The sequence below is a fragment of the Sphingomonas rhamnosi genome, from assembly GCF_036663615.1.
Classification (GTDB): domain Bacteria; phylum Pseudomonadota; class Alphaproteobacteria; order Sphingomonadales; family Sphingomonadaceae; genus Sphingomonas.
Genome location: NZ_JAXOJJ010000008.1, coordinates 1 through 55,617 on the forward strand (window position 1 = coordinate 1; position 55,617 = coordinate 55,617).

Sequence of the window (55,617 nt, forward strand, 5' to 3'; positions counted from 1 at the left end):
CATCAGATTGTTTGCGACTGCAGAAGCGAACCATCCGGTCAACCGCTGCGGTGACACCCCTCTAAGACCACCTCCCCGACCCGTCAAACACTTTTTGACACACACATGACAGTTTTTGACGGAACTGCGCTGCTGACGGCCGGTGGCGCCCTGAGGGCTATTCGATACCGATCCGTTTCGCGCGGTCAGCGACCCGTTTGTTGATCGCCAGCGCCGCGGTCTGGTTTGCAGTGGCCTCGGCCGCCCTTCCCGCCCGCTTGGCGGCGATGCCGCGCGCGTAGAGCGACCAGGCGTTGCGCGGGTTGAGCTTCAACGCGGCGTCGTAATCGGCAAGCGCCGCATCCAGCTCGCTGCGGCGCAGGTGGACCAACGCACGGCTGTCGAGATAGGCGGCGCTCCCCGGGGACGCCTTCACCGCCGCGTTGCAATCCGACAACGCCCTGTCGAGTTCGCGTCCGAGCTGCCCCCGTGCCCAGCAACGACCGTTGAGCGCGGTCGGACGCTTGGCATCCTCGGGATGGTCGCGCAGCCAGAGATCATAATTCGCGAGCGCGGCCTCCGGCATCTCGAGCCGGTCGTACAAGCCGCCGAGCGTCATCCGCGCGTTCGACGACGGCGCGAGCACGGCGTTCGCGGCCTCGACATCGGCCTTGGCACCGTCGACGTCGCCGCCACCGATCCGCAACTGGGCACGCGCGATGTGCGAGTCGCTGTCGGTGGGTACGAGCGCGATCGCGCGGTCGAGATCCGCCAACGCAGGCAGGATCTGGCGGTTGGCGAGCCGCGCCATCGCGCGCTGGTGGAAATAACGACCCTGGTTCGGCGCCATCGCGATCGCCCGGTCGAAGTCGGCGACCGCCTCGTTCAGACGCCGATTCGACGCGAACACCGCGCCGCGCCGGCTGAAGCCTTCCGCGTCGGTCGGTTCGCCGCTCTTGTCGGTCAGGTCGATCGCGACGCCTTCGGTGGTCCTTGCGCCCTTCGGCGTGATCCCGAACAGCGGGCCGCCCTCATAGGTCATGTACAGCATCCGCGTCGCATTGGAAACGAAGATGCGGTGGGTCAGGAAGAAGTCGGCGCCGATCAGCATATCGCTGGTGCCGATCTTCACGTCCGCGATGGTGATCTTCGGTTTTGGGATCGCCTCGCCACCGATCTGGAGGCTCTCGAATGGTGCGTACCAGGTCCGGACGCGCTTCGTGCCGATCCCGGTGCCCGTTCCCGCCGGCACCACCCCGGGGGTTTCCGGCATCACACCGAGCCGCTTGGCCGCCTCGAGAGTCAGCAGCGACGACGGTGCGCCGGTATCGAACACCGCGCGGATGCTCTTGCCGTTGAGCAGCACCGTGGCGATCGTATGCGGCTTGAAGCGATCGGAGTCGGGGCGTTCGAGCTTGATCGCGGTCACGGGCTTGCCCGCGGCCCAATAGGCAAGCCCGGTCTTCGCACAATCCGTGGTGCGCATCAGCCGGACCATGCCGTGCGGCAGATCATATTCGACATCGGCGACGCCGAGGATGTTCTGGCCGAGCAACCCTGCAGACCCGGTGTCGCTGCCGCCGACGATGAACGAAACTTTCGGGATCGACACGCCGCCGAGCGAGAAATTCTGCGCGACCGTCGAGCCGGCCGAGGTGTCGCCGTTGATCCCCTGGAGCCGAAATTGCGCCGGTAGCGATTCGACCTTCAGTCCGAACTCAGCGGCGCTGGCGCGCGCGATCGTGCTGAAGAAGGCCCCGCTGTCGACGATGAACCGCGCGTCGCGCCCCCCGAACTGCGCGGTCACCATCGGTCGGCGTCCCGCCATCACCACGGGGAGATCGAGAATCTTGGTGACTTGGCATGCGGCGAATGCCGGTGACGGCGCCGACAACGCGGCCGCTAGGAAGGGCAGCGTCTTCACGCCGATTATCGTTGGTCGCCGCATTTGAATCGCCCTGAATCCGTCGCTGATGTAGCAGACCGTGCGATCATTCCCGGTCGCTCGGCATATGGCGATTGATCCAGTTGTGCCTGGTCGGAAACGGCGTTCAGGCGGCGTTCTCGGGTCCGGTCCACACGTCGAACGCCCGCGCGCGAATCCAGCGGGTGGCGAGCCATTTGGTGCCGTGGGTCACCGGTTCGCCGGCATGTTGCGTGGTCGGATCGACGGCGCCGGCCGCAGTGACGTTGTCGAAGATGATCGCACTGCCGGTGCGCGGCGTCACCCGGAGGGCGTTGCCGACGAAATAGGTCGCCCCGCCTCCGAAACCGTCGTTCAGATAGACGAGCACGGTGCGAATCCGCTGGTTGGTGGTCGCCGGAAGCGCATCAACGTGCGCCCGGAACTGCTGTCCGACACGGTAGCGCAGCACCGATAGCGCCTCACCCTGCCGCCAATCGGTATCCGTCACATGCGCGATCCGGCGATTGAGCGCCTGCACGACCAAGGTTTCGCGCGTCGGGCCGATCACCGCGCCATCCGAGGTACGCACGGGGTTCGCGACGTTGCGGCCGGTTTTGGGGTCGGCGACTACGGCGGGCTGGAGCATGTCGACAGCGCATTCCGCGACGTGCCGGCATTCATCGGGGGTGAAGAGCTGGGGTACATGCCAGACGTCCGGCCGCGTACCGATCCTTTCCGCAACGGGAGGATCGATCGGTGTGCCGTCGTCAGTCAGTGCCATGGCGCTCAGCAGATCGCGCTGCGTGCCGGCGACATCGCTACGCTCCGCCGCCCGTTCAAGCAGCGCGCGCGCGCGCGGCCAGTCCGCGGGAGCACCGCTGCCGTTGCCGGTCAACGCGATCTCGATGAGTGCGGCGTCCAGATCACCAAGCTCGGTCGCGCGACGCAGCAGGGCGCGCGCGCCGGGCAGATCACGCGCGATCGGCTGACCGGCCAGCTTCCAGATCGCATGGCGGAACAGTGCGGCGGAATCGCCCGCGGCCCCTGCCCGCTCGATGAGTGCCACCGCGTCGCGTGCGCGGCCTAGGCCCAGCAGATGGTCGGCGTCCGCGACGGCGTCTTCGGTCATGCGTTACTCAAGAAAAAGGGGCCGGCGGAAACCGCCGACCCCGATGATAGCTTGCATGCGGATCGTTTAGAACCGCGCGCGGAAGCCAGAGTAAAAGTTGCGGCCGCGGATGTCGTAGATCGCGCTGCCCGCACCCGTCGCCGTGCTGCCTAGCGGCGGCTTGCGGTTCAGCACGTTGTCGACACCCAGGTAGAACTGGAAGTCCTTCCCGAAACCGCCGAGGTCGCGCAGGTTCCAGGTTGCACGCAGGTCATGGTAGAACACGCGCTCGTACTTCTGCACGTCCGCATAGTCGGCGTTGTTCGGCGGACAGATCGTGCCGTTGCATGCCGATGGCAACACGTTGAAGTCCTCGTACGTGTTCACATACATCGGACCGATGTAGCGCATGCGATAGCCGAACGACACGTCGCCAACGGACAGATCGCTGTCGAAGCGAACCTCGTCGATGGGATCGCCGAGTTCGCCGAGCAACCGGTTCTCGAACGACGGGATAGACGGATTCTCGAAGTTGCTGGACTTCAGACCGTGGACGTAGATCACGCTGGTGTCGAAGCGGACGTTGCTGGAAATCTCAGTGCGATAGTTCAAATTGACGTCGATTCCGCGACGCGTCCGGGCGGCGAAATTAACCGGTGCAGAAACCAGTGAATTGCCTAGGATCTGGCCGGCGGACTCACCGAGAGGACCGTTACCGGGTCCGCGGAAACGGGTGAACACTGCGCACAGCGGGTTGTCGAGCGATGGCTGGTCATAACAGCCATTGGCGATCGCTTGCGCCGTCAGCGAAACGATAACGCCCTTCACCTTGATGTCGTAATAGTCGACGCTGACCGAGAAACCCGGGACGAACGACGGGGTGAACACGCCGCCTACCGTCAACGAGTTCGAGGTCTCTGCATCGAGGTTCGGATTGCTGCCGCTGATGATGTTCAGCGAGTAGGCCGTGTTCGGCAAGCCGGCGAGCAGCGTTGCTCCCAGATCGGCCAAGCAGTTCGCCTGACGATTGGGGTTGTTCGCGATCTGCCCCGATGCGCAGGGATCTAGGAAGCCGGGTGCGAAGTTCGCCACCGCGGGAAAGCCGGTTTCCGACACGTTTGGTGCGCGGACCGACTTACCGTAATTCGCGCGGAAGCGGATATCGCGGATCGGTGCCCATTCCCCACCATAGTTGAACGTGTAGATTCTGCCGACGGCCCCCTTATAGTCCGACACGCGACCAGCGCCGCTCAGCGTCAGTTCGTGGAAGAACGGCATGTCCTTCAGCAACGGAATGTTGACTTCGCCAAAGGCTTCTTTGACCACGAACGAGGGTGGGTCGAACCGGCCGATGATCACCGCGTTGGTGGCGCCGCTCTCGACGAACGGATCGTTGATGTAGCTCGCGCGCTCGCGACGATATTCACCGCCGAGCGAGAAGCCGATCGGCCCGCCGGGCAACGAGAACAACTGACTCAGGTCGCCGGCGACGAAGCCCTGGATGTCGAGCTGCGACAGGCTTGCCTGATGGCGCGCGTTGTAGGTGAAGTAATTGGCCGCGGCGCGGTTATCCGAGCCGCCGAACGGATTGTACGGAACGCAGGCGGCGATGTCGCTCGCGAGGCGAGCGTTGCTGCCGGCATAAGGAACCGCCGCTGTCGGATCGAACTGCGCTCGGCACTGGATCGCGCCGGTGGTTGGGTTACGGCCCGCATCGAGCGACAGCAGGAACTTCTGACGATCGAGATAGCCGAACGTCGTCGTGTTTTCCTTAAATTTGCCATAGTTGACCGAGACTTCGTAGTTCCAGTCGTCGTTGAAACCGCCGCGGACGCCGCCGACGATGCGGTAGGTGTCACGCCGGAACTTTTCGTCGCGGATGCCCGCATCGGCGAGCGTGCGCGCGTCGACAAACCGGTAAGTGCCGGCGGCGATCGCGGCGCGGTCCGCGTCATTGAGCGGTCCGCCTGTTCCCTGCGTGCCGGCACCAAAGTTTGCCGTGCGGTTAAAGCTCGACGCCACGCCCGTCACGTTGCACGCTGCGTTGAGACTGGTGTTGCAGCCCGATGCCAGGATCGCATTCGCGATCGTCGTGCGGTCGGCAGGGTTCAGGAACGGGTTGTCCAGGCGCACACGCTCACGCAGATCGAGCTGGCCGAACGTACCCTGTATGAACGAAGGACCAGCGTTCGAGCCCAAGGTGTCGACGCGGTTCCACTTGGCTTCAATGAACGGCTCGAACGCCTTGCTGACGGTGAAGTGCCCTAACAGGTTGAAGTTCAGGCGCTGCTGATAGGGGATGACTGACAGCAACTGATCCTCGCGGCCCGTCTGCCCGTTGCCCCCCGTGATGCCGCCGATGATACCCTGGCCATAGCGCGTCCCCGTCTGCGGCGTCAGGCGCCCCTCCGGCGTAAAGACGTAGGTGCAGTTGTAAGGTGTACCCACCGAGGATCCCGAACCGATGCCGGGAGCACCGTTGGTCGATCCGATGCCGGTGCCGCAGAGCGGCGCGTTGCCGGATTGAGTAATCGGCACCAGACCGTAGCGGTTGATGCTCGCGCTCCGGATGTCGCGGATCAATACGCGGTCTGGAAAGCCGTCGCTGCCGTTAGCCAGACCGGCGGTGTCGACGTCGACGACACCCAGACCATCCTGACGGCGCAGCGCAGGGATGTCCGACGCGAACACGCGCTCGGTGTGCGAGTATTCGCCGTGCAGCGTGATGTTGGCGCGATCGTCGAGGAAGCTCTTGCCGATCATCGCGGAAACATACTGGTTCCCGCCGAAGCCCGCGCCGGCAACGCCAGCCTGGCCGCGGATCTGAGCGCCATTAAAGTCCCGACGCAGGACAAAGTTGACCACGCCAGCGACCGCGTCCGAGCCGTAGACCGACGATTGCGCCCCGGTGACGATGTCGATGCGTTCGATCAGGTCGCTGGGGATGCTGTTGACGTCGGGCGACACCGCGTTGTTCAGGATGTCGGCGGGTACATGGCGGCGGCCGTTGACCAGCACCAGCGTGCGCGACGTGCCAAGCCCGCGCAGATCGAGCAGATTGAGGCCGGCAATACCGATGCCGAGCCCTGGGTTTTGCTGCGAGAAGGTGCTGCGCAGCTGCGGCAGATCGTTCAGCGTCTCGCCAACGTTGTTGTTGCCGCGCTGGAAGATCACGTCACCCGCTATCGAGGTGATCGGGACGGCGGACTCGAGGTTCGGACGACGGATGCGCGAACCGGTAATGACGATCGTGCCGCCCTCCTCTTCCTGCCCGTCAGCGCTAGCCGGCTTAGCGTTCGGTGCGGCAGAGTCGGGAAGCTGCGCGGCCGGATCGGCCTGGGCGAAGGCGGGTGCTGCGGCGAAAAGCGAACTGGCGAGCGCGGTCGCGCCCAAAAGGCGTGAAAAATTCATGTGAAACCCCCGTTTCGGTAAGCTGTGCTGATGAGCATCACGTGCTCCGGCGCCCGCCAGGACGCAACGGAATATTGCTGCACGGTTACAACCGCGCAATCTTTGGCCAGCTATTGTATCCTTGCTGCAACAATAGGTCAGCAATGAACCCATTTAAACTGCGGGCATTACGTCTGTGTGCGTCCTGTCGTGAGATTTATTGCTGCAGTGCGGTAGAGATTGTCAGACCGGCATCACGTCCGTCAGCGGTGCACGCGGCCGCGCCAGCGTGGCGCCGATCGACGCGGCGACGACGCCCGCCATGCCCAACCATTGCAGTCCGCCGAGGCGCTCGCCCAGGATCACGAACGCCGCCGCCGCGCCGATCGCGGGTTCCAGGCTGACGACGATGCCGAAGACCTGCTTCGGCAACCGCTTGATCGCGAACATTTCGAGGGAATAGGGCAAGGCGCTGGAGAACACTGCGACGACGCAGCCCGCGAGCAGCACGCGCGTGTCGAGTAGCGCCGCACCCGCCTGGACGATGCCTGCCGGCACCGCGATCAGCGCTGCGGCGCACAATCCCAGGCAGACGATCTGCCGTTCGGGCACCAACACGGTGGCGTGCTTGCCGACGACGATATACGCCGCCCATCCGAACGCGGCGAGCAGCGCGAATCCGACGCCGATGGGGTCGATTGGGTGACCCGAGGCGCCGGGCAGCATCAGCGCGACGATTCCGCCTGCCGCGAGCGCGACCCACAGCATGTCGAGCCGTGAGCGGGAATAGGCGACCGCCACGCCCAACGGCCCGAGGAACTCGATCGCGATCGCGACTCCCAGCGGCAACCGGCTGAGCGCGGCGTAGAAGCTGAGGTTCATGAAGGCCAGGACGACGCCGTAGCCGATTACCGCGCGCGCCTGGCGCGCGTCGATCCGCCAGCGCCACGGCCGCTGGAGCGCGATCAGCAGAAGCGCGGAGATGCCGATGCGAAGCGCGGTCATCCCCGCCGGGCCGGCGACCCCGAACAGCGTCTTGGCAAAGGAGGTGCCGACGCACAGCGAGATCATCGACAGGACCAGCGGCGCGATCGGGCCGAGACGGGACGCCACGCCGTTGGTGTGTTCGGTCATCGCCGGCGCTCCCGGTACGCTTGGTTCAGGGTCGCGCCTGGGATGGGGGTGGTCCAGCGCATCATTTCAGCCTCAGCGGTAAGCCGGCCGCGACCAGATAGACACGGTCGGCTGCGGCGGCGACACGCTGGTTGAGGATCCCCGCCGCGTCGCGGAAGCGGCGGGCCAGCGCGTTGTCGGGGATGATGCCGTAGCCGACCTCGTTCGACACCAGCACGATCGTCCCTCGCGCCGCCGCAATCGTCGAGACGAGCGCGTCGACGGCCGCGTCGATATCGTGGTCGCCGAGCAAAAGGTTCGACGCCCATAGGGTCAGGCAGTCGACCAGAATCACCACCCCCTCGCCATCCGCGGTACGGATCGCTTCGGCAAGCGCGAGCGGCGCCTCGACCGTCCGCCATCGCGCATCGCGATCGGACCGATGTCGTGCGATCCGCTCGCGCATTTCGTCGTCAAAGGCTTGCGCGGTCGCGATGAAGACCAACCGGTCGCCGCGTGCCTCGGCGACCGCCTGCGCGTGGCGGCTCTTGCCCGATCGGGCGCCCCCCAGCACCAGCCAGCTCCGATCCTCCGGTCCGTCCATGCGCGTTTGCCCTTGTCGTGTCGCGATCGATTGGCGATGGCGGCGAATGATCGACAAGTCGAGGTCCCCCGAACCGCTCACGGCCCATGGCGGACGGATCGATCTGGCGACGGCGCGGTTCCCGGACGCGCCGCGGCCGTGGGTCGATCTGTCGACCGGGATCAATCCCCATGGCTGGGACGCAAACGGGGTTCCGATCGCCTGGGGCCCCCTGCCCGATCGCACCGCGCTCGCCGAACTCGAAGCCGCGGCGCGCAGCGCGTTCGGCATGGCGACCGGCGCGATCGCGGCACTGCCCGGCACCGAAATCGGGTTGCGCCTGTTGCGCGACATCGGCCTGCCGCAGCCCCGCCGCTATGTCACGCCGAGCTATCCAACGCATGCTGCCGCGCTGGCTGATTCCGGCCCGATCGCGATCGACGCCATCGGCCCCGGTGGCACCACGTTGCTCGCCAACCCCAACAACCCCGACGGCGGGGTCATCCCTCCCGGTCACCTGATCCAGATAGCGCGGACGGCAGGCGGCGGATGGCTGGTGGTCGACGAGGCGTTTGCGGACGTCGATCCCGGGCTGTCGATCCTGCCCCGCCTTGCCGACGACGATCGCGTGCTGGTGTTCCGATCGTTCGGCAAGATTTTCGGGCTCGCCGGGCTTCGGCTCGGATTCGTCTGCGGACCGCCGGCGATGATCGCGCAGTTCCGCGAGCGGTTGGGCGACTGGCCGGTGTCGGCCGCGGCGATCGCGATCGGCACGGCGGCCTACCGCGACACGGACTGGATCGCCGCCATGCGCCTTCGTCTCGTGGCGGCGGCAGACCGGCTCGATACGTTGCTTCGCGCGCACGGCTTCGATCCTCAAGGGGCCTGCCCCCTGTTCCGGCTGGTGTGCGACGACTCGTCGCCCCGCCTGTTCGAACGGCTCGGCGCGGCCGGGATTCTGACGCGTCCGTTCGACTATGATCCGCGATGGCTCCGCTTCGGGCTTCCGGGCGCCGAGGCGGACTGGGTGCGGCTGGCGGAGGCGCTCGATCATGGCTGACCCGATCGCGATCCTCGCGCTTGCAGTCGATGCGACGCTGGGCTGGCCGCCGAAACTCTATGCGCGCGTCGGGCATCCGGTAGGCGGGTTCGCGCGGATCATCGGATGGTGCGAACGCTGGAACGCAGGGTCCGACCGACGGCGCCGGATCCTGGGGATCGTCACGCTGGTGCTCGTCGCCGGGATAGCCTTCGGGGTCGCGTGGCTGGCGCAGGCCGGGATGGTCGCGCTGCTGGGACGTTGGGCGTGGATCGGCATCGGCCTGCTCGCGGCGCCGGGTCTCGCGCAGCGCAGCCTCGACGCGCATGTCCGCCCGGTCGCCGATGCGCTGCTGGTCGGGGACATGGCGGGCGCGCGCCGTGCGGTCAGCCAGATCGTCGGGCGCGACACCGCACGGCTCGACGAAGCCGGGATCGCACGCGCCGGGATCGAAAGCCTGGCCGAAAGCTTTTGCGACGGCATCGCCGCGCCGCTGTTCTGGCTGATGCTGCTCGGGCTGCCGGGACTTTGGGCGTACAAGGCGATCAACACCGCCGACAGCCTGATCGGCCACCTCGAACCGCGCTGGCGTGCGTTCGGCTGGGCGTCCGCGCGGGCCGACGACGTCGCCAACTGGATTCCGGCGCGGCTCGCGGGCCTGATCGTCTGCCTCGCCGGCGCGAAGGGGCTCCGGATCATGTGGCGCGATGCACGCAAGCATGCGTCGCCCAACGCCGGCTGGACCGAGGCGGCGATGGCGGGGGCGCTCGACCTACGGCTGGCCGGACCGGTCGCCTATGACGGCATGACGCATATCAAGCCGTGGCTGGGCGATGGCCGCACCGCCGCCACCGGGCATGACGTGATGCGTGCGCTCGCGGTGTTCCGCCGGGCGTGCCTGATCTTGTGGATCATTGCCGGGGGGATCGCATGGGTGCTGTGATGCTGCAGGGCACCGGGTCGGACGTCGGCAAGTCGGTGCTTGTCGCGGGGCTGTGCCGTGCTTTTGCCAATCGCGGGCTCCGCGTGCGGCCGTTCAAGTCGCAGAACATGTCGAACAACGCCGCGGTGACCGCGGACGGGGGCGAGATCGGTCGCGCGCAAGCGACGCAGGCGTTCGCTGCGCGGGTCGATCCGCATGTCGACATGAACCCGGTGCTCCTGAAACCGCAGGGCGACCGCACCTCGCAATTGATCGTGCGCGGGCGGGTGCGCGGGACGCTGGCGGCGTCGCGCTGGCGCGAAGGGCGCGAGGGACTGCTGGTCGACATCCTCGACAGCTATCGGCGGCTGCGGCGGGAATCCGACATTGTCGTCGTCGAAGGCGCGGGAAGCCCGGCCGAAATCAACCTGCGCAGCGGCGACATCGCCAATATGGGCTTCGCGCGCGCCGCGGGGGTGCCGGTGATCCTGGTCGGCGACATCGACCGCGGCGGCGTGATCGCGTCGCTGGTCGGCACGCGTGCGGTGATCGACCCCGCCGACGCGGCGATGATCCACGGATTCCTGGTCAACAAGTTCCGCGGCGATCCGGCGCTGTTCGACGACGGGTATCGCGCGATCGAGGAGCGCACCGGGTGGCGGGGCTATGGGGTCGTGCCGTGGCTGGCCGAAGCGGCGCGCCTGCCGAGCGAGGATGCGGTGATCCTCGAACGCCGGGGCGAGGCTGGCGGCGGACGCACCGTCATCGCCTGCCCGATCACGCCGCGGATTTCGAACTTCGACGATCTCGATCCATTGAAGCTCGAACCCGGAGTCGATCTGGTCATGGTGCCGCCCGGGACGCCGATCCCCGATGCGGCGCTGATCGTGCTGGCGGGGTCGAAGGCGACAATCACCGACATGGCGTTCGTGCGTGCGCAGGGCTGGGATATCGACATCCGCGCGCATCACCGCCGCGGGCGGCCGGTGCTGGGATTATGCGGCGGGTATCAGATGCTCGGCCGGACGATCGCCGATCCCGGCGGGATCGAGGGGCCGGCGGAGTCGGTCGAGGGACTCGGGCTGCTCGACGTCGAGACCGTGCTGAGCGCGGACAAGACGCTGGTGCACGTCACGGGCTGCGCGATCGGCGCACGCTTCGATGGATACGAGATGCACATGGGGCGCACCACCGGCGCCGACACCGCGCGGCCGGTCGGCCGGTTCGACGATGGGCGCACCGACGGCGCGACGAGTGCCGACGGGCTGGTGGCCGGCAGCTATGTCCACGGGTTGCTCGCCGATGCGGCGCAGCGCGGTGCGTGGCTGGCGCGGATCGGCGTCGAGGGATCGGGACCGGATCATCGCGCGTCGATCGACGCGGCGCTCGATTCGATCGCCGAGACGCTCGAACGCCATGTCGATATCGACGCGCTGCTCGCGCTGTCAGAGACGGCCCGCGACGAGTAACGCCAGCAGCAGCCCGGTTTCGACGAGCTCGATTCCGGCGCCGTGGCAATCGCCCGACACGCCGCCGAGCCGGGCCCTGAGCCACCACCACCAGCCGGCGATCAGCAGCGGCGCGACGACCAACGCAGGCGCCAGCACCGCGGCCCCTGCCAACGCGAGCGCCCACCCGGCCACGTCGCGCGTACGAACCGCCCCTGCGACGGCCGATCCGAGTCCCTCGCGCAGAGGCGGCAGCCACCGTGCCCAGACCAACGGACCAATCCGCGCGGCGAGCGGGACCAGCGCGACCGGCCACCATGTCACTACGACATGCAGCACCACGAGTTTTGCCAGCAGTTGCACAACGATCGCGACGACGCCGAAGCTGCCGACGTGCGGGTCGGCCATCACCGCCAGCAGCCGCGTCCGGTCGCCATGCGCCGCACCGCAGCCGTCGGCGAGATCGGATAGGCCGTCGAGATGCAGCGCCCCGGTCACCGCAATCCACGCGACGAGTGCGGCCAGCGCACCGACCCACGGATCGACTTGCGCCCCTGCCCACCCCGCCAGCGCGACCAACGCGCCGATCGCCAGCCCGACGACCGGATAGCAGCGGATCGCTGCGGCGAAATCGTCCATGTCGGCGGCGACGCGCGGCATCGGCAGGCGGGTCAGAAACCCGAACGCGACGACCAGCCGCTTTACCACAGCCCGGCGATCTGCGCCGACGGGGTCGGTCCTGGCCACAGCTTGAGCGCCAGTACAGAGGCGTAGGGCAGCTCGAACGCCCATAGCTCCCGCTGCCCGAACCCGCATAGCCCGGCCAGCGCCGCGCGCATCGCGCCGCCGTGCGTGACCACCAAGGTCGGCTGCGTCACGTCGGCGACGGCGGCGGCGACGCGCGTGGTCAGCGCCGACCAGCGCTCGCCCGCCGGCGGTGGGTTCGCGTCGGGATCGTCCCAGAACCGGCCGAGCGGCTCGGGTGCGATGTCGGCTCCGGCCAATCCATCCCAAATCCCGAAATCGAGTTCGCGCCAGCGCCCATCGACGTGCACTTCCAGCCCCAAACGATCCGCAATAGGCGACGCACAGGCGCGCGCGCGCGACAGGTCGGACGCGACGATGGCGTTAACCTCCAGGCCCTCCGCCTGCGCGATACACGCGGCGATCCCCGCCTCGGTCGCGGGACTGTCGGTCCGGCCGAGCATCCGCCCGGTCAGCGCGGGTTCGCCGTGCCGCATCAGATAGAGCGGAACGGCGGCGCTCACGCGGCCGACACGCCGGCTTCGGCGAAGGTCGCCATTTCGGCGTGGGTCGCGACCGCCGCCCGGACGATTCCCGCGGCCAGTGCCGCGCCACTCCCCTCGCCCAGCCGCATGTCGAGGCAGAGCAACGGTTCGAGCCCGAGCTGGTCGAGCAACCGCCGATGACCGGGCTCGGCGGACCGATGCCCGGCGAGGCAGTGCAGCACGATATCGGGCGCTTGCGCAGCCAGCGGCGCCACCGCGGAGCAGCAAATGAACCCGTCCAGGATCACCGGCACGCCCGCGATCCGCGCCGCGACAGCCGCGCCGGCGATCGCCGCGATCTCGCGCCCGCCCAGCCGACGCAGCGTCTCGAACGCGGTGCGCGGCGCGTCGGCGTGGCATGCCAGACCCGCGTCCACCGTCGCGACTTTCCGCATCAGCCCGTGATGATCGACGCCCGTCCCCGGCCCGACCCACGCGGCGCCGTCCCCGCCGAAGCTGCGCGCGCACAATGCCGCCGCAGCGGTCGAATTGCCGATACCCATCTCGCCGAGCACCAGCAGGTCTAGGCGATCGTCGACCACCGCAGCCCCGGCCTGCAGCGCGGCGAGGCACTCGGCTTCGGACATCGCCGGGCCTTGCGTAAAGTCGGCGGTTGGCGTGTCGAGCGCGATCGGGACGATGACGAGTTCCAGCCCCGCCACGAGTGCGAGCGCGTTGATCGCCGCGCCCCCAGCTTCGAAGTTCGCAACCATCTGTGCGGTCACCGACGCGGGAAACGCGCTGACCCCGCGTGCCACCACCCCGTGATTGCCCGCAAAGATTGCCGCCCGCGCATGATCGAGCTGGGGGATCGCGCGACGCTGCCACCCCGCGAGGAACAGCGCGATCTCCTCGACGCGGCCGAGCGACCCACGTGGCTTGGTCAACCGATCCTGCCGCGCCGCGGCGGCCGCGCGCGCGTCGCTGTCGGCGGCAGGCAAGCGCGCGAGCGCGGCGTCGAAGGCGGCGACCGTGTCGAACATCGTCATGCGACGACATAGCCTTCGGGGGGCGTGCGAGTGATGAAATGCCCCTTCACCCCCGCCGGCCATTGCTTGAAGGGAACCTGCCCCATCTCGCTCTCTGCATAGAGCCGCGCATAATCGAGGATCGCGCGCGCCGCGTCTTCGTCCGGCGTGAAGCGGCCGAGCACATACCCCACCTTGCCCGCCGCGCGCAGGTGAACGGTGCAGAAGTCCTGGCAGGCGAACAGGCACGGCATCTCCTGCACCGCGACGCCGGCATAGGCGGGGTCGGCCGCCTGTACCGCGCGCAACGCCGCAACCAGGCGCGCGCCGCCGCGTGCTCCGGCCGTATCCTCACGCGCATCGTCGGACAAGCGGCAGGTGTTGCAGGCGACTACCGCGGGCCCGTCGGCGGCGGGAACCAGCATCACGCGAGCGCGCTCCGGCGTGCAGGGGCGGGTATGCCCGCCCCGCGCAGCGCATGATACAGCGCGAGCAGCCCGATCAGGATCGCGCCGTTGCGCACGAATTGCCGGGTCATGATCTCCACCGACAGCGCGGTGCCGACCCCGCCCAACGCCAGCGACGCCACCAGGATCGCGAGCTTGAAGCCTGCGAACGCTGCGACATAGGCAAGGACCAGCCGGACCGCTGGCGTCCCCCTAGCCGCTGCACCGGCGGCCAGTACGCCGGCGATCGCGGCGAGCCCGATCGCCGCGCCCCAGGCTAGAGTGCTCGCGTCACGCGGATAGCCGAGCACACAGAACCCGACTGCCTGGCTGGCGACCCACGAAGCGATCATCAGCATCACGCCGTCGCGCCGGTGCATGTGCACCGCTGCCAGTGCCGCCAGCGCGGGAAACGGCGTCGCGCAGGCGAAGACGAGGGTCGTCGCCGTGCTCGCGATCGTCAGCAATAGAATCCATGTGGTCGATGCACGCGTCATGATCTTGCCCCCCATTAGAACCGCCCCCGCAGGCCGGCGTAGATGCTCCGGCCCAGCGTGCCGTACCGATACGTCGTCTGATACTGCTCATCGAAGAGGTTTTCCGCACGCGCGAACAGCCGAACCTCGGACGACAGCGGCAGCTCCGCCCGCAGGTCGACCAGCGTGTACGCGTCCAGCCGGGTGGTGTTCGCGGCGTTGTCGAACGTCCTTCCCGACCAGCGCACCGCCGCGCCGAGCGACGCGCCCCCGGGCAGCGTGTAGGTCGCCGATGCATTCGCGCTATGGCGCGGACGGCGCGGCAGCCAGTTGCCATAGGTCGCGCCGGCCGAGCGATCCTCCGATACCGTCCAGCTGTAATTGGCGTCGGCGCTGACGCGACTGCCGATTGCCACGCGCCCGACCGCCTCGATACCGCGCGCGAACGCCCGCGCGATGTTCTGGTAGTAGCCCGATCGCGCGACCGTCGTGCCGGGCTGGAAGCAAAGCGGGTTCGCCGCTTGTGTAGGCCGCGCCGGGCAGCCTGAAAATACGATCTGGTCGCCGGTCCGCCGCTCGAAATAGGTGCCGCCGAACGCGACGGCGCCGTCCAGGAACCGTTGCTCGGCCCCCGCTTCCCAACCATGCGCGCGCTCCGGTGCCAGCGCCTGGTTCCCGTATTCGGAAAAGAGCTGGTACAGCGTGGGCGCCTTGAACCCCTCGCTGTAGTTGGCGCGGAGCACGGTGCCGGTCGGCAGCACCCAGACGCCCCCGCCCGACACCAGCGTCTTCGACCCGAACCGGCTGTGGTCGTCGTTGCGGATTCCGCCGGTCAACGTCAGGCCGTCGACGATCGTCCCGCTGAGCTGGCCATATACCCCCGTGATCTCGGCCTTGCCGCGCGAGGCCGCAGGGATCGGTACCGCCAGCGAGGCGGACGGCGACACGCTGCGGAAGCGCGAGCGTTCGTTCTCGACGCCGAAAGTAGCATCCCAGCCCTTGGCGATCGCAAGGCTGCCCTGATACTCGATCCGCTCGTTGCGACCGGCGGAATCGAACGACTTCTGTCGCGCGCGCGCCGGCCCGTAATTGTCGCGGTCGGTGTCGGTGTAGCCATAGGCCACCCGGTTGCGCAGGCGCGCGTCGAACAGGTCGAGGTTCAGTCCGGCATAGCCGACGAATTCGCGGTTGAGCGTATAGTCGGCGGTGTCTCCGCTGGTCGAATCGAGATCAGCACGACCGTCGGAATAATAGCCGCGGACGTCCGCTGTGAGCCCCTGCGCGATGTCGAGCACCGCGCGGCCCGTGACGGAGCGGTTGGTGTAGCCGTCATGCTCCTTGCCCCCGAACGCCGGCGCGATCGCCGAGACGCCATCGGTGGTGAAGGTCTGCCCGCCGATCCGCCAGGCGAGCGGTCCGGTGCGGCCACCGAGACCGGCGCGGGCGCTGACCGTCTCGCGCGATCCCGCCTCGACGTCGAAGCTGCCTTCCAGATCGCGGGTCGGCAGCGGCGTGACGATGTTGACGACGCCGCCGATCGCCTGGCTGCCCCACAGGATCGATTGCGGCCCACGCAGCACCTCGATCCGGCTCGCATCCCCCACCAGCAGGTTCGCGAAGTTATAGCCGCCGCCCGCCGACGACGGGTCGTTGAGCTTGACCCCGTCGATCACCACGACGGTCTGGTCGGTCTCGGCGCCGCGAATGCGCAAGCTCGTGTTGGTGCCGTACCCGCCGTTGCGCGACAGGCTGACGCCGGGCGTGCGGAGCAGCAGGTCGGCGACGCTCAGATCCTGATTGCGATCGATCGCCACCTTGTCGAGCACGGTGACCGACGCGGCGACCCGATCGAGCGCGGTCGGTGTACGTGTCGCGGTGACGACGATCATGCCGGCGTCGCTGTCGGCGGCGGCGTCGGGTCTGGAGGCTTCCTGGGCAAACGCCGATATTGGCGCCAGCAGGCCGGTGCATAATCCGGCGAGTAACAATGTCTTCACGATCAACCCCTTCATGACTTCGGGACCCGAGCCACGAAGGGGGAAGAGGCGCACACCTCCGACCCCTGCGAAGCGCAGGTCGGCGATGTCGTCACGCGGGTTTTCCCCGTCCGTTCGGCGCACCCTGGCCGGACGAAAGACGACCGCGTCGGGCAGGTCTCCTGGCTAGCGGGTCAATGTCGATCGTGCCGCCTTCTCAGGACCGAAATCCCAATGGCATGTGGCATGGCGACTCGCCGCTTACAGTTGCAGGGGCAGCCGGGGTTTTCCCGTTCCCTTTTCATCCCCATCGCTGGGGAACCTGACGCGATCCCCGTGCTACGGCGGGCCGGCCACCGCGTCAATCCGGGGTCGGATCAGGCGATCAGGTGAAAGAACGACCCCGTTATCTGTCCTTCGCGGTGCCCCGCGACGGGCAGGACCGCGCCCTCGCCGTCGGTGATTTCCGCGAGATTGGCGGGCGCACCGCCGGTGATGGTGGCATAATGGAATTCGTGCCCGCGACGCGTCTCGCCAGCGTCGGAGAACGCGGTCGCTTCGCGCCACGTCACGCGGCGATAGCCGAGCGTCAACCGCCGGTCGGCGAAGCTGGTGTCCACTGGCAGCAGCCCGGCCATGGCGTGGACGACGCCATCGGCATCGCGCAGCGTCTGCCCGAGCACCATATAGCCACCGCATTCGCCGTGTACCGGTCGCGTCCGCGCGAACGCCCGCAGTCCACGCAGGAACCCTGCGTTGCCTGCCAGCGTCCCGGCATGGAGTTCGGGATAGCCGCCGGGAAGCCAGCACGCATCGGCGTCGTCCGCTGGCGCCTCGTCGGCCAGCGGTGAAAACCATGCGATCTCGGCGCCGGCGCGTCGCCAGCCGTCGAGCAGGTGCGGATACAGAAACGCGAAGGCGGCATCGCGCGCGATGGCGATCCGCTGACCCGGCGGGCGGAACCTCGTCCCTGCCAGGCGCACCTCTGCCGCCACTGCTTTTACGCCGCCGCTCGCCGCAATGATCGACTCCAGATCGAGATGCTCGTCGACGCAGTCTGCCATCGCCTCGATACGCGTCTCCAGATCCGCCGTCTCGCCAGCCTGCACCAGGCCCAAATGTCGCGACGGCAGCGTCATCCGCGGATCGGTCGGCAGAAAGCCGAACAACGGCATCCCGATCCGCGCGAACCCGGCCTCGATCATCCGCCGGTGGCGCGGGCTGGCGCACCGGTTGATGACCGCGCCCATGATGGCCGGCGCCCCCGGAAAGCGCGCCAAGCCGTGCGCGACCGCCGCCACGGTCTGTGCTGCTGCCGCCGCGTCGAGCACCAGCAAGACGGGCCAGTCGAGCGAGCGGGCGATGTCCGCGGTCGCACCGGTCGCGGCACCGTGCGGGAGACCGTCGTACAAGCCCATCGCGCCTTCGGCGACGATCAGGTCGACGTCATCGGCGAGGTCGACGACCAGCGCCGCAATCGTTGCGGGCGTCATCGCGAACCCGTCCAGGTTCCGTGACGCGCGTCCGGTCGCGGCGGCATGAAACGCCGGGTCGATGTAATCCGGCCCGGTCTTGGCGCCACCGACGCGGAACCCACGGCGGATCAGCGCACGCTGCAACCCTATCGTCACGACCGTCTTGCCGCCGCCCGATCGCGGTGCCGACACGATCAGCCCGCGGGCCGATGGCTCGCGCATACCCGTTCCCCCCAATATCGCCGCCGCCGCGTGCCACCCGTGCCCAGCGCGCACAACCGGCGCATCCGGCACAAAACGCCGACGTGGAGATTTCATGCTTGATACGTTGTATCATTAAGCGCTAGCAGCGCCGCGACATTCAGGAGTTCGGCGTATGAAGATGATTCTCGGTGCCAGCATGCTTGCGATTCTGGTCGCGACCCCGGGGCTGGCGCAGTCCGTGCCCGCCAATCCCGCCCCCGCCCCGCCGCAGGACATCATCGTCACCGCGCCCGTGTCGCGCAGCGAGGCCGATGTGCTGCAGGGCACGTCGGTGCTGACCGGCGCCGAACTGACCCGCGAACTGCGCCCGACGATCGGCGAGACGCTCGCGCGCCAGCCGGGCGTGTCGGCAACCTCGTTCGGGCCCAACGCCTCGCGGCCGATCCTGCGCGGTTTCCAGGGTGATCGTGTGCGCGTGCTGACCGACGGGATCGGATCGATCGACGTGTCGAACACCAGCGTCGATCACGCGGTGATCATCGACCCGCTGCTCGCCGAGCGGATCGAGGTGCTGCGCGGACCGTCGGCGCTGCTGTTCGGATCGTCCGCGGTCGGCGGCGTCGTCAACGTCATCGACACGCGTATCCCGCGCACCGTGCCCGCCAACGGCTACCGCGTGAACGGCATCGCCAATTACGGGTCCGCGGCGAACGAGCGATCGGGCGGCATGGTAGGCGACGTCGCGGTCGGCGAGCACCTCGTGCTCCATGCCGATGGTTCGTATCTGAAGTCCGACGATCTGCGCACCGGCAAGGGCTATCTGCTCTCCGCCCCGGCGCGCGCCGCCGCGCTCAGCCAGGTCGGGCTCCCGCAGGATACCGACGAACCGATCGACTTCGCCGCCAATGCCGGCCTGCGCAACACGCTGCTCAATTCGGCGAGCGAAACCTGGACCGCGGGCGTCGGCGCCGCGATCATCACCGATACCGGCAATCTCGGCGTGTCCTACAGCCATTACGACAGCCTGTACGGCGTTCCCGTCCGCTACGCGACCGCGGTCGGCCAGGAGCAGGAGGCGCCGCGGCTCGACGTCGTCCAGAACCGCTTCGACATCCGCGGGGAAGTGCAGACCGGCGGCGGTTTCCTCGACCGCATCCGCTTCCGCGCCGGCCAGGCGAGCTATCGCCATTTCGAGCTGGAAGAAGACAATTCGGTCGGCACCGCCTTCTACAACAAGGGGCTCGAAGGACGGCTCGAACTCGTCCAGGCCGATCGCGGCGGTTGGCAGGGCGCATCGGGCGTCCAGTATTTCAACCGGATCTTCAACGTCGTCGGCGATGAGGCCTTCCTGCCCCGGAACGAAACCAACCAGACCGGCCTGTTCACGCTGCAGCAATATGCCAGCGGGCCGATCCGGCTGGAGGGCGGATTGCGCTATGAGCATACCGATCTGGCGGCACGGACCCCGGGCGACGATCTGCGGTTCTTCCGCGGCGATCGGCAGTTCGACGCGGTGTCGGGATCGATCGGCGGGTCGTACGGCGTGACCGACGGCATCCGCCTGGGCCTCAACGTCTCGCGGACCGAGCGTGCGCCGTCGGCCGAGGAACTGTTCGCCAACGGTGCCCATGCGGGCACCCAGGCCTATGAGTTGGGCAGCCCCGATTTTCGGCTCGAAAAGAGCTGGGGTCTGGAGGGGACGTTGCACGCGCATGGCGATGGCTTCAGCCTGGACGCGTCGGCCTATTACACGTGGTTCTCGAACTATATTTCGGAAAACCAAGTCGACGCGTCGGTTTGCGACGCCGCCGCCGCGCCATCGGGCCGCGTCGTCGATCTGCCCTGTTTCCAGTCGCAACAAGCGGACGCGCGCTATTACGGGTTCGAGGCCAACGCCTCGCTCCGCCTCGCGCAGGTCGGCGGATATGTGATCAACGCCGACGCGCTGGGTGACTATGTCCGCGCCAACATCGTCGACGAGGGCCCCGTTCCGCGCATTCCCCCGATGCGGGTACTGGGCGGCATCGAGGCGCAGGGCGACCGCGCCAACGCGCGGCTCGAGGTCGAGCACGTGTTCGACCAGAACCGCGTGACGGCGTTCGAGACCGAGACCAACGGCTACACGATGGTCAACGCGACGATCGGGTTCAGCCCGTTCGGCAAGGACAGCAAGACCAGCCTGTTGCTCAGCGCGAACAATATCTTCGACGTGGTCGCGCGGCGCCACGCCAGCTTCCTGAAGGATTTCGCGCCGCTCGCCGGGCGGGACATCCGCGCGACGTTGCGGTTCGGGTTGTAAGGCACATTCCGGGGTTCCGGGCTTGTCGCGGCCCCCCGGGTTACGCGGCGCGACACCCGTAACCAGAGGTCCTGACGTTCGTCAGGATAACGGCTGCCGTTCCCAATCCGTCATCCCAGCGAAGGCTGGGATCTCGTGAGGCCAGCACGGAACCTCACCTTGAGAGACCCCAGCCTTCGCTGGGGTGACGGATTGGGGGTGGCGGTAACGGTTGACGATTAGGGATGGCGGCACGGGTCACTCGGTCCGCCGGGCAGTCGCGGCCCAAAGAAAAAGGGCGGAGACTTTCGTCCCGCCCTCGATCTTTACCCGTCGCAGCGCCGTATCAGCGGCCGCCGGCTCCCGGCGGCATCGCACCCGGTGCGCCCGCACCGCCCGGTACACCGGCACCGCCGGGCATTCCGGCCGCACCCTGCTGCGCCTGCATCTGCCGCACGACGCTCTCGGGCAGGAAGTCGAGCAGCTTGACGTCGAACACCAGCGCCGAGTTGGCCGGGATTGGGCCCGTGGCCTTGTCGCCGTAACCAAGCGACGGCTTGATCCAGACGCGGTACTTTGAGCCCTTGGGCATCAGCTTCAGCGCTTCGCTGAACCCCGGGACGACGCCAGCGACCGGCATCGGCGTCGGCTGCTGCGACTTGTCGAAGGTGGTGCCGTTGAGCAGCTTGCCCTCATATTCGACCAGCGCGACATCGGCATCGGTCGGCTTGGCGGTACCGGTGCCCTTTTCGAGCACCTTGTACTGCAGACCCGACGGCGTCGTGATCACACCCTTGGCGCGAGCATTGCGCGCGAGCGGATCATCGCCCTGCCGCGCCAGCGCGAACGCCGACACGACCAGCAGCGCGATGCCGATCCACAAATAGATGAGGTAGCTGCGCTTGACGGGCAGCAGCGGAACGGCGGTCACGGTCGACATGGGAAGCCTCGATATCGTGGCGCCGCAAACGCGGCAGTCCGGCCGGTGTCAGACACCGGCAAAAAGGTCGGCGGGCGCATGCGACCCGCCGGTTCCCTTACCGTGCGCCGTCGCGCTCGGCGCGCTTGCGGTCGAGCTTGCGCGAACGGCGAACCGCTGCGGCACGCTCACGTGCGCGCTTTTCCGACGGCTTCTCGTAATGCCGGCGCAGCTTCATTTCGCGATACACGCCCTCGCGCTGCAGCTTCTTCTTGAGTGCGCGAAGGGCCTGGTCGACGTTGTTGTCGCGTACGATGATCTGCATAAACCCGTTTAGCTCCGGTCCAAATAGAGATTGCCGTCGCGAACAGGTCCGCGCCGCATGAACTGGGGGCCCTATCAGCGGTGCGGGCCGTTTTCAAGCCAAACACGCCGTTCTGCACATACGTCGATCTGGAATTTTGGCGCGGACCTTGTCAGCCCTGTCAGTCTGACGGAGCGGACGACCTGAACAGCATCGTCTCGACGGCGGACAGGTCTGTTCGCGCAGGAACGACGAGCCACCGGTCGGGCTGCGCCGCGTCCATCACCACCACGGCGTTCTTGGGGCAAACCCCCAGGCATTTGGTCTCGACGACGCCGAGCGTTGCCTTGCGCCCCTTCTTCAGTCCCAGTTCTTTGCGCAACGCCTTGGCCAGCGGCGTGCGCCCACCCTTGCCGAAACCGCCGTCGAGCTTCTTCGAGCATTTGCCGCAGACCAGCACGGCATCGGCCCAGTTCGCCCGGACCAGACGGATCATACAGGCTTCCACGTCCGCGCATCCTCGGCGGCGCGTAGCACTTCGTACGCGGCCTGGACGCCCTGGAAGCGCGCCGCGGCGTCCTTGTCGCCGGGGCGGACATCGGGGTGATTCGCCTTCGCCATCCGCCGCCACGCCGCGCGGACATCCTCGAACGTCGCGTCGACCTCGAGGTCCAGGACTTCGAGCGCGCGCATTTCGTCGCGCGAGCGGCTGCCGTCGCCCGAGCCCGCCCAGGCATTGTGCCGCGAGCTGGTATATTCGTCGGCGGTTCGCGTTTCGGCGGCCTCGCGCTCGGCGGCTTCCTCGGCGCTCAGACCCTCGAAATAATTCCAGCCGCGATTGTATTCGCCGGCATGCGTCGAGCAGAAATACCAGCGATCCGGGCTGTTGGGCGATTTCGGCGCCGGGCAGTTGCCGGGCTCGTTGCAGCCGTGCCGATCGCACAGCCGGACGGTGACCGCCTCGTTGGCGGAGCCATAGCCGCGCCAGCGCGGGAAGCCCCAATCGGACGATCGTGTTGTGGTGCGCGCCATAAGTGGTTCGAAATAGGCTTCCTCGCGCACAACGCAACCACGCGCACCGAAACTGCCGCACTGCAGCATCTGGTCGTACGTACGCCACGGCTCGTCGATTAACGAACATGAACATTTTGTCATGTGCCAAGACGCACTGTGCCCGGTTCGGGCATTCTAGGCTGCGTGCCCAAGCGCCGCAACCAAGCCGACACCTTAGTGACAGGAACCCTGGTGCCGACACTTATTCCGAATTTCAACAACTGGCGCGCGGATCTTCCCGCGTCGATCGTGGTCGCGCTCGTCGCGCTGCCCCTGTGCCTCGGGGTCGCGCTGGCGTCCGGTGCGCCCCTTTTTGCCGGTCTCATCTCGGGGATCGTCGGCGGCATCGTCATCGGCGCGCTGTCGAAGTCGCCGCTTTCGGTCAGCGGGCCCGCTGCCGGGCTGACCGTGATCGTGCTCGCCGCGATCGAAAGCATGCCCAGCTACCAGATTTTCCTGCTCGCCGTCGTCCTAGGCGGCGTGCTGCAGATCGGCTTCTCGCTGACCCGCGCGGGCGTGCTCAGCGAATTCGTGCCGTCGTCGGTGATCACCGGCATGCTCGCCGCGATCGGCCTGATCCTGATCCTCAAACAGATCCCCCATGCAGTCGGCTACGACTCCGAATCCGAGGGGATATTCGAATTCTCGACCGGAGACGGCGTTAACACCTTCACCCGGGTGTGGGACAGCTTGACCGGCAGCCTGACCCCTGGGGCGGTCCTCATCGCCGGGATCAGCCTGGCGTTCCTGTTCTGGTGGGAAGGCGCGCGGCCTAAGACCGGTCCGCTGCGCTTCGTGCCCGGCCCGCTCGTCGTCGTGCTGATCGGCGTCCTCGGCAACGCGCTTCTCGGGCTCGTCATCCCCGCATGGCAGCTGCAGGCGACCCACCTCGTCCAGGTGCCGATCACGCAGAGCCTGTCGGAATTCCCGTCGCTGTTCACGCGGCCCGACTTCAGCGGGATCGGCCTGCCGGTGGTGTGGACCACCGCGATCACGCTCGCGATCGTCGCCAGCCTCGAATCGCTGCTGAGCGTCAAGGCGGTCGACGAGATCGACCCACGCCGCCGCCGCACCGACAAGAACTGGGAGCTGATGGCGCAGGGCGGCGGCAACATCGTCTCCGGCATGATCGGCGGCCTGCCCGTCACCTCGGTGATCGTGCGGTCGTCCGCGAACGTCGATGCGAAGGCGGAAAGCAAGCTGTCGACGATGCTCCACGGCTTCTGGCTGCTGGTCAGCGTTGCGCTGATCCCGTCGGTACTCAACCTGATCCCGCTGTCGGCGCTGGCCGCAGTGCTGATCGCGACGGGGTACAAGCTGACCAAGCCCAAGCTGTTCATCGAACGCTACAAGCAAGGGTGGACGCAGTTCATCCCGTTCGTCGTCACGGTGGGCGCGATCCTGTTCACCGACCTGCTCGAGGGCATCGTGATCGGCATCGTCGTGGGCTTCGTGTTCGTCATCGCGCGCAACTTCCGCACCGCGATCACCTTCGCCTCCGACGGCACCGACTGCCTGGTCCGCGCGCGCCGCAACCTGTATTTCATGCACAAATACGAACTGCAGAAATCGCTCGACCGCGTGCCCGATAATGCGACCGTGCTGATCGACCTGTCGTCGACCAGCTATGTCGACCTCGACAACGTCGACATCATCAACGCCTTCATCAAGGGCGCCGCCTATCGCGGGATCACGGTCAGCGTACGCGGCGACATCGCCGGCAAGCGCGCGCAGTTGATCAACGCCCCCTCCACCGAGGTGAGTTACGCATGAGACGCTACAAACAGCTGTTGCTCGCCAACAAGGCCTGGGCGGCCGAACTGACCGACGAAAACCCCGCGTTCTTCGCGCGCCAAGCCGCCGGGCAGAAGCCCGAATTCCTGTGGATCGGCTGTTCGGACAGCCGCGTCAGCCCCGAACAGATGACGATGACGCAGCCGGGCGGGATGTTCATCCACCGCAACATCGCCAATCTGGTCAACGACGACGACCTGAACCTGATGTCGGTGCTGCAATATGCGGTCGACGTGCTGGGCGTGAAGCACGTCATCGTCTGCGGCCATCATGGCTGCGGCGGCATTCGCGGGACGCTGGACGGGGGGACCGACGGACCGGTCCACGAATGGCTCGCAACCGCGCGCGACGTGCTGCGCGCTCACCAGGACGAGATCGACGCGCAGGAGTCCGAGGAGGCGAAGGTCAACCGCCTGGTCGAGGTCAACGTCCGCGACCAAATCGTCCGGCTGGCACGCACCAAGACGGTGCAGGCCGCGTTCGCCAAGGGGCAGGACCTGGCGCTGCACGGCTGGGTCTACGACATTCGCGACGGCCACATCAAACCGCTGATGGAGGTCGATGCGGCCACCGTTCTGGAGGAGATACCGCGGCCGGAGAAGGTGCTTCACTGAAAGCACCCGTCCTCCTGACCATGGTCAGGAGGACGGGCCGTTTACGGCAGCCGAAACGCAACCCGGCGCGTCAGCCCGCCGCAACCGACTCCCCCGTCGGGCCGGAAGGTCTTGCTGAACCGCGAGTCCGACATGGTCTGCACCCCAGCGCGCGTGAAGATGAACGGCGGGTAGCTCAGCACCGCGCGCTCGTTGAGCACCTTCCCATCGGCCGCGACGTCGAACTGGGTCTGCGTCCATCCCTCGAACCCCCACATATGCGCTTCCTCGGGAAAGGTCCCGCCGGCGGACACCAGCCGCGGAGGGTTGTCGAGGATGGCGCACTGATTCGCCGCCAAGCCTGATTTCTCGAACGAGGCCCGTGCGGCCTGCTTGTTGCCGTTCGCCTCTTCGGCGGACGCGAGCCGGATCAGCGCGCCGACGCGCATCGGATCATTGCCCGGCAAGGCCGAATCGTCGGCAACTTCGCGCAACAGAGTGCGCGAGCGCTCGCTGTTGGTGCGGCGTTCGTTATCGGCCAGCAACAGCCGGATGGCAGCGCGCGCCGACGGATCGGCGGCGTAGACGGGATCGGCCAGCAAAGGAGTCAGGACGCGGCGATACACATTGCCGCGCCAGTTGTCCGACGTCGCGGTCAGGCGCTCCGGCATCTCGAAGGTCAGGCGCACGAGCGGCGGCGCGGCGTTCGCCTGCGCGACGCCGCGGGCCCGGCTCCACAGGGCGTGCGATTCCTCACGCCCGACGACGCTGTTGGCGGCGAGCGCGTATAGCGCGGGTAGCACCGCAAGCGCCGTGGCCCCCGCCTTCGCCTCGGCCGCCGCAAGGGCCGCGCGCTGTCGCCCAACCGCCGCGGCGTCACCTCCATGCTGGTCGTCGGGCGCGATCAATCCCTTGGTCGCGAGCCAGGCGCGGGTTTCGGACTGGAGCAACGTGGTGAGCGAGGGCCGTTCGAAGCTCGTCGAGCAGCGCATCTCGACGCGGACGTTGGCGCGAAAGAACGGCGGCAGTTCCTTGACCTGTTCCGGCGTCCACGACCAGCCGCGCGCGGCACGCGCGAACTCCATCGCGACCTTGCCGCCGCCCGCCGCGTAAATCGGTGCGACGCCGAACACGGTGCCGTCATTCGCGATACTGAACTCGACGACCGCCATGTCCTGCGGCTTCAGTCCCGCCTCCCCGCCACAGTCGGGCGGGGTCATCTGCACCGCCGGATCGAACGTGCCCTTGGTCAGTCGCCCCGCCCCGGTCATCGCCATGTAGCGGCGCGCCTCGTCGCTCTTGCCCGCAAGCAGCGCCGCGATCGCCGCGTCCGACCGCGCCGAGACGTCGCGGATGTCGGTCTGCGACGTCAGTCCGCCCAGCAGCTTGACCGCCTCTGCGGCATGCGTTCGCGCGCCGGCAAAGTCGCCACGGTTGAGCAGAAGCAATGCGTGGCGGCGTGCAATGACCGCTTTCGACACCTTGTCGAAAGGCTCGGCGGCCGCGAGCGCGTCCGCCCGCGCCAGCATCGCCGTGGCTGCCGCGGGATCGACGAAGACAGCGGTTTCGACGAACGCCGCCATCGCCGCCATGCGGTGCGCGGAATCGGGCGATGCCTTTTCCGCAGCGGCATAGGCTTCGTCGGCGCTCGCATAATCGATCGCGTCCTGCGCCACGCCGCCGAGGTTGAAATAGGCACGCCAGCGATCTTCGGCGAGCGACGGGTCGCTGGCCGGTAACAAAGCGAGTCCCGCGCGGGCCGCCTGCACCGCGTCGTCGGATCGCTGCAAGGCGAACAGCGCGCGGCTCTTGCGCACCAGCGCGATTCCGCGGCTGCGCGAGCCAGGCTTGGTGCGCGCCTCGAGCTTTTCCCACGCTGCCAGCGCGGCTGCCTTGTCGCCTTTCGCGTCGAGCGCCGCGGCGGCTTCGAAGTCCTGTTGCAAGGTCGGCACCTGTGCTGCCGCAGCAGAGAGGGCCAGACACGCCGTCCCCAGCGCGCCAATCGATCGAATCCGCATCATATCCCCCTGATCCCTCGGGAGATTGTGCGCTGCTTTGCGCGAAAGTGCCAGAGGGTCTGTAAGCCGGGTTCTGTCCATTCCCGGTCCTTCGACCGGAAGTTGGGCGACCATTCCTCTAGGACGACGCTTGCGCGCCGCCTCAAGCAACCAACCCGGGTGACGAGCTGGAACGAAGCCCATGTGCCACCCCTATTCGGTCTTGCTCCCGGTGGGGTTTGCCGTGCCGCCCCTGTTACCAGGCGCGCGGTGCGCTCTTACCGCACCCTTTCACTCTGACTGCCCCAGCCTGCGCTGGAGTTTAGCCGTCTGCTCTCTGTGGCACTGTCCCTGGGGTCGCCCCCGCCGGGCGTTACCCGGCACCGTCGTTCCGCGGAGCCCGGACTTTCCTCGCGTGCTCTAAAACACCCGCGGCCGCCCGACCCTCTGGCGCGCAGACCCCTAGTCGTCCCCCAGCGGTTTGGGAAGCAGCAACGCGAGCAGGATCATCCGGCATTCGGCGTCGATCTCACCGTCCACCAGTTCGGGGCGAAAGCGGCGCTGGAACGCCATGATCGCCGCCATCCGGTTGCTGACATCGTAGCCGAAGCGTTCGAGCGCGAGACAGAAGCCGCCCTCGGTCCAGCACGGGTCCATCAGATGCTTGGTCGGCCGCGGCAGCGCCAGGCGACGCCTCGATAGCTCGTGCCAGGGGAACAGCTCGCCCGGGTCGCGCTTGCGGGCGGGCGCGATGTCGGAATGGCCGACGACGTTGCCGCGGGTGATCTCGTACCGATCCTTGATCTCCGCGACCAGCGGCAGCAGCGCGGCGATCTGTTCGGGCGGAAACGGACGATAGCCGAACTCGTGGCCGGGATTGACGATCTCGATCCCCACGCTCGCCGAATTGACGTCCTCGATCCCGCGCCAATGCGATCGGCCAGCGTGCCAGGCGCGCTTGTCCTCGTCGACCATGCGCACCACGGTGCCGTCCTCGTCGATCAGATAATGCGACGAGACCTTCGCTTCGGGGTCGCGCAGCCGCGCGATCGCCGACGCGCCGTCCTGCATGCCGGTATAATGCAGCACGATCATCGTGATCGGCAGCAGCCGTTCGTCGAAATTGGGCGAAGGCGTATCGATGATCCTCAAGCGCGCTGTCCCTTCGCCATTCGACGGGACCGTAGCGGCAACCGACCGGCGAGGTAATAGGGCTTGCCGTTCTGCGCGGTCACCCGCAACGCTAGCCGACCTGCTCGTAGCAGCCGCGGAAGCGCCGGCTCGGTTCGAACGCGCGCGTCTGGCCGATCACCGTCTCTCCTGCCCCCAGTATCAGCAACCCGCCGGGCCGCATCGCCGTTGCGATCCGCGGGAATACCTGCGCCTTGGTATCGGTCGACAGATAGAGCAGCACGTTGCGGCAGAGCACGACGTCGAACCGGCCCGGCGGCGGCGCGTCGGCGACCAGATTGGCGCGACGGAATGCGACCATCTGTACCAATTCGGGCTTCGCGACCCAGTCGCCCTCAGCACTGTCGAACCAGCGCATCATGCGGCGGATCGGCAGTCCGCGCTGAATCTCGAACTGGCTGAAGCGGCCGGCACGCGCGCGGGCGATCGCGGTGTTCGACACGTCGGTCGCGACGATTTCGGGTATTGGCGCGCCGCTCGCCTCGTGCCGTTCGGCGAACAGCATCGCCAGCGAGAGCGGTTCCTGCCCGGTCGAGCATCCTGCGCACCAGATCCGCACGCGGCGCCGTTCGGCCTCGGCCTGCGCGACCGCGGCGGTGATTGAGTCGAAGACCTGCGCGTCGCGGTAGAAGCTCGTTTCCTGGTTGAGCAACGCGTCCACGATCCGGTCGCCGATCACCCGATCGTTCCCCTCCAGCAGGTGAGTCACGAGCTGATCGAGCGTATCGAGATCGCGTTCGCGCAACAACGGTTTCAGCGCGGTGTCCATCCGCCACGACCGATAGGCGGCGATCTGCTGCCCCGTCCGGGCCTCGAGCAGAGCGGTCAGGACGGTGATGCTGCTCGCCGACGCGACCGGCGGAGGCGAAAAGGCGGGTTGCGGTTGGACGCTCATGGACGGCGGCGCGACGCGACGAGGCGGCCGATCGCGTAGGGGGTCATTACCGCATCGGCGATGCCGGCCGCGGCGACGGCACCCGGCATGCCCCACACCACCGAGCTCGCCTGGTCCTGCGCGATGACGCAGCCCCCCGCGTCGTGCACGCGGCGCGCACCGTCGGCGCCGTCACGGCCCATGCCGCTCAACACGACCGCCAGCATCCGTGCGCCGTAGACGTCCGCCATCGATGCCAGCATCGGATCGACCGAGGGCATGCAGCCGCTTGCCGCGGGGTCCGTCACCAGCCGCAACGCCGCGCCGCCGTCGGCGAGCTTCACGCATTTGAGATGCGCGTCGCCGGGTGCGACGACGATGCGACCGGCGCGGATCCGCAGGCTGTCGGTCGCGACATCACAGGGGCGTCCGCCAAGCACCGCGAGCTGCGCCGCGAAATAGGGCATGAACGAGGTCGGCAGATGCTGGGTGACGACGATCGGCAGGCGAAATCCGACCGGCAGTGCACGGAGCAGCTGGCTCAGCGCGTGGATTCCGCCCGTCGAGGCGCCGATCGCGACGATGTCATAGTCGTCGCTGGTGGCGTTGGGGATCGTCGGCGCCGAACTCACGGGAAGCGCGACGACCTGGGCCGCGGTCCGCGGTGACGGCAGGTGGGGGTCGCGGAGCCGTTCGAGCTTGTCGAGCAGCGCGCGACCGAACTGCGCCGACAGCGCCGCGCTCGATTCCGGCTTGGCGAGCGTTTCCGCGGCACCCAGCGCCAGCGCCTGGATCGTCGTGGCGGCGCCCTCGTCTGCCGAAGACGAAACGATCAGCACCTTCGCGCTACCCCCGGCTGCGATCAGGTCGGGCAACGCGGTCAGTCCGTCGATACCCGGCATCGCTATATCGAGGAGGATGAAGTCGACCACGACGCGGCCGAGGAAGTCGAGCGCAGCCTTGGCCGTACCGACCGCACCGGCAACCCAGAAGCGCTCGCTCGCGTCGATCATCCGCCCCATCACCGCGCGGGCGACGACCGAATCGTCGACGATCAGCACCCGCGCCTTGTCGTCGTGCGGAAACGCGGCGAACCGCGATGGAACCGGTCGGATCATGGCGGGCGGGTCCGGATCAGGCCATGCCGACGATCTGGAGCTTGCTTTCCAGCGTCTCGCGATCGAACGGCTTCATGACATATTCGTCGGCGCCCGCTTCGATCGCGGCGCGGATATAGGCCATGCCGTTCTCGGTCGTGCAGAACACCACTTTGGGCCGCCGCGGTACCTCGGCCTCGCGCAGCGCGCGCAGGAAATCCATCCCGTTCATTACCGGCATGTTCCAGTCGAGCAGGATCACGTCGGGCATCGACTCCTGGCACGCCTTCAGCGCTTCGCGCCCGTCACAGGCTTCGCTGACCGAGAAATCCAGTGTCTCGAGGATATGGCGCGCGACTTTGCGGATCACCTTGGAATCATCGACGACAAGACAGGTCTTCATGGAGGGCCTTCCGGAGTTCACTCGCCGCCTGCTACGGTCGAAAGGGTAAGCGTCGCGTTAAGCGACGCTTTTTTATACAAGAACCGTCGCCGCGCCGGGGACGACCGCGGCCAGATCGAGGATCAGCAGCGGCTCGCCGTCGCGCTCGACGATCCCCACGCCGGCGCGCGCCCAGCCGCGATCGAGCGCGAGGCCCGGCGGCAGGGCCAAGGGATCGAACACCGCGACATCGTCCAGCGCATCGACCAGCACCGCGTAGTGATGACCATCGACCCGCGTGATCACGGCGCGCCGCGCGTCGGCGGGGGTGGGGTCGAGCCCCAGCGCGATGCCGGTATCGATGACGGTCACGACACGACTGCGGAGCGCGGCGAGGCCACGGACGGCATCATCAGCGAGCGGAACCGCGACCACGTCGCCGATGTCGACGACCGAATCGACCTGCCCCGACTGAATGGCGACGCCGCGGCCGGCGATCTGGGCGATCAGGAACAGTTCCATCAGCGCGATCCCTTGCGGGCGACTCGCGTCGCCATCGCCTCGATCAGCGCCGGCCGGTCGTAGCGATAGATGCTGGCGTCGTCGGCGCCCTGCCCGGTGCGATTGCGGCGCAGCGTGACGACCGGCGCCAGCGTCTCGGCGACCACGGCATCCTCCATCGCCAACGCGATCGCGGGCTGTTCGCCGGCGCCCAGGCTGGTCACGCAACGATAGCCCGACGCCTCGAGCGCCGGCTTCAGAAACGTCTCCATCCACCCCGACCCGTCGACCTGCAACAGACACACGGGTTGGGTCGCGCGCGTCACCGGCTCGCCCGCGAACAGCGCATGCGGGTCGATCAGCTCGACCGGCTCGTCGCCGATCATGACCACGCCGGCGATCGGTCCACCGCCGCGCGCCGGACCCATCGCCTTGGGCAGGATGACGATCTCGATCGGTTCGGCGATCGCATACGCCATCTCGCTCTCACCGTCGGTCAGCCGGAGCACCGCCACTTCGGTGCGCGCCCCCAGATCGCCGACGATGTGGAGCGGAACGGTGGTGCCATCGATCGTCAGCCGCATCGCGCCGGCTGCAAAGCAGATCATGCCGACCGGCACCGTGTCGACTCGGTCAATCACCGCCAGCGCGATCGCGCGACGATGCGCGTCGAGATCGTCGAACAGCAACGCCTGGACGCCCGGTTCCTCGGGCTCGACCGCGGCGTCGTCGGCAAGGGACTTGGGTACGAACACCAGTCCGGCGACCGCCGCGATTCCGCCGCCGTCGAGCAGCAGCATCGGCAGTCCGCTGTCTGGCAAGGTCATGCCCGCATAGATCCCGGTCGCCATCACCGCAGCGCAGGCGGGTTTCACGACGAGCTCCTCGGTATCCAGCACGGTATCGACCCCGAGCGCGTAGTCGCCCTCGCGCGTCGAGATGACGACGAGGTTGGTCGGCGGCATCGCATCGACGTTCAGCAGCGCGCCCAGCGACACCAGCGGCATCCGTCGCCCGCGCACCGCCACCGTCGACGCGTCCCCGATCATGTCGATCCGCACCTGATCGCCGCGCACGCGGACGATCTCCTCGATCGTCTGCCGGGCGAGCGCGAAGCGTTGCGCGCCGACGCCGACGACGATCGTCGACAGGATCGACAGCGTCAGCGGCACATGGATGACGATGCCGAGCCCCTTGCCCGGGAGGTTGGTCAGCACGATCCGCCCGCCAATCTGTTCGATATTGGCGCGCACCACGTCCATGCCCACGCCCCGGCCCGAGATCGCCGTCACGGTATCGCGTGTCGACAGCCCGGCATGGAAGATCAGGTTGAGCCGGCCCGTGTCGTCCATCGCTGCCAGCTCGGCGTCGCTGTACAGTCCCTGCTGGCGCGCCTTGGCGACCAGGCGGGCGGTGTCGATGCCGCGGCCGTCGTCGGCGACCTCGATCAGGATCTGGTTCCCCGACTGGCGCGCCGAGACGACGAGACGGCCGGTCGATGCTTTGCCCGCGACCGCGCGGTCCGCCGGCGATTCGATACCATGATCGACCGCGTTGCGGATGATGTGCCCCAGCGGATCGCGCATCAGCTCGATCATCTCGCGGTCGAGCTCGACGTCGGCGCCCTCGATGACCAGGTTGACGGTCTTGCCCAGTTCGCCGCTGGCGTCGCGGACCGTCCGCGGCAGCGCCGAGAACAGCGCGTCGATCCGCTGCATCCGCGTCCGCGTCACGGTATCGCGCATGTCGGCGACCGTCAGCGACAGCCGTTCCAGCGCCGCCTCGACCGCAGGATCGGGAACGCCGTCGCGCAGCCGCCGCGCCAGTTCGTTGCGCGCCAGCACCATGTCCGACATTCCGCTCATCATCCGGTCGAGCAGGTCGACGTTCAACCGGACGCTGCGGCTGGCGCTACGGCTGCCGCCGACCGGCGCCGACGTCGCCGCCGGCCGCGCGTCTTCCGCCAGCGCTGCGATCAGCAGGTCTTCGCTCGAATCGTCGAGCCCGACGCCGGCATCGATCGCCTCGACCAGTTCGCCGATCCGATCGACGATCGCGAGCACGGCGTCGACCAACCGGGCGTCGGGAACGCGGGTGCCGTCGCGAACCGCGGCGAGCACGTCCTCGGCGGCATGGCTCAGCCGCCCGAGCCGTGGCAGGTCGAGAAACCCGCAGCTGCCCTTGACGGTGTGGACGAACCGGAAGATCGCATCGAGCCGTGCACGATCGCCGGGCGCGGCTTCCCATGCGACGATCTCCCCCGAAATCGCCTCGAGCGTCTCGCGGGTTTCGGCAATGAATTCCTGTAGCAGATCGTCCATGCAGGCCCCGCGGATAGGGGGCCGTCATGACCGGCTCAGGTTAAAACTGCGTTAGCTTTGCCGACGCTATCGCCCGTTGAACACCGCGCCGAAGATCATGATTCCCTCGGCAGGCTCGGACACCAGCACCGTCCCGCCGGCTTCGGTCACCAGCGTGTTGATCATGTATGCCGCCGCGGCGCGCGGGGTGACGGTGTGGACGCCCTCGCCCTCGATCAGCGTGCGACGGATCTCGGGGTCGAGGACGATGCGCGCGCCCTCGATCTTCACGACGATCTCCAGATGCCCCTCATTGTCCTCGCCGCCGATCTCCATGCGACCGCCACGGACCAAGGACTCGCTTGCCATCAGCGCGAGGTTCATCAGCACCTTGATCGCGGTCTTGGGCATCGTCGCCTCCTCAACCGCCCAGTGGAAGTCGATGCGCCGGTTTTCCGCGATCAGCCCTTCGATCGCGCCGCGCGCTTCATCGGTGGCCACCATTTCGCCGAATCCGCCCGCCGCGCCGAAGGCAAGGCGGAAGAATTTGAGCTTGCTGGCCGAGACGCGCGCGCTGTCCGCGAGCAGTTCCATGCATCGCTCGCGCATCGCCGGATCGGTCTCGTCGGCGAGCAGTTCCAGCCCGTTGTTGAGCGCCCCCACCGGGGACAACAGGTCGTGGCACAATCGCGAACACAACAGGCTCGCAAACTCGACCGGGCTGACAGTCATGGAAATCCCTTCGTCACAAGCCGGCTTTGTGGCGGGGCGCGTACGAAGGCGCAAGCCGTTCTCCGGTGAGGATCGAGCCCCAAGGTCAAGCAGTGCCGCTCTCGCAACTCCAGCGCTCCCGCTTTTGCACGACTACTAGACGAGCACTTCCTCGACGAACGCCCCCACCTCGACCGAGCGCCACAGCCGCGCCTTACCACCGCCGAGGATCAGCCACAGCGCGCCATCGCCCATCGCCTGTGCCGCATCGCGCGGCGACGGGACAGGCGCGCCTGAAGGATGCGAATGGTAATGCCCGACCACCGCGGGCCCGCCGCCCCGCGCCCGCCGATACGCAGCGAACAGCGCTGCAGGATCGATCTCGAACGTCCGCGCGGGATTCGGGGCGACGTTCGCGCAGGGTTCCGCCGCAGCGATCCAATCCCCTGCCCCCAGCAGCAACCCGCAGATCTCCGCGTCCGGCGACGCATCCGCCGCGGCGATTAGCGTCGCCAGAAGTCCGCTTGAAATCGACACGCCCATCGCCACATCGCTACCGCATGGACCGGGGGGTTTCCACCATCGAAGCATCGATTACGGCGGCGAGCGACGGGCTGCGGCTCGACCGCGCGCTCGCCGATGCGCTGCCCGAGATGTCGCGCGCGCGGGTCCAGGCGCTGATCGCGGCGGGTGCTGTGTCGCACAACGGCCGACCGGTCAGCGACGCGTCGCGACGCGCGGCCACTGGCCAGGTCTTCGCGGTCGCCGTCCCTGCCCCCACGCCGCTCCACAACGAGGCGCAGGATATCCCGCTCGTGGTTGCCTATGAAGATGACGATCTGATCGTGATCGACAAGCCCGCCGGGCTCGTCGTCCATCCGGCCGCGGGGAACTTCGACGGGACGCTGGTCAACGCGTTGCTGCACCACTGCGCGGGCAACCTGTCCGGTATCGGCGGAGTCGCGCGGCCGGGGATCGTGCACCGGATCGACAAGGACACGTCGGGGCTGATGGTGGCCGCCAAGTCGGACCGCGCGCACGAAGGTCTGGCGCGCCAGTTCGCCGATCACAGCATCGACCGGCGCTACAAGGCCATCGTCGGCGGGGTGCCGCGCCCGTCCGCCGGAACCATCGACGCGCCGCTCGCGCGCAGCCCGCAGAACCGCAAGAAGATCGCGATCGTCGCCAGCGGCAAGCGTGCGGTGACGCATTACACAACGCTGACCCCGCTTCGCGATGCAGCATTGGTCGAGTGCCGGCTCGAAACCGGACGCACGCATCAGGTCCGCGTCCACATGGCGTCGCTGGGCCACGCCTTGCTGGGCGACCCGGTTTATGGTAGAACAAAACATGCTCAAAAGTCGCTGCTCGAAACGCTGGGTTTCCGGCGGCAGGCCTTGCATGCCGCGCGCCTCGGGTTCATTCATCCCGTGAGTATGGTCGCTCTGGCGTTCGACAGCGAAATGCCTGCCGATATGCAGGAACTGTTCAGTCACCTTCACGTATAGCTATCGGGTGCGATGCCGCATTGCAGCACGCACTTCAGGAAAGGGAATTCAGATCATGGCAGCTCGCAGCAACGTCCCGGCGACCATTCCCGCGCTCGGCAGCGAAGCGGGCCTCAATCGCTATCTCGCCGAGATCAAGAAATTCCCGATCCTGCAGCCCGAGCAGGAATTCATGCTCGCCAAGCGTTTCCAGGAACATGGCGACACAGATGCTGCGGCGCAGCTCGTCACCTCGCACCTTCGCCTCGTGGCGAAGATCGCGATGGGCTATCGCGGCTATGGCCTGCCGACTTCGGAGCTGATCTCCGAGGGCAATATCGGGCTGATGCAGGGCGTGAAGAAGTTCGAGCCCGACCGGGGGTTCCGCCTCGCGACTTACGCGATGTGGTGGATCCGCGCGTCGATCCAGGAATATATCCTGCGCTCGTGGAGCCTCGTAAAGATGGGCACCACAGCCGCCCAGAAGAAATTGTTCTTCAACCTTCGCCGGATGAAGAGCCGGCTGGATGCGTTCGAGGACGGCGATCTGCGGCCCGAGCACCTCACCAAGATCGCGACCGATCTAGGGGTGACCGAAGCCGAGGTCACCAGCATGAACCGCCGCATGGCGATGGGCGGCGACACCTCGCTCAACGTGCCGATGCGCGAGGATGGCGACGGCCAGTGGCAGGATTGGCTGCAGGACGACGCGCCGTTGCAGGACAAGATTGTCGCCGACGCGCAGGAGGCCGATGTCCGGCACTCGATGCTGGTGTCGGCAATGGACGATTTGAACGAGCGCGAGCAGCACATCCTGACGGAGCGGCGCTTGACCGACGACCCGAAGACGCTCGAGGAGCTGTCGCAGGTCTATAACGTGTCGCGCGAGCGCGTCCGCCAGATCGAGGTGCGCGCGTTCGAGAAGCTGCAAAAGGCGATGATGCGGATCGCCGGCGAGAAGCGCCTGCTCACCGTATAAGATGGCCCGCACCGTCGTCATCGGCGGCGGTGCGGCCGGTATTGCTGCCGCCCGGACGTTGCATGATGCGGGCGAGGACGTGCTGCTGGTAGAGGCGGGGGACCGTCTCGGCGGACGCGCGCGGAGTGTGTCGCTTCCCCTACCCTCGCCCGTCACCCCAGCGCAGGCTGGGGTCTCCCGTGGTTCGCGCGGCGGTGACCCGAACTGGGAGACCCCAGCCTTCGCTGGGGCGACGGGAATGGGTCGTTGGGCAACCCTCGACGAAGGCTGTGGCTGGCTGCACTCTGCCGCACGGAACCCATGGACCACCATTGCCGAAGCTGCAGGCTTCACCGTGGACCGGTCCTCAGCCAACTGGCGCACCCAGTGGCGCGACCTCGGCTATCCCCCCGAAGATCAGAAGGCTGCGCACGCCGCGTTCGGCGCGTGGAGCGAGCGGGCGCATGCGGCGCTCGGCGGCGTCGACCGGCCGCTCTCCGACTTCATCGCGCCCGACGATCGCTGGCGCGGGATGATCGATGCGATCTCCGGCTATGCCAATGGCGCGCCGCTGACACAGGTCTCGCTGCACGACTGGTCCGCCTATGAGGACGCCGCGACCGACGACAATTGGGCGGTGGTCGAGGGCTATGGAACCGTGGTCACCGGTCATGCCGCGGGAATTCCCGTACGCTTGTCGACCCCGGTCACGCGGATCGATCATCGCGGCCTTCGCCTGAAGCTGGAGACGCCGGCGGGGACGATCGATGCGGACCGCGTCATCGTCTGCGTTCCCACCACGGTCCTGGCGCGTGAGGATCTGGCGTTCGACCCGCCGCTCCCCGAGAAACAAGCCGCAGCGGACGCCTTGCCGCTGGGGCTCGCCGACAAGGTGTTTCTCGCGGTCGACGGACCCGAATGGCCGGCCAACGCGCACCTCGTCGGCAACCCCTACAGCGCCTGCACGGCCAGTCACCGGCTGTCACCGTTCGGTCTGCCGATCGTCGAAAGCTTCTTCGGCGGCGACTGCGCCGAGGCGCTCGAGGACGGCGACGCTGCGCAGTTCGCAATCGACGAACTCGTCGCGTTGCTCGGCAGCGACTGGCGACGGCGGTTGACCCCGCTCGGCGCAACGCGCTGGCGGCAGGTGCCGTATATCGGCGGCAGCTACAGCCACGCGCGGGTCGGCCACGCCGGCCAGCGCGCGGTGCTCGCCGCACCCGTCGACGACCGCATCTTCTTCGCGGGCGAGGCGTGCCACCCCCACGACTTCTCGACCGCGCACGGCGCCTACGCGACCGGCGTCGCCGCGGCGCGCGCGATTTGCCAGCGGCGCGTGATCGCATAAGGAGCGCGGATGCTCGTTTCTGTCCTTCGCATCGTCCTGAAAGCCGCGCTGCTGTTCGTCATCGTGACGGTCGCCTGGGTCGGGCTCTACCGGTTCGTGCCGCCGCCCTTCACCTGGACGATGATGGGCGACGTCGTCGCGGGGCACGGCGTGACCAAGGACTGGATGCCGCTATCGAAGATCGATCCCGACATGGCGCGCGCGGCGATCGCCGGCGAGGATTCGCGGTTCTGCACGCACAACGGCTTCGATTTCCGCGCGATCGCCGGCGCGGTGGCGCGCAACGCGAAGGGTGGGCGGATCCGCGGCGGCTCGACGATCAGCCAGCAGACCGCGAAGAACGCGTTCCTGTTCCAGGGCGGCGGTTATGTACGGAAAGTGTTCGAGGCGTATTTCACGGTGTTGATCGAGGCGCTGTGGGGCAAGCCGCGGATCATGGAGGTGTATCTGAACATCGCCGAAACCGGGATCGGCACGTACGGGGCCAATGCGGGGGCGATGCGGTATTTCCATCATGACGCGTCGAAGCTGTCGCCGACGGAGGCCGGGCGGATCGCGGCGGTGCTGCCGCTGCCCAAGAAACGTGCCGCAATCGATCCGCACGGGTTCGTCAGGAAGCACGGGAATACGCTGTCGCGGCGGGTCGGTGTGGTGCGGAACGATGGGCTGGATGCGTGCCTGAAGTGATTGCGCGGGATGCGGTGATGGCGCTGGTTGCTCGGCGGGCGCCCGAGGCGACGGTGTGTCCGAGCGAGGTGGCTCGGGCGCTCGTTGCGGGGTTTGATGCTTCGGCTTGGCGGGAGGCTATGCCGGTGGTGCATGCGGCCGTCGATCAGCTGGTCACGGAGGGGCTGGTGCGGTTGAGTTGGAAGGGCGCGCCGCTTGCGGCGCGGGCCGGGCCCTACCGGATCAGGAGAGCCTAGGCACCCCAGCCCCCGTTCGTCCTGAGTAGCTGCTGAGCTTGTCGAAGTAGCGTATCGAAGGACAGGGTGGCGCTCGCAACCTATGCTTCGATACGAAGCCTTCGATACGCCCCTTTGGGCTACTCAGTCTCTACTCAGCACGAACGTTTAAGGGGTAGGATCGAGCGCTTAGAACGGCAGCTTGAAGCCCGGCGGCAACTGCAAGCCACTGGTCATCTTCGACATTTCGGTGCCCGAGACCGCATCGGCCTTGGTCCGGGCGTCATTGAACGCGGCGGTCAGCAGGTCTTCGAGCATCTGCTTCTCGGCCGGGACCATCAGCGAATCGTCGATCGATATGCCGATGATGCGGCCCTTGGCGGACGCCTTGACCTTGACCAGGCCGCCGCCCGAGGCGCCCTCGACCTCGATCGTGTCGAGATTGGCCTGCGCCTTTTCGAGTTCGCTTTGGACGTTCTGCGCCATGGCGAGGATTTCATCGATGTTCTTCATGCGTTGCTCCGTTGGCTCGGCCAGGTTTCGAGTTCCGCGTCGGGGAACGCCTCGCGCGCGGCCTTCATCATGGGGCTTTCCATATAGTGCTGCTTGTTCGCCGCGTCAGCCGCCTCCTGCATTTCGCGCAACGTCGGCTCGCCGGGGGCGTCCGCCAGCGTCACGCGCCACACCGTCTGGGTCAGCGCCTTCAGCGCCGCGGTGAAATCGCCGAGCGTGTCGGCGGAGATCGGGCGGCTGCCGCTGAGCACGATCTCGGGCGGGGCGTAGCTCACGACGCGGGCGCCGTGACGCAGACGCGCGGCGATCGCGATCGAGCCGTTGTCGTCGAGATGGTTGACCAGCGCCTCGAACGTCTCGGGGAACAGCGGGCCGGTCGCGACGGGTTCGGGCGCCGGTGGGGGCGCAGGCGCCGGCGCGACGGGTGCGGCGATCGTCGGCATCGGCGCGCCGCTGGCGATCTGCCGCGCGAGCTCGCCGGGATCGGGCAAGGTCGACGCGTGGATCGCGCGGAGCAGCGCCATTTCTGCCGCCTCGATCGGCAGCGCGGCCTTGGCGACCTCGTCATGACCCTTGAGAAACAGCTGCCATAGGCGGTGCAGCGCCGGGAACGACAAGGCCGCCGCCCATTCGGCACGGGCGGTACGCTCTTCCATCGGTTGCGCTGCGTCGGGCGGCGTGCCGACCTTGGTCAGCGTGATGCCGTGAACGGTCTCCATCAACGACCGCAGCACCGACACCGGATCGACGCCGTAATCATATTGCCGGCGCAGCGACGCGAGCGTGCCCGCCGCATCGGCGTTGAGGATCAGCCCGAGCAGGTCACGCACCGCGCCGCGATCGGACAGGCCGAGCATCTGCCGGACCGCGTCGGCAGTGACACCCGCACCGTCGAGGCTGCCATGCGCGATCGCCTGGTCGAGGATCGACAGGCCGTCGCGCGCGGAGCCTTCCGCGGCGCGGGCGATCAGCATCAGCGCTTCGGGTTCGGCGACGACGCCTTCCTGCTCGGACACCCAGGCGAAGTGGGCTGCGAGCTGTTCGGCGGAGATGCGGCGCAGGTCGAAGCGCTGGCAGCGCGACAGCACCGTGACCGGCACCTTGTTGACCTCGGTCGTCGCGAACAGGAATTTCACATGCGCGGGCGGCTCTTCCAGCGTCTTCAGGAGCGCGTTGAACGCGTTCTTGGTGAGCATGTGGACTTCGTCGATGATGTAGATCTTGAAGCGCGCGCTGACCGCGGAATAGCGCGACGCGTCGATGATCTCGCGGACGTCGTCGACGCCGGTATGGCTGGCGGCGTCCATCTCGATGACGTCCATGAACCGGCCCTCGGCGATCGCCCGGCACGGCTCGCAGACGCCGCACGGATTGATCGTCGGACCGCCCTGCCCGTCCGGGCCGATGCAGTTGAGCGCCTTGGCGATCAGCCGCGCGGTCGAGGTTTTGCCCACCCCGCGGACGCCGGTCATCAAAAAGGCGTGGGCGAGCCGGTCGCGCTTGATCGCGTTGCCGAGCGTCTGGACCATCGCGTCCTGGCCGATCAGCTCGGAAAAGGTCTGCGGGCGATATTTGCGCGCGAGGACGCGGTAGGCCGCGTCCGGCTTGGCGGCGGGCTGCGGGGGTTCGCCTAGATCGAAGGAGTCGGACATTGCGGGCGTCATAGCCGGTGTGGGGCGCGGTGTCGAAGGGCGCGAATGTTGTGAATGTTGGGACGCTGGCGCGGTTTTTGCGGATGCGCGCACCTCGTTTCGTCACCCCGGACTTGGTCCGGGGTCCATGACGCCGCGAAACCGAAGCGCGAGGACGTGCCGCACGATCGATGCCGGAACGAGCTAGGCATAACGGGGTGGTTGGCGATTCGGTAGGCCATGCTCTCGTCGTGACCCGAAGCCGGCATGTAGGACAGCGGAAAATCCCACCCCACGTCCACCCCGGCGAAGGCCGGGGCCCAATTGGGCAACGCCTGTGGCGAGGGCGGCGCTCCGTTACACGGCCATCCCACTTGGGCCCCGGCCTTCGCCGGGGTGGGAAGCACACTAAGGTCTGCCGAATGACGTTGAGGGTAGAAGGGGGCGCGCCGCGGCGGAGCCGCCCTTCGACTGCCTGCCAAGGCAGGCGCTCAGGACAGGCTGTGTCGGACGGGCTTTGCCCGCCGGCCGCGCTCATGTTGCTTTGCAACGTTCGCGGTGGGAGCCGGGACGACCCGCGGCGGAATCGTTGTGGCTGCTTCCTTCCGGATCTGACCAGGTTGGCGACGACCTCGTCCGCCCGACTCCCGCGTCGCCTATGGCGGGGTCGGGCGGCATGTTCAAGCCGGATTAGCGGCCGTTACGTCAGCGGTTGATACGGACCGTGCGGCACACGCGCTGGCGATGATGGTTGCGATAGACGTTGCGGCACACCTGGCGGGTGCGGATGCGGTGGCGGAAGCCCGGGCGATTGTCGTTGTGACGCACGACGGTGCGCTCATGGACGACGGTACGCTGCGCGGACGCTTCGGCGGCGACGCCGACGGGAGCCAGACCGGTGAGTGCGACGAGGCCGGCGGCGGCGATGGTGAACAATTTCATGGAATACTCTCCGAATAAGCGGACGTTAACGGTCCGATGCTATAATGTTACGGATGCGAAACGGTTCCGCGGCCTAGCGATAAATGCGGAAGCACCGGCGGACGGGGCCGTAATAGCCGCGCTGGATCCGGCAGACGACGCGCGACCGGCCATAGCCGCGATGTCCGCGATAGCCCTGGTGGCGATAACCGCCACGATAGCCGCGATATCCCCGGTCGCCGCGATAGCCGCCGCCGTTCCAACCCGGACCGCCGCGATGGCCATCATAGCCGTAGCGCTGCGCGTCCGCCGGAGCGGCACCAATCGCGCCGACCGCGAGGGCTGCGGCGCCGAGCATGGCAATCATCTTCATCATCGAAACTCCTCTCTCTGGCCCCTTACATTAGGGCGATGAGGGGAGATTGGGCCCGTCGGCGTGCACCTTTGCTGAACCCGGTGTTGTGCGGCTGTAAGGTTTGGGGTGTGCTCACTGTACCCCGGCGGAGGCCGGGGCCCAGTTGGGAAGGTCGATGTCACGAAGGATCGCACCCTCCAATATGCGTCCCCCAACTGGGCCCCGGCCTTCGCCGGGGTACAGTGTAGAGGTCGGTGGCCTTAGCCCGGCATCCGCACGGTCAGCCCATCGAGCGCAGCGGTCAGGCGAATCTGGCACGCCAGCCTACTTGTGCGCGTGGCGTTGCGGGCGAGGTCGAGCATGTCCTCCTCGTCCTCGCTCGCCGGCGGCAGACGGGCGAAGTCGGCCGCGTCGATGATGACGTGGCACGTCGCGCAGGCGAGATCGCCTTCGCAGGTGCCCTCCAGCGGCTGGCCATCGGCCTGTGCGACGTCGAGCAGACGGGCGCCCTCGTCGGCTTCGACAGAACTGGTCGCGCCATCGCGCGCGATGAAGTGGACGATCATGGCCATTGTCCTTCTGCCGCGGCGACGATCGAGCCGATCGCTTCGGCCAGCTCGGCCTGGGTGGTGTAGCGGCCGAAGCCGAGGCGGATGCTCGATCGCGCCTGCGCGTCGGTGAGACCGATCGCGCGAAGGACGTGGCTCGAGCGACCCGACCCGCTGGCACAGGCCGAACCCGCGGAGAAGGCGATGTCGCGCAAGTCGGACATCAGCCGGTTCACGTCGAGCCCGTCGCGGCGGATATTGAGATTGCCGAAATAGCGGTGGTCAAGCGCGCCGTTGACCTGCCAGCCACCGAGCAGTGAATGGGCGAACCCGAACAGTTGGAAGACGTTCGCGTCGTCCGCATCATGCCGCTCCGCCATCAGTCGCGCCGCGACTCCGAACCCCGCACAGAGCGCAGGCGACAGCGTGCCCGAGCGGCCCGGCGCTTCCTGCGCACCGCCGTGCAGCAGGGCTGCGAGTTCGACACCATCGCGGATCCATAGCGCGCCGACTCCCTTGGGGCCGTGAATCTTGTGCGCGGAGATGGCGACGAGGTCGACCGTCTCGGGGATCGGCACGCGGCCATAGCCCTGGACCGCGTCGCACAGCATCAGCGCGCCGGCTTCGTGCGCGAGGTCGGCGAGCGCGGCGATCGGCTGGATCACGCCGATCTCGTTGTTGACCAGCATCGCGGCGACCAGCCCGGTGCCCGGCGTGATCGCAGCGCGGGCGACGGAGAGATCGACAAGACCGTCCGCGCCGACCGGCAGGACCGTGACCGGGCGACCGCTCGCCTGCACGGTGTCGAGGACGGCGGCATGTTCGGTGGCGAGCGTGACGATTCCGCCGGTCGTGCCCTTGATCGCCCAGTTCAGCGCCTCGGTCGCGCCGCTGGTGAAGGCGACGGTGCCGCCGGGGGGAAGCAGCGCGGCGATCTGGTCGCGGGCGATCTCGACGGCGGCCTTTGCGCGGCGGCCTTCGCGGTGCGGGGAATGCGGGTTGGCGTGCTGCGATTCGAGCCAGGGGAGCATCGCCGTCAGGGCTTCGGGCGCGAGCGGGGTCGTCGCCTGATAGTCGAGATAGGTCATGCGGCCCGCTTCACGTCGCGGGCGGTGCGGGTCCAGGCTTCGGCGAAGCGGGCGACGTCGTCGGCGGTCGTGGTCCAGCCGAAGCTGACCCGGACGATTTCCGACGCGACCTCCGGGGGATAGCCCATCGCGGCAAGGACGTGGCTGGGCCGCATGCTGCCCGACGAGCAGGCGCTGCCCGCCGAGACCGCGAAGCCGGCCATGTCGAAGCGGATCAGCTGCGCCGCCGACGACACGCCGGGCATGCGGTAGGCCGCGATCGTCGGAATGCGGGGGGATGCGGCGGCGACGATCTCGCCGCCATGCTCGACCACCGCCGCGTCGAGCTGCGCGCGCAGGGCCGGCATGGCGTCGAACCAGTCGCGCGGCGCCTCCAGCGCGGCGGCGAAACCGAGCGCGCCCGGCAAATTCTCGGTGCCGGCGCGGTAGCCGCGCTCCTGGCCGCCGGTGGGATCGAGCAGCGCGAGGTCGCGGACCAGCAGCGCGCCGATGCCCGGCGGGCCGCCGAGCTTGTGCGCCGAGACGACGATCAGATCGGCGTCGGGGAGCGGGAGTTTGCCCGCGGTCTGCGAACAGTCGCTAAGCGTCGCGCCGGCGGCGTCCTGGAGGACGCCGGTCTCGCTGTTGGCGGACTGGACCGCGACGGAGCCCGCCGGCACCGCAGCAATGCGGCCCTCGCCGTCGACCGGAATGATCTGCCCCTGCCCTGCGCGCAACACCGCATCGTGCTCGACCGCGAGCATGGCCATGTCGCCGCGCCCACGGAACGCCAGCGCGATCGCCTCGCTCGCGCCGCTGGTCAGGATGACGTGATGCGGCCAGTCGAGCGCTACCGCGATCCGCCGCCGCGCATCCTCCAGTGCCGCCCGCGCCGCGCGGCCTTCGGCATGCGGCGACGAGGGATTCGCCCAGCGTGTCATCCCCTCCGCCACCGCGGCGATGGCCTCCGGGCGCATCGGCGTGGTCGCGGCGTGGTCGAGATAGGTGCGGGGCAGGATCGGTTCCAATTGCGGAAAGAGGCGTGTGGCTTATATAGCGCGCATATTCCGCCACTCCACCCGAGTGCGCCCCAGCCCCGCGAGTGTCCCATGCCAGAAGTCATTTTCCCCGGTCCCGAAGGCCGTCTCGAAGGTCGTTTCGCCCCGGGCCCGCGCCCGCGCGCACCGGTCGCGATGATCCTGCATCCGCACCCGTCGGCCGGCGGCACGATGAACAACGCGATCGTCCAGCAGCTGTACAAGACGTTCCAGCGGCGCGGGTTCGCCACGTTGCGGTTCAACTTCCGCGGCGTCGGCAAGAGCCAAGGCGTGTTCGACAATGGCGTCGGCGAGCTGAGCGATGCGGCGAGCGCGCTCGACTGGGTGCAGAGCTTCCATCCCGAGGCGCAGACGACGTGGATCGCGGGCGTAAGCTTCGGCGCGTGGATCGGCATGCAGCTGCTGATGCGCCGCCCGGAGATCCGCGGCTTCATCTCGATCGCGCCGCCGGCGAACCTGTATGACTTCACCTTCCTGGCACCCTGCCCTTCGAGCGGGATCATCATCCAGGGCGAAGGCGACGAGGTCGCCACCCCGGGTGCTACGCAGAAGCTGGTCGACAAGCTGCGCACGCAGAAGCACATCACGATCCATCACGACACGATCCCGAAGGCCAACCACTTCTTCGAACACGAGATGCCGCAGCTGATGGGCAGCGTGGACAAGTATCTGGATATGCGGCTCGACCCGAACTCGCCGATCCGGTGACGCGGCGGACCGCCTGGTTCGTCTATAGCCGGCCCTATCCCGGCAAGTTCAGCGCGACTCCGATCCATTGGATCGGCTGGGCGTTGCTGATCGCGCTGCCGTTTCCGGGGGTGGCAGCCGGCGCCGCGATCGCGTCCCTGGGGGGACCGATCGCGGGTCTGGCGGCGACGATGCTGGTGACGGGAGTGGCGATGCTGGCGTTTTTCCGGCTCGTGAAGACGCGGGGCCGACCCGCCGAGTAACCTGCTAGAGTGTCCAGATCGCGACGTTGCCGATCAACACAGCGGCCATCACCAGCATCAGCACGCCCTTCCGCACGTCACGCTTCTTCGCGATGAGCATACCGCCGCCGATCAGGCAGGCGAACGCCGCGAGCATCGCGATAGCGGGTGGAAGCGCGGTCATGCGGTGTATCGTTTGCGCGAGAGATGAATCCCCAACATCAACCCCGCCGACTCAGTGCTGCGGCGCAGGCGCCGAAACGGGCGTCGGCTGCGGTATGCGCCAACGCAATCTACTCGCATAGGTTGAGGTTACCGACTTACCTTCGGCATCCACGCTTGGCTTGAACCGCGCGGTCGCCCGGAGCTGGGTGCAGGTTGCCTGGTCAAGATCGGCATGTCCGCTGGTTTGCGTGATGCGACAGCCAGTGACGCGGCCGTCTTTTGCGAGTTTGACCTCAAATCCTACCGCGCCCTCTTGACGTGCGCGAAGGGCGGTGGGCGGATACGACAATTGCACCGACAGCAACTGCGCGCCCGCAGGTGTGCCGACCACTGACAGGATTACACCAGCCAAGCCCCTATACATGCGCGTATCCCAAATCCGTTTCACCACAGGCCAGCAAGCATGGACGGATCGTCAGAAGCCCGCAATCGCCTTCGCATAGCCGGCCAGATCGACATTGCCGCCCGAAAGGATCACGAGCAGCCCGGGTGCGACCGACACCTTGCCCGCGAGCGCCGCCGCCAGCGCCACCGCGCCGCCGGGCTCGATCACCAGCCGGAGCTTCTCCGCCGCCCAGCGTTGTGCGGCGGCGGTTTCCGATTCGCTGACCGCGACGCCCGTTGCATCCCGGCGCGACAGGACGTCGAAAGTCAGCGGCGAGACGCGCTGCGTCTGGAGCGAATCGCAGGCGGTCGGCGGTGGGTTGGGGCCGACGGGTTCGATCCATGATGCCTCCAGGCTGCGGGTCATGTCGTCCCAGCCTTCGGGTTCGACGATGGTGATCGCGGCGTCCTTCAGCGCGAGCGCGATGCCCGCGGAAAGTCCACCACCGCCGCAGGGGATCACGACGCGGGTCGGCGCCCCTAGACCGAGAGCTTCCATCTGTGCGGCGGCCTCGATCCCGACGCTCCCCTGCCCTTCGATGATCCAGGCGTCGTCGAAGCTCGGCACCAGAGTCGCGCCGCGCGCCTCCGCCAGCCGCGCGGCGATCGTCTCGCGCGATTCGGTGGCGCGGTCGTAGGTCACGACCTCCGCACCGAGCGCCAGCGCGCCCTCGCGCTTCAGCCGGGGGGCGTCGGAGGGCATGACGATCGTCGCGGCGATACCGAGCCTCTTCGCCGCCCAGGCGATACCCTGCGCATGGTTGCCGCTCGAAAACGCCACGACTCCGCGTTTGCGCGCGTCGTCGTCGAGCGCGGTCAGACGGTGCCAGGCGCCGCGAATCTTGAACGCGCCGATCGGCTGCAGCGATTCCGCCTTGAACGCGACCTGCACGCCCTTGATTTCAGCTGTGAAAAGCGGCGTCGGCGGCAGTATCCGCGCGATCTTTTCTGCCGCGTCGCGCACCCCCGCCCGTGTCGGCTGTCGCAAAATCGTCACACATCGTCTCCCGTGGACCACAACCGCTTTACATGGGGGGGCAGCGGCCCTAGATCGCACCTCCGCTGCCCCATGGGACTTCCAACCGCAAGGCAGTGTTTTCGTAATTTGTCTCAGGACATTGGAGGTCCCTTGAATTGCACAAGCATCATAACGCGCTGGGGTTAGCGACCACCCTTTCACCGGTTAATCCGGTCACTCTGGTCCGTCCCCACGCCGCAGCCCGCGCGGCCCGGTTCTTCGTCGAGAAGTTCCCGGGTCGTTCGATGTATGCGGTCAAGGCGAACCCGTCTCCCGAACTGCTCCAAATCCTCTGGGACAACGGCATCACGCACTATGACGTCGCCTCGCTGACCGAGGTGCGGCTGGTGTCGCGTACGTTGCCCGACGCGACCCTGTGCTTCATGCACCCGGTCAAGGCCGAGGAAGCGATCCGCGAGGCGTATTACACGCACGGCGTGCGCACCTTCTCTCTCGACAGCCTGGAAGAGCTGGAGAAGATCGTCCGCGCGACCAAGGCGGCCGACGACCTGACGCTCTGCGTCCGGTTGCGGGTGTCGTCCGAGCATTCGAAGCTGAGCCTCGCGTCGAAATTCGGCGCCGCCCCGCACGAAGCCAAGGAGCTGCTGTTCGCGGCCCGCCAGGCGGCGGACGCACTCGGCATCTGCTTCCATGTCGGTTCGCAGGCGATGACTCCGGAGGCCTATTCGAACGCGATGGAGCGCGTGCGTGCGGCGATCGTCGAGGCGGCGGTCACGGTCGACGTCATCGACGTCGGCGGCGGCTTCCCGTCGAGCTATCCCGGTATGGAGCCCCCGCCGCTGGAGCGGTTCTTCGAAACCATCCACCGGTCGTTCGAATCGCTGCCCGTCAGCTATTCGTCCGAGCTGTGGTGCGAGCCGGGCCGGGCGCTGTGCGCGGAATATTCGTCGCTGATCGTCCGCGTCGAGAAGCGTCGTGGGTCGGAGCTGTACATCAACGACGGCGCGTACGGCGCGTTGTTCGATGCGGCGCATATCGGCTGGCGTTTCCCGGTGCAGCTGCTGCGCGAGCCGGACAGCCGGGCGCGGGACATGGAGTTTAGCTTCTATGGCCCGACGTGCGACGACATGGACCATATGGCCGGGCCGTTCATGCTGCCCGCCGACATCCAGGCCGGCGATTATTTCGAGATCGGCATGCTGGGCGCGTACGGATCTGCGATGCGGACCGCGTTCAACGGGTTCGGATCGGACCAGACGGTGGTCGTCACCGACGAGCCGATGGTGTCGCTGTACGACGACAGCTTCGAGGTTGTCGCGTCGAACGTCGTCACGCTGTAACATTTAGCTTCCACCCCTCCCGCTTGCGGGAGGGGGGAGAATAAACATGACCGAAGCCACCAACGACACCCGCCCGAACGACGTCCGCAAGGCCGAACTCCTCTCGACCGAGGTCGAGCATATCGACATCACCAGCTTCGACGCGCGGCCGATCGTCGATGCGATGAAGAAGATGTCGTTCACCAGCCGCGACCTGGGCCGTGCGACCGACATCTACAACCAGATGCTGGCCGACAAGGACTGCACGATCTTCCTGGTGATCGCGGGCTCGACGAGCGCCGGCGGTTGCATGGACCTGTATGCCGAGCTGCTGCGCAACAACATGATCGACGGTATCGTCGCGACCGGCGCGTCGATCGTCGACATGGATTTCTTCGAGGGCCTCGGCCACAAACATTATCAGGCGCTCGACGTGCCGCACGACGACGTGCTGCGCTCGCTGCTGATCGACCGGATCTATGACACGTACATCGACGAGGAGCAGCTCCAGCACGTCGACCACACGATCTTCGAGATCGCCGAGACGCTGGAACCCCGCCCCTATTCGAGCCGCGAGTTCATCCGCGAGATGGGCAAGTATCTCGTCGAGCACGGCAAGAAGGAGAACAGCCTCGTCAAGCTCGCCTACGAGCATGACGTGCCGATCTTCTGCCCGGCGTTCGTCGATTCGTCGGCAGGCTTCGGTCTGGTCAAGCATCAGGTCGATTCGGCCAAGGCCGGCAAGGCGTACATGGTGCTCGACGCGATCGCCGATTTCCGCGAGCTGACCGAGATCAAGATCAAGGCGGGCGTCACCGGCCTGCTGATGATCGGCGGCGGCGTACCGAAGAACTTCATCCAGGACACGGTCGTCTGCGCCGAGATCCTGGGCCACGACGACGTCCAGGTCCACAAATACGCGGTGCAGATCACGGTCGCCGACGTGCGCGACGGTGCCTGCTCGTCCTCGACGCTGCAGGAGGCGGCATCGTGGGGCAAGGTCAACACCGCGATCGAGCAGATGGTGTTCGCCGAAGCGGGCAGCGTGATGCCGCTGCTGGCGTCGGATGCCTATCACCGCGGCCTGTGGAAGGACCGCCCGGTCCGCAAGTGGGGCGCTTCGTTCGAGTAAACATGACGTGCCGGCCGACATTGCGTCGGCCGGGCGTTTGAGGCAGCCTCCTCCGGGACACCGGGGGAGGCTTTTTCATGGATGACGTCGTCCAGAGCGAGATTCTGCGGCCGATGGTCGTGCTGATCGCTTGGACGCTGGTAATGCTCGTCTGGACGGTCGCGACGCGGCTGCCGGCGATGAAGGCGGCGGGGATCGATCTGGCTACGCTGGTCGGCACCAAGGCGTCGGACGCCGATCGCGTGCTGCCGGCGAAGACTCAGTGGAAGGCGCACAATTACAACCACCTGACCGAGCAGCCGACATTGTTCTACGCGGTCGGCGCGGTGCTGGCGCTGTCGGGCACCGGGTACGGCGTGAACGCGTGGATCGCCTGGGCCTATGTCGCGCTGCGGATCGCGCACAGCCTGGTGCAGGCGACCAGCAACCGGGTCCAGCCGCGATTCGTGCTGTTCCTGCTGTCGACCCTGATGCTGGTCGCGCTGACGCTCCATGCCGCGATGGCGGTGTTCTGATCTGCGCGGGATTCGGAGCGGCGTTCCTGTTCGAATAGGCTCAGCTTTGCGTGGGGCGTCTCGGCGGTAGAGCGCTCTGAGCCGCTTCCGCTACCCTGGCGAAGGCCGGGGCCCAGTTGGGGAAGAGCCGTGATGACGGACCACGCTTCGTTACATCGGCCTTCCCAACTGGGCCCCGGCCTTCGCCGGGGTACAAATTTGTTCGAACGCTCCGTGGCGACAGAAGCGGGTGACGCCGACGATGCTCGTGCTGTAACAGCCGCGCCATGACGCCGTCCCGCCGCTCGCTACTCGCCATTCCCCTTGCCGCCGGCGCCGCGCCTCAGGCGTTTGCACAGACCGGGGGCGCACAAACCGGGGTCGCGCCGTCCGACATCCCCGTCTGGCCGCCGGCGGAGCGGTTCGCGCTGTGGCCGGGGATCCCGGTCGGCGCGCCGAATCCACCGCCGCGCCCCCGCCCGCAGATCACCGGGCGGCCGGGTTTCTTCCGCGATATCCAGCTGCGCGGGGTGCTGCATCCTGAAGTCGGCGTGTTCCGGCCACTGCGGCCCGACGGCCGCGCGGTGCTGGTCTGCCCGGGCGGCGGCTATTCGATGACATCGCAGCGCAACGAGGGGATCGACGTCGCGCGGGTGCTGAACGGGTTCGGCATCACCGTGTTCGTGCTCAGCTATCGCCTGCCGGGCGAAGGCTGGGCGGACCGCGCCAACGTGCCGCTCGCCGATGCGCAGCGCGCGATGCGGCTGATCCGCGCCAATGCGCGCCGCTATGCGATCCGTCCCGAGCATCTGGGCGTGCTCGGCTTTTCCGCGGGCGGGCATCTGGCGGGCTCGCTGGAGATCCACCATGCGCTCCCGGTCTATCGGGCGATCGACGCCGCCGACCGCGAACCCGCGCGGCCGGCCTTTGCCGGGCTGATGTACGCGGTGTCGAACATGGACGCGGGGCGCAGCTATGGCGGATCGCGCGCGCAGTTGCTCGGCCCCCTCCCCGACCCGGCGATGCAGGCGCGCTACGCGATAGATCGCAATTTGCGCGGCGGCGAGGCGCCGCTGTTCCTGGTGCATGCCGAGGATGACGACACCGTCCCCGTCGTCAACAGCATCGACCTGCTCGCCGCCGCACGGCGCGCAGGGATCCCGGTCGAGGCGCATATCCTGCGGCGCGGGCGTCACGGATTCGGCGTGCGGTTGCCGCAGAGTTCGCCGGGGTCGTTGTGGCCGCAGTTGTTCGATCGGTGGATGGGGGAAGCTATCGGTCCGGAAGCGCCGTTATAGGGTTTGATCGAGTGAGCTACTCGACTCCTGCGAACACCCCATCCGTTCGTCCTGAGCAGCGGCTGAGCGCAGTCGAAGCGACGTATCGAAGGACAGGTTGGCGCGCGGAACCTGTGCTTCGATTACGAGCCCTCGATATGCCCCTTCGGGGCTACTCGGTCTCTACTCAGCAGGAACGGGTAAGGGTAAAGTCCCCCTGCATTACCCGAACATCCGCTTCATCGCGCGTTCGAGCATCACGAACTGCCACAGCGTCCGGCCATGCTCGGTGCGGCCGGCATGATGCTCCTCGGCGATCCGGGCGAGGACGGCCATGTCGAACCAGCCGGTCTCGCCGAGCGTCCGCGACTTGGCCAGCGCCCGCGCCTCGGCCGCCAGCCCGCCGCGGAACCACGCGCTGATTGGGGTCACGAACCCCATCTTCCGGCGGTAGAGGATGTCGTTCGGCAGATAGGGCTCCATCGCCTTCTTCATCAGCCATTTGCCCTCGCCGCGGTGCAGCCGCATCGACGCGGGCAGCGTCGCGCAGAATTCGATCAGCCGGTGGTCGAGCAGCGGCTCGCGCGCCTCGAGCCCCACCGCCATGCTGGTGCGATCGACCTTGGTCAGGATGTCGCCGGGCAGCCAATGCTTGATGTCGGCATATTGCGCGCGGTCGATCGCGTCGCGCGCGGGGGCGTCGGCCATCGTCGCGACGTAGCGGTCCTCGGCGCGGTAGCCGGCCAAACCGCCACGCGCTTTATCGCTGAACAGCTGCGCGCGGAGTTCGGGCGTGGTGACGCCGACCGACCGGGCATAGGCTTCGCCGCCGCCCGCCGCGAGCGCGAGCAGCGTCGATTTCGCACGGAGCGGGCGCGGCGCCCAGTCGGCCTTCGGGTACCAGCGGCCGAGGGTGCCGAACACGTCCTGGCGGAGATGCTCGGGCAGCATACTGCGGACGCGTTCCTCAGCCGCCTGGAACTTGTAGCGACGGTAGCCGGCGAGCGCCTCGTCCGCGCCGTCGCCCGACAGCGCGACGGTGACGCTCTCGCGGGCGAGCACGCAGACCTGATAGGTGGCGAGCGCGGAGGCGTCGGCGAACGGCTCGTCGAAGCTGGCGACCAGCGTGTCGATCAGGCCGTAATCGTCGCTGCTGACCACGCGTTCGCGGTGATCGGTGGCGAAGCGGCGCGCGACCGCGCTGGCGTGTGCGCGTTCGTCGTGACCCGCCTCGTCGAAGCCGATCGTGCAGGTGCGCACCGCCTTGGGGCTGGCCTCCGCCATCAGCGCGACCACCGCGGAGCTGTCGACGCCGCCCGACAGGAACGCGCCCAGCGGCACGTCGGCGACCATCCGACTGCGTACGCCGGCGCGCATCCGGTCGACCAGCTCCTCGCCGAGCGCCGCCGCCGAGCCGCGCGCGCGGTTGGAGAAGTCGACGTCCCAATAGCGGCGCGGCTGCGGCACCGGGCGGCCGCGCTCGACGAGCAGGAAATGGCCGGCCGCAAGCTTCTTCACGCCGGCGACGAGGCACGCGTCGTCGGGGACATACCCGAGCGCGAGGTAATCCTCGACCGCGCGCAGATCGGGCGTGCGGCGGACCAGCGGGTGGGCGAGCAAGCCCTTCAGTTCCGACGCGAAGGCGACCGATCCGTCAGCGAGTTCGACGTAATGAAGCGGCTTCACTCCCAGCCGGTCGCGCGCGAGGAACAGCGTCCCCGCATCGTGGATCGCGAAGGCGAACATGCCGTTCAGCCGGTCGAGCAGCGACGGCCCCCAAGCGCGCCAGCCGTGCAGCAGCACTTCGGTATCGCCCGCGGTGCGGAACACCGCGCCCTTGGCGCTCAGCTCGGCGCGCAGCTCGGCGAAATTGTAGATTTCGCCATTATAGGTGACCGTCAGCGCACCGTCGGACATCGGTTGCGGCGAGCCGGCGAGATCGATGATCGACAGCCGGCGATGGCCGAAGCCGACCCCGGGCGCGGTCCAGATGCCGTCGCCGTCGGGCCCGCGATGCGCCTGCGCGGCGATCATGGCGTGGACGCGAGTCGGGTCGACCGGCTTTGGCGTGCCCGGGTGGAAGATCCCGGCGATGCCGCACATTCTAGTGGAGGCCCGCGGACTGGTCGGCGAGGCGATCCATCGGCCCGAGCGCCGCCAGGAACCGCGCGATCGGTGCGGGCGACGCGGCCTCGGTCGACAGATGGACCGCGACCGCGCGTTGCGGGCCGCCGAGCAGACGTGCCTGGAGCGTCGCGAGCTTCATCGCCGTGAGATCGTGCGTGGTGACATGCCCGACGCGGTACCATGTCCCGACGATCCGCTCCACCGGGCCCGGCGCGGTGATCCGCATCATCGCGCCGCCCTGAAGGTCGGGCAGATCGGCGACGCGGACCCAGCGATCCTCCTCGCGCAGCACGCCGGTGCCGAATGCACCCAGCTTGGCGCCCTCGCGCTGGCGGCCATAGACCGCGATGGCGAGATCGACGGTCTCGCCCGACGCATCGGCGTAGCGGCCGAACAGGATGTGGTCGGCGTTCGGATAATAAGGGGTCCAGGGCGCGCGGGTGCTGAGCGCGACGCGGTGCCAGCCGGGGACTTCGGGCAGATCGATATGCGCCGGGAGGATCGCCGCGCGGCCAGCGATGCTGGCGCTCCACGCAGGGAAGATCGCTGCGGTGGGGAGCACCAGGACCGACGCCAGCAGCAGGTCGACGCGACGGCGCGGCACGGCTTGCAACTTAGCCGGATCAAAGGCGGGATCGTCGGGCGCGCGGTCGAACCAGCGCCAGCCGAGCGCGAGCACGCCCGCCATCACCGCTGCGAAGAACACCCAGCCATAGACAATATGGTCGAACCCGGTCGCCGCCTCGACCGAGGTGAGGTCCGCCGCCCAGATCGTCCCGAACGCGCGAAAGCCGTTGGCGATGACCGGCACGACGACCGACACGACCAGGAACACCGCGCGCCGCCGCCACGACAGGAAGCAGAGATTGGCGACCAGCACCCCGAACGCGACCATCGCGATGACGAACTTCGCGCCCGAACACGCCTCGGCGACCTCGAACCAGTAGCGGCCGGCGTGGATCAGCACGCCGTCGACCACCGCGGGCACGCCGACGAGATGAAGCAGCGGCATGACGATCGCGACGGTGATGCTCTGGAGCGGCGGTTCGAGGCCTTCGCCGAACGGCACGAGGAACAGGGCGTAGCCGAGCGGGAAGAGCAGTCCCCGCGCGACGTTGGGGCCGAGGATCGTGACCACCGCGCCTTGCAGCATCATGACGAGGCCGAGTTGGCGCACGAGCCCGACCGAGGCGGCATCGCCCATCAGCCAGCCACCGCCCCCGACCGCGACGAGCGCGAGGCCGGGCCACCAGCCGGTGGGGGTCAGCTGTGCGAGCTCAACGCGGCGCTGCCAGACTAGCCAGGCGATGACGGGGCCGATGAAGAGGCAGTGGCCGAAGGTGGTGCTGGTCCACCAGATCCGCACCAGGTCGGCGACGTCGCTGCGAAACAGCAGGAGCAATGCGGCTGCGACGAGCGCCAGCGCGATGAGGTGGCGGCGCCAGCGTTGCAATGCGGACATCATCCTCCCCCGCCAGGGGGAGGTGGCGGGCGTAGCCCGACGGAGGGGGCGGAAGCGATGACCGGGGTTGTATGTCCGCCCCCTCCGTCACCTTCGGTGACACCTCCCCCTGGCGGGGGAGGATCGAGCCCCAGCAGCGCGTCGAGCGGCGCGAGGCGGGCGTCCCAGCCGTAGCGGGCGATGAC

General features: G+C 67.7%; 55 protein-coding genes, 2 other RNA genes and 1 riboswitch (1 of these 58 only partly in view). Of the genes, 17 read left to right on the top strand and 40 right to left on the bottom strand.

Annotated features, from left to right (window positions below; translation table 11 throughout):
* Positions 1–157: 157 nt before the first annotated feature.
* The 5 genes from U1701_RS15485 to cobU form a co-directional block, all read right to left on the bottom strand.
* Positions 158–1,903: an aspartyl protease family protein gene (locus U1701_RS15485; RefSeq protein WP_332783483.1), complete on the bottom strand. Its 1,746-nt coding sequence runs from the start codon at positions 1,901–1,903 to the stop codon at positions 158–160.
* A gap of 127 nt (positions 1,904–2,030) precedes the next feature.
* Positions 2,031–3,014 carry a 2OG-Fe(II) oxygenase gene (locus U1701_RS15490; RefSeq protein ID WP_332783484.1) on the bottom strand — a complete coding sequence of 328 codons (984 nt, stop codon included), beginning with the start codon at positions 3,012–3,014 and terminating at the stop codon, positions 2,031–2,033.
* 66 nt (positions 3,015–3,080) lie between these two features.
* Positions 3,081–6,548 (bottom strand): TonB-dependent receptor domain-containing protein, encoded by a 3,468-nt coding sequence (locus U1701_RS15495; RefSeq protein ID WP_332783485.1) that lies wholly within the window; start codon positions 6,546–6,548, stop codon positions 3,081–3,083.
* A 78-nt stretch (positions 6,549–6,626) separates the two neighbouring features.
* Positions 6,627–7,517 carry an EamA family transporter gene (locus U1701_RS15500; RefSeq protein WP_332783486.1) on the bottom strand — a complete coding sequence of 297 codons (891 nt, stop codon included), beginning with the start codon at positions 7,515–7,517 and terminating at the stop codon, positions 6,627–6,629.
* 61 nt (positions 7,518–7,578) lie between these two features.
* Positions 7,579–8,100, bottom strand: a complete 522-nt coding sequence (gene cobU / locus U1701_RS15505; protein ID WP_332783487.1) for a bifunctional adenosylcobinamide kinase/adenosylcobinamide-phosphate guanylyltransferase — start codon at positions 8,098–8,100, stop codon at positions 7,579–7,581.
* Positions 8,101–8,146: 46 nt separating this feature from the next.
* Between cobU and U1701_RS15510 the strand changes: the two genes are divergently transcribed.
* Genes U1701_RS15510 through U1701_RS15520 form a run of 3 tightly spaced genes read left to right on the top strand, consistent with a single transcriptional unit; the run spans position 8,147 to position 11,509 of the window.
* Entirely contained in the window at positions 8,147–9,139 is a 993-nt protein-coding gene (locus U1701_RS15510; protein ID WP_332783488.1) for an aminotransferase class I/II-fold pyridoxal phosphate-dependent enzyme, read from the top strand.
* On the top strand, positions 9,132–10,061 hold the full coding sequence (cbiB, locus tag U1701_RS15515) for an adenosylcobinamide-phosphate synthase CbiB (protein WP_332783489.1): 930 nt from the start codon (positions 9,132–9,134) through the stop codon (positions 10,059–10,061). The genes U1701_RS15510 and cbiB overlap by 8 nt, the downstream gene beginning before the upstream one ends.
* Positions 10,049–11,509, top strand: coding sequence for a cobyric acid synthase (locus U1701_RS15520; RefSeq protein WP_332783490.1), 1,461 nt, complete (start codon positions 10,049–10,051; stop codon positions 11,507–11,509). The genes cbiB and U1701_RS15520 overlap by 13 nt, the downstream gene beginning before the upstream one ends.
* Here U1701_RS15520 and U1701_RS15525 read toward each other — a convergent pair.
* The 7 genes from U1701_RS15525 to U1701_RS15555 form a co-directional block, all read right to left on the bottom strand.
* On the bottom strand, positions 11,486–12,148 hold the full coding sequence (locus tag U1701_RS15525; protein ID WP_332783623.1) for an adenosylcobinamide-GDP ribazoletransferase: 663 nt from the start codon (positions 12,146–12,148) through the stop codon (positions 11,486–11,488). The two genes, U1701_RS15520 and U1701_RS15525, sit on opposite strands and share 24 nt — an antisense overlap.
* 41 nt (positions 12,149–12,189) lie before the next feature.
* Positions 12,190–12,729: a histidine phosphatase family protein gene (locus U1701_RS15530; RefSeq protein WP_332783624.1), complete on the bottom strand. Its 540-nt coding sequence runs from the start codon at positions 12,727–12,729 to the stop codon at positions 12,190–12,192.
* Between the two features lie 23 nt (positions 12,730–12,752).
* Positions 12,753–13,766: a nicotinate-nucleotide--dimethylbenzimidazole phosphoribosyltransferase gene (cobT, locus tag U1701_RS15535; RefSeq protein WP_332783491.1), complete on the bottom strand. Its 1,014-nt coding sequence runs from the start codon at positions 13,764–13,766 to the stop codon at positions 12,753–12,755.
* On the bottom strand, positions 13,763–14,170 hold the full coding sequence (locus U1701_RS15540; RefSeq protein WP_332783625.1) for a DUF1636 domain-containing protein: 408 nt from the start codon (positions 14,168–14,170) through the stop codon (positions 13,763–13,765). The genes cobT and U1701_RS15540 overlap by 4 nt, the downstream gene beginning before the upstream one ends.
* The gene (locus U1701_RS15545) at positions 14,170–14,688 is read right to left on the bottom strand and encodes a hypothetical protein (RefSeq protein ID WP_332783492.1); all 519 of its coding nucleotides are present in this window, start codon (positions 14,686–14,688) and stop codon (positions 14,170–14,172) included. The genes U1701_RS15540 and U1701_RS15545 overlap by 1 nt, the downstream gene beginning before the upstream one ends.
* A gap of 14 nt (positions 14,689–14,702) precedes the next feature.
* Entirely contained in the window at positions 14,703–16,679 is a 1,977-nt protein-coding gene (locus tag U1701_RS15550) for a TonB-dependent receptor plug domain-containing protein (protein ID WP_332783493.1), read from the bottom strand.
* Positions 16,680–16,798: 119 nt separating this feature from the next.
* Positions 16,799–16,984, bottom strand: a riboswitch (cobalamin riboswitch).
* 36 nt (positions 16,985–17,020) lie between these two features.
* Positions 17,021–18,340 (bottom strand): cobyrinic acid a,c-diamide synthase CobB, encoded by a 1,320-nt coding sequence (locus tag U1701_RS15555; RefSeq protein WP_332783494.1) that lies wholly within the window; start codon positions 18,338–18,340, stop codon positions 17,021–17,023.
* A 154-nt stretch (positions 18,341–18,494) separates the two neighbouring features.
* On the opposite strand from U1701_RS15555, the gene U1701_RS15560 reads away from it, so the two are divergent.
* Positions 18,495–20,621 carry a TonB-dependent receptor gene (locus U1701_RS15560; RefSeq protein WP_332783495.1) on the top strand — a complete coding sequence of 709 codons (2,127 nt, stop codon included), beginning with the start codon at positions 18,495–18,497 and terminating at the stop codon, positions 20,619–20,621.
* 325 nt (positions 20,622–20,946) lie between these two features.
* On the opposite strand, the gene U1701_RS15565 is transcribed toward U1701_RS15560, so the two are convergent.
* The 4 genes from U1701_RS15565 to U1701_RS15580 form a co-directional block, all read right to left on the bottom strand.
* Positions 20,947–21,540 carry an FKBP-type peptidyl-prolyl cis-trans isomerase gene (locus U1701_RS15565; RefSeq protein WP_332783496.1) on the bottom strand — a complete coding sequence of 198 codons (594 nt, stop codon included), beginning with the start codon at positions 21,538–21,540 and terminating at the stop codon, positions 20,947–20,949.
* Positions 21,541–21,637: 97 nt separating this feature from the next.
* Positions 21,638–21,844: a 30S ribosomal protein S21 gene (rpsU, locus tag U1701_RS15570; RefSeq protein WP_147082635.1), complete on the bottom strand. Its 207-nt coding sequence runs from the start codon at positions 21,842–21,844 to the stop codon at positions 21,638–21,640.
* A 160-nt stretch (positions 21,845–22,004) separates the two neighbouring features.
* Positions 22,005–22,319, bottom strand: a complete 315-nt coding sequence (locus U1701_RS15575) for a (2Fe-2S) ferredoxin domain-containing protein (protein ID WP_332783497.1) — start codon at positions 22,317–22,319, stop codon at positions 22,005–22,007.
* Positions 22,316–22,855 (bottom strand): J domain-containing protein, encoded by a 540-nt coding sequence (locus tag U1701_RS15580; RefSeq protein WP_332783498.1) that lies wholly within the window; start codon positions 22,853–22,855, stop codon positions 22,316–22,318. Before U1701_RS15580 ends, U1701_RS15575 begins: the two co-directional genes overlap by 4 nt.
* Before the next feature lie 213 nt (positions 22,856–23,068).
* Here U1701_RS15580 and U1701_RS15585 point away from each other — a divergent pair, with 213 nt between their 5' ends.
* Together U1701_RS15585 and U1701_RS15590 are read left to right on the top strand one after the other, a co-directional pair.
* On the top strand, positions 23,069–24,649 hold the full coding sequence (locus U1701_RS15585) for a SulP family inorganic anion transporter (RefSeq protein ID WP_332783499.1): 1,581 nt from the start codon (positions 23,069–23,071) through the stop codon (positions 24,647–24,649).
* Entirely contained in the window at positions 24,646–25,284 is a 639-nt protein-coding gene (locus U1701_RS15590; protein ID WP_332783500.1) for a carbonic anhydrase, read from the top strand. Before U1701_RS15585 ends, U1701_RS15590 begins: the two co-directional genes overlap by 4 nt.
* Before the next feature lie 41 nt (positions 25,285–25,325).
* Here U1701_RS15590 and U1701_RS15595 read toward each other — a convergent pair whose 3' ends face one another.
* The 10 genes from U1701_RS15595 to U1701_RS15640 form a co-directional block, all read right to left on the bottom strand.
* Positions 25,326–27,284 carry a hypothetical protein gene (locus U1701_RS15595; protein WP_332783501.1) on the bottom strand — a complete coding sequence of 653 codons (1,959 nt, stop codon included), beginning with the start codon at positions 27,282–27,284 and terminating at the stop codon, positions 25,326–25,328.
* Positions 27,285–27,327: 43 nt separating this feature from the next.
* Positions 27,328–27,711, bottom strand: an RNA gene (gene rnpB, locus U1701_RS15600) — RNase P RNA component class A.
* Between the two features lie 11 nt (positions 27,712–27,722).
* A complete protein-coding gene (locus tag U1701_RS15605) occupies positions 27,723–28,355 on the bottom strand; it encodes an N-acetylmuramoyl-L-alanine amidase (RefSeq protein ID WP_443026080.1) in 633 nt (210 codons plus the stop codon).
* A gap of 148 nt (positions 28,356–28,503) precedes the next feature.
* A complete protein-coding gene (locus U1701_RS15610; protein WP_332783503.1) occupies positions 28,504–29,346 on the bottom strand; it encodes a CheR family methyltransferase in 843 nt (280 codons plus the stop codon).
* Positions 29,343–30,443 carry a chemotaxis-specific protein-glutamate methyltransferase CheB gene (cheB, locus tag U1701_RS15615; RefSeq protein ID WP_332783504.1) on the bottom strand — a complete coding sequence of 367 codons (1,101 nt, stop codon included), beginning with the start codon at positions 30,441–30,443 and terminating at the stop codon, positions 29,343–29,345. Before cheB ends, U1701_RS15610 begins: the two co-directional genes overlap by 4 nt.
* Positions 30,444–30,459: 16 nt before the next feature.
* Entirely contained in the window at positions 30,460–30,825 is a 366-nt protein-coding gene (locus tag U1701_RS15620; RefSeq protein WP_332783505.1) for a response regulator, read from the bottom strand.
* A gap of 72 nt (positions 30,826–30,897) precedes the next feature.
* Complete coding sequence (locus tag U1701_RS15625) at positions 30,898–31,326, bottom strand: chemotaxis protein CheW (protein ID WP_332783506.1); 429 nt, start codon at positions 31,324–31,326, stop codon at positions 30,898–30,900.
* Positions 31,326–33,626 carry a chemotaxis protein CheA gene (locus tag U1701_RS15630; protein ID WP_332783507.1) on the bottom strand — a complete coding sequence of 767 codons (2,301 nt, stop codon included), beginning with the start codon at positions 33,624–33,626 and terminating at the stop codon, positions 31,326–31,328. The genes U1701_RS15625 and U1701_RS15630 overlap by 1 nt, the downstream gene beginning before the upstream one ends.
* A 66-nt stretch (positions 33,627–33,692) precedes the next feature.
* On the bottom strand, positions 33,693–34,337 hold the full coding sequence (locus tag U1701_RS15635; protein WP_332783508.1) for a histidine phosphotransferase family protein: 645 nt from the start codon (positions 34,335–34,337) through the stop codon (positions 33,693–33,695).
* A 135-nt stretch (positions 34,338–34,472) separates the two neighbouring features.
* The gene (locus tag U1701_RS15640) at positions 34,473–34,859 is read right to left on the bottom strand and encodes a M67 family metallopeptidase (protein ID WP_332783509.1); all 387 of its coding nucleotides are present in this window, start codon (positions 34,857–34,859) and stop codon (positions 34,473–34,475) included.
* A gap of 17 nt (positions 34,860–34,876) precedes the next feature.
* Between U1701_RS15640 and U1701_RS15645 the strand changes: the two genes are divergently transcribed.
* The 5 genes from U1701_RS15645 to U1701_RS15665 are packed head-to-tail and all read left to right on the top strand — an operon-like array spanning position 34,877 to position 39,032.
* Complete coding sequence (locus tag U1701_RS15645; RefSeq protein WP_332783510.1) at positions 34,877–35,824, top strand: RluA family pseudouridine synthase; 948 nt, start codon at positions 34,877–34,879, stop codon at positions 35,822–35,824.
* Positions 35,825–35,879: 55 nt separating this feature from the next.
* A complete protein-coding gene (gene rpoH / locus U1701_RS15650; RefSeq protein ID WP_332783511.1) occupies positions 35,880–36,782 on the top strand; it encodes an RNA polymerase sigma factor RpoH in 903 nt (300 codons plus the stop codon).
* A gap of 1 nt (position 36,783) precedes the next feature.
* The gene (locus U1701_RS15655; protein WP_332783512.1) at positions 36,784–38,109 is read left to right on the top strand and encodes a flavin monoamine oxidase family protein; all 1,326 of its coding nucleotides are present in this window, start codon (positions 36,784–36,786) and stop codon (positions 38,107–38,109) included.
* Between the two features lie 9 nt (positions 38,110–38,118).
* Positions 38,119–38,796, top strand: coding sequence for a monofunctional biosynthetic peptidoglycan transglycosylase (gene mtgA, locus U1701_RS15660; RefSeq protein ID WP_332783513.1), 678 nt, complete (start codon positions 38,119–38,121; stop codon positions 38,794–38,796).
* Between the two features lie 17 nt (positions 38,797–38,813).
* Positions 38,814–39,032: a DUF3253 domain-containing protein gene (locus U1701_RS15665; RefSeq protein ID WP_332783626.1), complete on the top strand. Its 219-nt coding sequence runs from the start codon at positions 38,814–38,816 to the stop codon at positions 39,030–39,032.
* 168 nt (positions 39,033–39,200) lie between these two features.
* Here U1701_RS15665 and U1701_RS15670 read toward each other — a convergent pair whose 3' ends face one another.
* The 8 genes from U1701_RS15670 to U1701_RS15705 all read right to left on the bottom strand — a co-directional run bounded on the left by U1701_RS15670 (position 39,201) and on the right by U1701_RS15705 (position 45,065).
* Positions 39,201–39,524 carry a YbaB/EbfC family nucleoid-associated protein gene (locus tag U1701_RS15670; protein WP_332783514.1) on the bottom strand — a complete coding sequence of 108 codons (324 nt, stop codon included), beginning with the start codon at positions 39,522–39,524 and terminating at the stop codon, positions 39,201–39,203.
* Positions 39,521–41,176 carry a DNA polymerase III subunit gamma/tau gene (locus U1701_RS15675; protein ID WP_332783515.1) on the bottom strand — a complete coding sequence of 552 codons (1,656 nt, stop codon included), beginning with the start codon at positions 41,174–41,176 and terminating at the stop codon, positions 39,521–39,523. The genes U1701_RS15670 and U1701_RS15675 overlap by 4 nt, the downstream gene beginning before the upstream one ends.
* Positions 41,177–41,711: 535 nt before the next feature.
* Positions 41,712–41,805, bottom strand: an RNA gene (gene ffs, locus U1701_RS15680) — signal recognition particle sRNA small type.
* Positions 41,806–41,860: 55 nt separating this feature from the next.
* On the bottom strand, positions 41,861–42,097 hold the full coding sequence (locus U1701_RS15685; protein WP_332783516.1) for a hypothetical protein: 237 nt from the start codon (positions 42,095–42,097) through the stop codon (positions 41,861–41,863).
* Between the two features lie 73 nt (positions 42,098–42,170).
* Positions 42,171–42,452, bottom strand: a complete 282-nt coding sequence (locus tag U1701_RS15690; RefSeq protein WP_332783517.1) for a hypothetical protein — start codon at positions 42,450–42,452, stop codon at positions 42,171–42,173.
* Between the two features lie 239 nt (positions 42,453–42,691).
* A complete protein-coding gene (locus tag U1701_RS15695; protein WP_443026076.1) occupies positions 42,692–42,997 on the bottom strand; it encodes a 2Fe-2S iron-sulfur cluster-binding protein in 306 nt (101 codons plus the stop codon).
* Complete coding sequence (locus U1701_RS15700; RefSeq protein WP_332783519.1) at positions 42,994–44,067, bottom strand: cysteine desulfurase family protein; 1,074 nt, start codon at positions 44,065–44,067, stop codon at positions 42,994–42,996. The genes U1701_RS15695 and U1701_RS15700 overlap by 4 nt, the downstream gene beginning before the upstream one ends.
* Positions 44,064–45,065, bottom strand: coding sequence for a cysteine desulfurase family protein (locus U1701_RS15705; protein ID WP_332783627.1), 1,002 nt, complete (start codon positions 45,063–45,065; stop codon positions 44,064–44,066). The genes U1701_RS15700 and U1701_RS15705 overlap by 4 nt, the downstream gene beginning before the upstream one ends.
* A gap of 90 nt (positions 45,066–45,155) precedes the next feature.
* On the opposite strand from U1701_RS15705, the gene U1701_RS15710 reads away from it, so the two are divergent.
* On the top strand, positions 45,156–45,812 hold the full coding sequence (locus U1701_RS15710; protein WP_056015710.1) for an alpha/beta hydrolase: 657 nt from the start codon (positions 45,156–45,158) through the stop codon (positions 45,810–45,812).
* The gene (locus U1701_RS15715) at positions 45,809–46,054 is read left to right on the top strand and encodes a hypothetical protein (RefSeq protein ID WP_332783520.1); all 246 of its coding nucleotides are present in this window, start codon (positions 45,809–45,811) and stop codon (positions 46,052–46,054) included. The genes U1701_RS15710 and U1701_RS15715 overlap by 4 nt, the downstream gene beginning before the upstream one ends.
* A gap of 4 nt (positions 46,055–46,058) precedes the next feature.
* Here U1701_RS15715 and U1701_RS15720 read toward each other — a convergent pair whose 3' ends face one another.
* From U1701_RS15720 to U1701_RS15725, 3 genes are read right to left on the bottom strand one after another with little or no spacing between them, the layout of a single operon-like run.
* On the bottom strand, positions 46,059–46,217 hold the full coding sequence (locus U1701_RS15720; RefSeq protein WP_332783521.1) for a hypothetical protein: 159 nt from the start codon (positions 46,215–46,217) through the stop codon (positions 46,059–46,061).
* 51 nt (positions 46,218–46,268) lie between these two features.
* Positions 46,269–46,622, bottom strand: coding sequence for an energy transducer TonB (locus tag U1701_RS18755; protein WP_443026077.1), 354 nt, complete (start codon positions 46,620–46,622; stop codon positions 46,269–46,271).
* A 51-nt stretch (positions 46,623–46,673) separates the two neighbouring features.
* Complete coding sequence (locus U1701_RS15725; RefSeq protein ID WP_332783522.1) at positions 46,674–47,639, bottom strand: threonine ammonia-lyase; 966 nt, start codon at positions 47,637–47,639, stop codon at positions 46,674–46,676.
* A gap of 137 nt (positions 47,640–47,776) precedes the next feature.
* Between U1701_RS15725 and U1701_RS15730 the strand changes: the two genes are divergently transcribed.
* The 4 genes from U1701_RS15730 (at position 47,777) to U1701_RS15745 (ending at position 51,864) form a co-directional block, all read left to right on the top strand.
* The gene (locus tag U1701_RS15730) at positions 47,777–48,961 is read left to right on the top strand and encodes a type III PLP-dependent enzyme (protein WP_332783523.1); all 1,185 of its coding nucleotides are present in this window, start codon (positions 47,777–47,779) and stop codon (positions 48,959–48,961) included.
* 46 nt (positions 48,962–49,007) lie between these two features.
* A complete protein-coding gene (locus tag U1701_RS15735) occupies positions 49,008–50,072 on the top strand; it encodes a 1,9-bis(guanidino)-5-aza-nonane synthase (RefSeq protein WP_332783524.1) in 1,065 nt (354 codons plus the stop codon).
* Positions 50,073–50,149: 77 nt separating this feature from the next.
* Positions 50,150–50,587 carry an MAPEG family protein gene (locus tag U1701_RS15740; protein ID WP_332783525.1) on the top strand — a complete coding sequence of 146 codons (438 nt, stop codon included), beginning with the start codon at positions 50,150–50,152 and terminating at the stop codon, positions 50,585–50,587.
* A gap of 266 nt (positions 50,588–50,853) precedes the next feature.
* Complete coding sequence (locus U1701_RS15745; RefSeq protein ID WP_332783526.1) at positions 50,854–51,864, top strand: alpha/beta hydrolase; 1,011 nt, start codon at positions 50,854–50,856, stop codon at positions 51,862–51,864.
* A gap of 201 nt (positions 51,865–52,065) precedes the next feature.
* Here U1701_RS15745 and U1701_RS15750 read toward each other — a convergent pair whose 3' ends face one another.
* The 3 genes in view from U1701_RS15750 to U1701_RS15760 are tightly spaced (at most 1 nt apart) and all read right to left on the bottom strand, a layout consistent with a single transcriptional unit that may run on beyond the window.
* Positions 52,066–53,946, bottom strand: a complete 1,881-nt coding sequence (locus tag U1701_RS15750; RefSeq protein ID WP_332783527.1) for an XrtA/PEP-CTERM system amidotransferase — start codon at positions 53,944–53,946, stop codon at positions 52,066–52,068.
* A 1-nt stretch (position 53,947) separates the two neighbouring features.
* On the bottom strand, positions 53,948–55,432 hold the full coding sequence (xrtA, locus tag U1701_RS15755; RefSeq protein ID WP_332783528.1) for an exosortase A: 1,485 nt from the start codon (positions 55,430–55,432) through the stop codon (positions 53,948–53,950).
* Positions 55,432–55,617 carry the 3' portion of a TIGR03087 family PEP-CTERM/XrtA system glycosyltransferase gene (locus tag U1701_RS15760; RefSeq protein WP_332783529.1) on the bottom strand. It continues 1,119 nt past the right edge of the window, so the window shows 186 of its 1,305 coding nt (coding positions 1,120–1,305); its start codon lies off the right edge, out of view; the stop codon is at positions 55,432–55,434. Before U1701_RS15760 ends, xrtA begins: the two co-directional genes overlap by 1 nt.

Bases quoted from the DNA above. Each gene is read 5' to 3' on its own strand.
- U1701_RS15490 (WP_332783484.1), bottom strand. From the start codon at position 3,014: ATGACCGAAGACGCCGTCGCGGACGCCGACCATCTGCTGGGCCTAGGC.
- U1701_RS15500 (WP_332783486.1), bottom strand. From the start codon at position 7,517: ATGACCGAACACACCAACGGCGTGGCGTCCCGTCTCGGCCCGATCGCG.
- cobU (WP_332783487.1), bottom strand. From the start codon at position 8,100: ATGGACGGACCGGAGGATCGGAGCTGGCTGGTGCTGGGGGGCGCCCGA.
- U1701_RS15510 (WP_332783488.1), top strand. From the start codon at position 8,147: ATGATCGACAAGTCGAGGTCCCCCGAACCGCTCACGGCCCATGGCGGA.
- cbiB (WP_332783489.1), top strand. From the start codon at position 9,132: ATGGCTGACCCGATCGCGATCCTCGCGCTTGCAGTCGATGCGACGCTG.
- U1701_RS15520 (WP_332783490.1), top strand. From the start codon at position 10,049: ATGGGTGCTGTGATGCTGCAGGGCACCGGGTCGGACGTCGGCAAGTCG.
- U1701_RS15525 (WP_332783623.1), bottom strand. From the start codon at position 12,148: ATGCCGCGCGTCGCCGCCGACATGGACGATTTCGCCGCAGCGATCCGC.
- U1701_RS15530 (WP_332783624.1), bottom strand. From the start codon at position 12,729: ATGCGGCACGGCGAACCCGCGCTGACCGGGCGGATGCTCGGCCGGACC.
- cobT (WP_332783491.1), bottom strand. From the start codon at position 13,766: ATGACGATGTTCGACACGGTCGCCGCCTTCGACGCCGCGCTCGCGCGC.
- U1701_RS15540 (WP_332783625.1), bottom strand. From the start codon at position 14,170: ATGCTGGTTCCCGCCGCCGACGGGCCCGCGGTAGTCGCCTGCAACACC.
- U1701_RS15545 (WP_332783492.1), bottom strand. From the start codon at position 14,688: ATGACGCGTGCATCGACCACATGGATTCTATTGCTGACGATCGCGAGC.
- U1701_RS15550 (WP_332783493.1), bottom strand. From the start codon at position 16,679: ATGAAGGGGTTGATCGTGAAGACATTGTTACTCGCCGGATTATGCACC.
- U1701_RS15555 (WP_332783494.1), bottom strand. From the start codon at position 18,340: ATGCGCGAGCCATCGGCCCGCGGGCTGATCGTGTCGGCACCGCGATCG.
- U1701_RS15560 (WP_332783495.1), top strand. From the start codon at position 18,495: ATGAAGATGATTCTCGGTGCCAGCATGCTTGCGATTCTGGTCGCGACC.
- U1701_RS15565 (WP_332783496.1), bottom strand. From the start codon at position 21,540: ATGTCGACCGTGACCGCCGTTCCGCTGCTGCCCGTCAAGCGCAGCTAC.
- rpsU (WP_147082635.1), bottom strand. From the start codon at position 21,844: ATGCAGATCATCGTACGCGACAACAACGTCGACCAGGCCCTTCGCGCA.
- U1701_RS15575 (WP_332783497.1), bottom strand. From the start codon at position 22,319: ATGATCCGTCTGGTCCGGGCGAACTGGGCCGATGCCGTGCTGGTCTGC.
- U1701_RS15580 (WP_332783498.1), bottom strand. From the start codon at position 22,855: ATGGCGCGCACCACAACACGATCGTCCGATTGGGGCTTCCCGCGCTGG.
- U1701_RS15590 (WP_332783500.1), top strand. From the start codon at position 24,646: ATGAGACGCTACAAACAGCTGTTGCTCGCCAACAAGGCCTGGGCGGCC.
- U1701_RS15595 (WP_332783501.1), bottom strand. From the start codon at position 27,284: ATGATGCGGATTCGATCGATTGGCGCGCTGGGGACGGCGTGTCTGGCC.
- U1701_RS15605 (WP_443026080.1), bottom strand. From the start codon at position 28,355: ATGATCGTGCTGCATTATACCGGCATGCAGGACGGCGCGTCGGCGATC.
- U1701_RS15610 (WP_332783503.1), bottom strand. From the start codon at position 29,346: ATGAGCGTCCAACCGCAACCCGCCTTTTCGCCTCCGCCGGTCGCGTCG.
- cheB (WP_332783504.1), bottom strand. From the start codon at position 30,443: ATGATCCGACCGGTTCCATCGCGGTTCGCCGCGTTTCCGCACGACGAC.
- U1701_RS15620 (WP_332783505.1), bottom strand. From the start codon at position 30,825: ATGAAGACCTGTCTTGTCGTCGATGATTCCAAGGTGATCCGCAAAGTC.
- U1701_RS15625 (WP_332783506.1), bottom strand. From the start codon at position 31,326: ATGGAACTGTTCCTGATCGCCCAGATCGCCGGCCGCGGCGTCGCCATT.
- U1701_RS15630 (WP_332783507.1), bottom strand. From the start codon at position 33,626: ATGGACGATCTGCTACAGGAATTCATTGCCGAAACCCGCGAGACGCTC.
- U1701_RS15635 (WP_332783508.1), bottom strand. From the start codon at position 34,337: ATGACTGTCAGCCCGGTCGAGTTTGCGAGCCTGTTGTGTTCGCGATTG.
- U1701_RS15640 (WP_332783509.1), bottom strand. From the start codon at position 34,859: ATGGGCGTGTCGATTTCAAGCGGACTTCTGGCGACGCTAATCGCCGCG.
- U1701_RS15645 (WP_332783510.1), top strand. From the start codon at position 34,877: ATGGACCGGGGGGTTTCCACCATCGAAGCATCGATTACGGCGGCGAGC.
- rpoH (WP_332783511.1), top strand. From the start codon at position 35,880: ATGGCAGCTCGCAGCAACGTCCCGGCGACCATTCCCGCGCTCGGCAGC.
- U1701_RS15655 (WP_332783512.1), top strand. From the start codon at position 36,784: ATGGCCCGCACCGTCGTCATCGGCGGCGGTGCGGCCGGTATTGCTGCC.
- mtgA (WP_332783513.1), top strand. From the start codon at position 38,119: ATGCTCGTTTCTGTCCTTCGCATCGTCCTGAAAGCCGCGCTGCTGTTC.
- U1701_RS15665 (WP_332783626.1), top strand. From the start codon at position 38,814: ATGGCGCTGGTTGCTCGGCGGGCGCCCGAGGCGACGGTGTGTCCGAGC.
- U1701_RS15670 (WP_332783514.1), bottom strand. From the start codon at position 39,524: ATGAAGAACATCGATGAAATCCTCGCCATGGCGCAGAACGTCCAAAGC.
- U1701_RS15675 (WP_332783515.1), bottom strand. From the start codon at position 41,176: ATGTCCGACTCCTTCGATCTAGGCGAACCCCCGCAGCCCGCCGCCAAG.
- U1701_RS15685 (WP_332783516.1), bottom strand. From the start codon at position 42,097: ATGAAATTGTTCACCATCGCCGCCGCCGGCCTCGTCGCACTCACCGGT.
- U1701_RS15690 (WP_332783517.1), bottom strand. From the start codon at position 42,452: ATGATGAAGATGATTGCCATGCTCGGCGCCGCAGCCCTCGCGGTCGGC.
- U1701_RS15695 (WP_443026076.1), bottom strand. From the start codon at position 42,997: ATGATCGTCCACTTCATCGCGCGCGATGGCGCGACCAGTTCTGTCGAA.
- U1701_RS15700 (WP_332783519.1), bottom strand. From the start codon at position 44,067: ATGACCTATCTCGACTATCAGGCGACGACCCCGCTCGCGCCCGAAGCC.
- U1701_RS15710 (WP_056015710.1), top strand. From the start codon at position 45,156: ATGCCAGAAGTCATTTTCCCCGGTCCCGAAGGCCGTCTCGAAGGTCGT.
- U1701_RS15720 (WP_332783521.1), bottom strand. From the start codon at position 46,217: ATGACCGCGCTTCCACCCGCTATCGCGATGCTCGCGGCGTTCGCCTGC.
- U1701_RS18755 (WP_443026077.1), bottom strand. From the start codon at position 46,622: ATGTATAGGGGCTTGGCTGGTGTAATCCTGTCAGTGGTCGGCACACCT.
- U1701_RS15735 (WP_332783524.1), top strand. From the start codon at position 49,008: ATGACCGAAGCCACCAACGACACCCGCCCGAACGACGTCCGCAAGGCC.
- U1701_RS15740 (WP_332783525.1), top strand. From the start codon at position 50,150: ATGGATGACGTCGTCCAGAGCGAGATTCTGCGGCCGATGGTCGTGCTG.
- U1701_RS15745 (WP_332783526.1), top strand. From the start codon at position 50,854: ATGACGCCGTCCCGCCGCTCGCTACTCGCCATTCCCCTTGCCGCCGGC.
- U1701_RS15750 (WP_332783527.1), bottom strand. From the start codon at position 53,946: ATGTGCGGCATCGCCGGGATCTTCCACCCGGGCACGCCAAAGCCGGTC.
- xrtA (WP_332783528.1), bottom strand. From the start codon at position 55,432: ATGTCCGCATTGCAACGCTGGCGCCGCCACCTCATCGCGCTGGCGCTC.